The organism is Mesorhizobium sp. Cs1299R1N1, assembly GCF_037179655.1.
Taxonomy (GTDB): Bacteria; Pseudomonadota; Alphaproteobacteria; order Rhizobiales; family Rhizobiaceae; genus Mesorhizobium; species Mesorhizobium salmacidum.
The window spans coordinates 337,192-393,541 of the sequence record NZ_JAPYKR010000004.1 but is presented as its reverse complement, the minus strand read 5'-3'; the positions used below and the strand labels follow the sequence as shown (position 1 = coordinate 393,541).

50 protein-coding genes, 1 pseudogene and 1 riboswitch (2 of these 52 running past the window's edge) are annotated in these 56,350 nt (G+C 63.0%); of the genes and pseudogenes, 31 read left to right on the top strand and 20 right to left on the bottom strand.

Annotated elements, in window-relative coordinates:
* The 5 genes from gatB to blaOXA all read left to right on the top strand — a co-directional run.
* Positions 1-1,010, top strand: the 3' portion of a protein-coding gene (gatB, locus tag O7A70_RS11755) for an Asp-tRNA(Asn)/Glu-tRNA(Gln) amidotransferase subunit GatB (RefSeq protein WP_337140515.1). 490 nt of this gene lie to the left of the window's left edge; only the last 1,010 of its 1,500 coding nucleotides appear in the window; its start codon lies off the left edge, out of view; the stop codon is at positions 1,008-1,010.
* Between the two features lie 4 nt (positions 1,011-1,014).
* A complete protein-coding gene (locus tag O7A70_RS11750; RefSeq protein WP_337140514.1) occupies positions 1,015-1,509 on the top strand; it encodes a GNAT family N-acetyltransferase in 495 nt (164 codons plus the stop codon).
* 139 nt (positions 1,510-1,648) lie between these two features.
* Positions 1,649-2,347 carry an AIM24 family protein gene (locus tag O7A70_RS11745; RefSeq protein ID WP_140503516.1) on the top strand — a complete coding sequence of 233 codons (699 nt, stop codon included), beginning with the start codon at positions 1,649-1,651 and terminating at the stop codon, positions 2,345-2,347.
* A 309-nt stretch (positions 2,348-2,656) separates the two neighbouring features.
* A complete protein-coding gene (gene yidD / locus O7A70_RS11740) occupies positions 2,657-3,025 on the top strand; it encodes a membrane protein insertion efficiency factor YidD (protein ID WP_027145025.1) in 369 nt (122 codons plus the stop codon).
* A gap of 143 nt (positions 3,026-3,168) precedes the next feature.
* Positions 3,169-3,996, top strand: coding sequence for a class D beta-lactamase (gene blaOXA, locus O7A70_RS11735; RefSeq protein WP_337140513.1), 828 nt, complete (start codon positions 3,169-3,171; stop codon positions 3,994-3,996).
* A 5-nt stretch (positions 3,997-4,001) separates the two neighbouring features.
* Here the strand turns inward: blaOXA and O7A70_RS11730 are convergent, their stop codons facing one another.
* Positions 4,002-4,838, bottom strand: a complete 837-nt coding sequence (locus O7A70_RS11730) for an SAM-dependent methyltransferase (protein WP_337140512.1) — start codon at positions 4,836-4,838, stop codon at positions 4,002-4,004.
* 180 nt (positions 4,839-5,018) lie between these two features.
* On the opposite strand from O7A70_RS11730, the gene thrS reads away from it, so the two are divergent.
* The gene (gene thrS / locus O7A70_RS11725; protein ID WP_337140511.1) at positions 5,019-6,995 is read left to right on the top strand and encodes a threonine--tRNA ligase; all 1,977 of its coding nucleotides are present in this window, start codon (positions 5,019-5,021) and stop codon (positions 6,993-6,995) included.
* A gap of 85 nt (positions 6,996-7,080) precedes the next feature.
* Positions 7,081-8,019, top strand: coding sequence for a lysophospholipid acyltransferase family protein (locus tag O7A70_RS11720; RefSeq protein WP_337140510.1), 939 nt, complete (start codon positions 7,081-7,083; stop codon positions 8,017-8,019).
* A gap of 3 nt (positions 8,020-8,022) precedes the next feature.
* Here O7A70_RS11720 and O7A70_RS11715 read toward each other — a convergent pair whose 3' ends face one another.
* Complete coding sequence (locus O7A70_RS11715) at positions 8,023-8,985, bottom strand: hypothetical protein (RefSeq protein ID WP_337140509.1); 963 nt, start codon at positions 8,983-8,985, stop codon at positions 8,023-8,025.
* 153 nt (positions 8,986-9,138) lie between these two features.
* Between O7A70_RS11715 and O7A70_RS11710 the strand changes: the two genes are divergently transcribed.
* Together O7A70_RS11710 and O7A70_RS11705 are read left to right on the top strand one after the other, a co-directional pair.
* Positions 9,139-9,723: a nitroreductase family protein gene (locus O7A70_RS11710; protein WP_337140508.1), complete on the top strand. Its 585-nt coding sequence runs from the start codon at positions 9,139-9,141 to the stop codon at positions 9,721-9,723.
* Complete coding sequence (locus tag O7A70_RS11705) at positions 9,724-10,332, top strand: flavin reductase family protein (protein WP_337140507.1); 609 nt, start codon at positions 9,724-9,726, stop codon at positions 10,330-10,332.
* Positions 10,333-10,335: 3 nt separating this feature from the next.
* Here O7A70_RS11705 and O7A70_RS11700 read toward each other — a convergent pair whose 3' ends face one another.
* Positions 10,336-11,217, bottom strand: coding sequence for an HpcH/HpaI aldolase/citrate lyase family protein (locus O7A70_RS11700; RefSeq protein WP_337140506.1), 882 nt, complete (start codon positions 11,215-11,217; stop codon positions 10,336-10,338).
* Positions 11,217-11,669 carry a MaoC family dehydratase gene (locus O7A70_RS11695; protein WP_258593949.1) on the bottom strand — a complete coding sequence of 151 codons (453 nt, stop codon included), beginning with the start codon at positions 11,667-11,669 and terminating at the stop codon, positions 11,217-11,219. Before O7A70_RS11695 ends, O7A70_RS11700 begins: the two co-directional genes overlap by 1 nt.
* Positions 11,670-11,818: 149 nt before the next feature.
* Between O7A70_RS11695 and O7A70_RS11690 the strand changes: the two genes are divergently transcribed.
* The gene (locus O7A70_RS11690; protein WP_337140505.1) at positions 11,819-12,940 is read left to right on the top strand and encodes a DUF2336 domain-containing protein; all 1,122 of its coding nucleotides are present in this window, start codon (positions 11,819-11,821) and stop codon (positions 12,938-12,940) included.
* Here O7A70_RS11690 and O7A70_RS11685 read toward each other — a convergent pair.
* Both O7A70_RS11685 and parE read right to left on the bottom strand, forming a co-directional pair.
* Positions 12,937-15,006 (bottom strand): FUSC family protein, encoded by a 2,070-nt coding sequence (locus O7A70_RS11685; protein ID WP_337140504.1) that lies wholly within the window; start codon positions 15,004-15,006, stop codon positions 12,937-12,939. The two genes, O7A70_RS11690 and O7A70_RS11685, sit on opposite strands and share 4 nt — an antisense overlap.
* Before the next feature lie 44 nt (positions 15,007-15,050).
* Entirely contained in the window at positions 15,051-17,108 is a 2,058-nt protein-coding gene (gene parE / locus O7A70_RS11680; RefSeq protein ID WP_337140503.1) for a DNA topoisomerase IV subunit B, read from the bottom strand.
* Positions 17,109-17,345: 237 nt separating this feature from the next.
* Between parE and cpaB the strand changes: the two genes are divergently transcribed.
* The 10 genes from cpaB (at position 17,346) to O7A70_RS11630 (ending at position 27,491) form a co-directional block, all read left to right on the top strand.
* Positions 17,346-18,269, top strand: a complete 924-nt coding sequence (gene cpaB, locus O7A70_RS11675) for a Flp pilus assembly protein CpaB (RefSeq protein ID WP_337140502.1) — start codon at positions 17,346-17,348, stop codon at positions 18,267-18,269.
* A gap of 90 nt (positions 18,270-18,359) precedes the next feature.
* A complete protein-coding gene (locus tag O7A70_RS11670; RefSeq protein WP_337140566.1) occupies positions 18,360-19,745 on the top strand; it encodes a type II and III secretion system protein family protein in 1,386 nt (461 codons plus the stop codon).
* 4 nt (positions 19,746-19,749) lie between these two features.
* A complete protein-coding gene (locus O7A70_RS11665; RefSeq protein WP_337140501.1) occupies positions 19,750-20,019 on the top strand; it encodes a hypothetical protein in 270 nt (89 codons plus the stop codon).
* Positions 20,020-20,052: 33 nt separating this feature from the next.
* Entirely contained in the window at positions 20,053-21,261 is a 1,209-nt protein-coding gene (locus O7A70_RS11660) for an AAA family ATPase (protein WP_337140500.1), read from the top strand.
* Positions 21,258-22,679 carry a CpaF family protein gene (locus O7A70_RS11655; RefSeq protein ID WP_140718238.1) on the top strand — a complete coding sequence of 474 codons (1,422 nt, stop codon included), beginning with the start codon at positions 21,258-21,260 and terminating at the stop codon, positions 22,677-22,679. The genes O7A70_RS11660 and O7A70_RS11655 overlap by 4 nt, the downstream gene beginning before the upstream one ends.
* 5 nt (positions 22,680-22,684) lie before the next feature.
* Complete coding sequence (locus tag O7A70_RS11650) at positions 22,685-23,650, top strand: type II secretion system F family protein (protein ID WP_027145008.1); 966 nt, start codon at positions 22,685-22,687, stop codon at positions 23,648-23,650.
* A gap of 1 nt (position 23,651) precedes the next feature.
* Positions 23,652-24,614, top strand: coding sequence for a type II secretion system F family protein (locus O7A70_RS11645; protein ID WP_140752424.1), 963 nt, complete (start codon positions 23,652-23,654; stop codon positions 24,612-24,614).
* Between the two features lie 88 nt (positions 24,615-24,702).
* Positions 24,703-25,533, top strand: coding sequence for a hypothetical protein (locus O7A70_RS11640; RefSeq protein ID WP_337140499.1), 831 nt, complete (start codon positions 24,703-24,705; stop codon positions 25,531-25,533).
* Between the two features lie 137 nt (positions 25,534-25,670).
* Entirely contained in the window at positions 25,671-26,144 is a 474-nt protein-coding gene (locus O7A70_RS11635) for a hypothetical protein (RefSeq protein WP_337140498.1), read from the top strand.
* Between the two features lie 171 nt (positions 26,145-26,315).
* Positions 26,316-27,491, top strand: coding sequence for a GGDEF domain-containing protein (locus tag O7A70_RS11630; protein WP_337140497.1), 1,176 nt, complete (start codon positions 26,316-26,318; stop codon positions 27,489-27,491).
* Here the strand turns inward: O7A70_RS11630 and gcvP are convergent, their stop codons facing one another.
* The 3 genes from gcvP to gcvT are packed head-to-tail and all read right to left on the bottom strand — an operon-like array spanning position 27,492 to position 31,793.
* Positions 27,492-30,302: an aminomethyl-transferring glycine dehydrogenase gene (gene gcvP, locus O7A70_RS11625; protein ID WP_337140496.1), complete on the bottom strand. Its 2,811-nt coding sequence runs from the start codon at positions 30,300-30,302 to the stop codon at positions 27,492-27,494. It lies immediately after the preceding gene.
* Positions 30,303-30,320: 18 nt separating this feature from the next.
* Positions 30,321-30,689, bottom strand: coding sequence for a glycine cleavage system protein GcvH (gene gcvH, locus O7A70_RS11620; RefSeq protein WP_149905505.1), 369 nt, complete (start codon positions 30,687-30,689; stop codon positions 30,321-30,323).
* A gap of 6 nt (positions 30,690-30,695) precedes the next feature.
* Positions 30,696-31,793 (bottom strand): glycine cleavage system aminomethyltransferase GcvT, encoded by a 1,098-nt coding sequence (gcvT, locus tag O7A70_RS11615; protein ID WP_337140495.1) that lies wholly within the window; start codon positions 31,791-31,793, stop codon positions 30,696-30,698.
* 149 nt (positions 31,794-31,942) lie between these two features.
* A riboswitch (glycine riboswitch) is annotated at positions 31,943-32,029 on the bottom strand.
* 173 nt (positions 32,030-32,202) lie between these two features.
* On the opposite strand from gcvT, the gene O7A70_RS11610 reads away from it, so the two are divergent.
* Positions 32,203-33,204 carry a hypothetical protein gene (locus tag O7A70_RS11610; RefSeq protein ID WP_337140494.1) on the top strand — a complete coding sequence of 334 codons (1,002 nt, stop codon included), beginning with the start codon at positions 32,203-32,205 and terminating at the stop codon, positions 33,202-33,204.
* On the opposite strand, the gene O7A70_RS11605 is transcribed toward O7A70_RS11610, so the two are convergent.
* The 7 genes and pseudogenes from O7A70_RS11605 to O7A70_RS11575 all read right to left on the bottom strand — a co-directional run bounded on the left by O7A70_RS11605 (position 33,201) and on the right by O7A70_RS11575 (position 38,435).
* Positions 33,201-33,701 carry a GNAT family N-acetyltransferase gene (locus tag O7A70_RS11605; protein ID WP_337140493.1) on the bottom strand — a complete coding sequence of 167 codons (501 nt, stop codon included), beginning with the start codon at positions 33,699-33,701 and terminating at the stop codon, positions 33,201-33,203. The two genes, O7A70_RS11610 and O7A70_RS11605, sit on opposite strands and share 4 nt — an antisense overlap.
* Complete coding sequence (locus O7A70_RS11600) at positions 33,637-34,428, bottom strand: molybdopterin-binding protein (protein WP_337140492.1); 792 nt, start codon at positions 34,426-34,428, stop codon at positions 33,637-33,639. The genes O7A70_RS11605 and O7A70_RS11600 overlap by 65 nt, the downstream gene beginning before the upstream one ends.
* Position 34,429: 1 nt before the next feature.
* Positions 34,430-35,311 carry a cytochrome b/b6 domain-containing protein gene (locus tag O7A70_RS11595; RefSeq protein ID WP_337140491.1) on the bottom strand — a complete coding sequence of 294 codons (882 nt, stop codon included), beginning with the start codon at positions 35,309-35,311 and terminating at the stop codon, positions 34,430-34,432.
* 86 nt (positions 35,312-35,397) lie between these two features.
* Positions 35,398-36,091, bottom strand: a pseudogene (locus O7A70_RS11590) (DUF1345 domain-containing protein).
* A gap of 30 nt (positions 36,092-36,121) precedes the next feature.
* A complete protein-coding gene (locus O7A70_RS11585; protein ID WP_027144995.1) occupies positions 36,122-36,589 on the bottom strand; it encodes a YaiI/YqxD family protein in 468 nt (155 codons plus the stop codon).
* 65 nt (positions 36,590-36,654) lie between these two features.
* Positions 36,655-37,224, bottom strand: a complete 570-nt coding sequence (gene gfa / locus O7A70_RS11580; RefSeq protein WP_337140490.1) for an S-(hydroxymethyl)glutathione synthase — start codon at positions 37,222-37,224, stop codon at positions 36,655-36,657.
* An 83-nt stretch (positions 37,225-37,307) separates the two neighbouring features.
* A complete protein-coding gene (locus O7A70_RS11575) occupies positions 37,308-38,435 on the bottom strand; it encodes an S-(hydroxymethyl)glutathione dehydrogenase/class III alcohol dehydrogenase (RefSeq protein WP_172736957.1) in 1,128 nt (375 codons plus the stop codon).
* A 249-nt stretch (positions 38,436-38,684) separates the two neighbouring features.
* On the opposite strand from O7A70_RS11575, the gene O7A70_RS11570 reads away from it, so the two are divergent.
* The 3 genes from O7A70_RS11570 to O7A70_RS11560 all read left to right on the top strand — a co-directional run bounded on the left by O7A70_RS11570 (position 38,685) and on the right by O7A70_RS11560 (position 45,190).
* Positions 38,685-40,697 (top strand): acetyl/propionyl/methylcrotonyl-CoA carboxylase subunit alpha, encoded by a 2,013-nt coding sequence (locus O7A70_RS11570; protein ID WP_337140489.1) that lies wholly within the window; start codon positions 38,685-38,687, stop codon positions 40,695-40,697.
* A gap of 106 nt (positions 40,698-40,803) precedes the next feature.
* Positions 40,804-44,331 (top strand): DNA polymerase III subunit alpha, encoded by a 3,528-nt coding sequence (gene dnaE / locus O7A70_RS11565; protein ID WP_337140488.1) that lies wholly within the window; start codon positions 40,804-40,806, stop codon positions 44,329-44,331.
* 55 nt (positions 44,332-44,386) lie between these two features.
* Entirely contained in the window at positions 44,387-45,190 is an 804-nt protein-coding gene (locus O7A70_RS11560) for a potassium channel family protein (RefSeq protein WP_337140487.1), read from the top strand.
* A 9-nt stretch (positions 45,191-45,199) separates the two neighbouring features.
* Here the strand turns inward: O7A70_RS11560 and O7A70_RS11555 are convergent, their stop codons facing one another.
* Positions 45,200-46,081, bottom strand: coding sequence for a DMT family transporter (locus O7A70_RS11555; protein WP_337140486.1), 882 nt, complete (start codon positions 46,079-46,081; stop codon positions 45,200-45,202).
* A gap of 185 nt (positions 46,082-46,266) precedes the next feature.
* On the opposite strand from O7A70_RS11555, the gene O7A70_RS11550 reads away from it, so the two are divergent.
* On the top strand, positions 46,267-46,773 hold the full coding sequence (locus O7A70_RS11550; protein WP_337140485.1) for a hypothetical protein: 507 nt from the start codon (positions 46,267-46,269) through the stop codon (positions 46,771-46,773).
* 6 nt (positions 46,774-46,779) lie between these two features.
* On the opposite strand, the gene O7A70_RS11545 is transcribed toward O7A70_RS11550, so the two are convergent.
* The gene (locus O7A70_RS11545; protein WP_337140484.1) at positions 46,780-48,108 is read right to left on the bottom strand and encodes a DNA polymerase IV; all 1,329 of its coding nucleotides are present in this window, start codon (positions 48,106-48,108) and stop codon (positions 46,780-46,782) included.
* 65 nt (positions 48,109-48,173) lie between these two features.
* Here O7A70_RS11545 and O7A70_RS11540 point away from each other — a divergent pair, with 65 nt between their 5' ends.
* Complete coding sequence (locus tag O7A70_RS11540; RefSeq protein ID WP_337140483.1) at positions 48,174-48,749, top strand: GNAT family N-acetyltransferase; 576 nt, start codon at positions 48,174-48,176, stop codon at positions 48,747-48,749.
* A gap of 266 nt (positions 48,750-49,015) precedes the next feature.
* On the top strand, positions 49,016-50,593 hold the full coding sequence (locus O7A70_RS11535) for a hypothetical protein (protein WP_337140565.1): 1,578 nt from the start codon (positions 49,016-49,018) through the stop codon (positions 50,591-50,593).
* 60 nt (positions 50,594-50,653) lie between these two features.
* Here the strand turns inward: O7A70_RS11535 and O7A70_RS11530 are convergent, their stop codons facing one another.
* Both O7A70_RS11530 and O7A70_RS11525 read right to left on the bottom strand, forming a co-directional pair.
* Complete coding sequence (locus O7A70_RS11530; RefSeq protein ID WP_337140482.1) at positions 50,654-51,316, bottom strand: hypothetical protein; 663 nt, start codon at positions 51,314-51,316, stop codon at positions 50,654-50,656.
* Entirely contained in the window at positions 51,313-51,612 is a 300-nt protein-coding gene (locus O7A70_RS11525; protein WP_337140481.1) for a DUF3572 domain-containing protein, read from the bottom strand. The genes O7A70_RS11530 and O7A70_RS11525 overlap by 4 nt, the downstream gene beginning before the upstream one ends.
* A 245-nt stretch (positions 51,613-51,857) precedes the next feature.
* Between O7A70_RS11525 and O7A70_RS11520 the strand changes: the two genes are divergently transcribed.
* The 4 genes from O7A70_RS11520 to O7A70_RS11505 all read left to right on the top strand — a co-directional run.
* Positions 51,858-52,229: a response regulator gene (locus O7A70_RS11520; RefSeq protein WP_006334976.1), complete on the top strand. Its 372-nt coding sequence runs from the start codon at positions 51,858-51,860 to the stop codon at positions 52,227-52,229.
* 33 nt (positions 52,230-52,262) lie between these two features.
* Positions 52,263-53,636: a PleD family two-component system response regulator gene (locus tag O7A70_RS11515; protein WP_027144982.1), complete on the top strand. Its 1,374-nt coding sequence runs from the start codon at positions 52,263-52,265 to the stop codon at positions 53,634-53,636.
* Positions 53,637-54,189: 553 nt separating this feature from the next.
* Complete coding sequence (locus tag O7A70_RS11510) at positions 54,190-55,728, top strand: FAD-dependent monooxygenase (protein WP_337140480.1); 1,539 nt, start codon at positions 54,190-54,192, stop codon at positions 55,726-55,728.
* 93 nt (positions 55,729-55,821) lie between these two features.
* Positions 55,822-56,350: the 5' portion of a FadR/GntR family transcriptional regulator gene (locus O7A70_RS11505; RefSeq protein ID WP_337140479.1), read on the top strand. 200 nt of this gene lie beyond the right edge of the window; only the first 529 of its 729 coding nucleotides appear in the window; it begins with the start codon at positions 55,822-55,824; its stop codon lies beyond the right edge, outside the window.

Below are 56,350 nucleotides of genomic sequence, written 5' to 3'. Positions count from 1 at the left end.
CCTATGTCGACCTCAACCGCTCCGGCGTTGCGTTGATGGAGATCGTATCGAAACCCGACCTGCGCTCCGGCGACGAGGCAAAGGCCTATGTGACCAAGCTGCGGACCATCATGCGCTATCTCGGCACCTGCGACGGCAACATGGACGAAGGCTCGCTGCGCGCCGACGTCAACGTCTCGGTGCGCCGGCCAGGTGGCGAATTCGGCACCCGCTGCGAAATCAAGAACATGAATTCGATCCGCTTTATCGGCCAGGCCATCGACTATGAGGCGCGCCGGCAGATCGCTATCCTCGAGGACGGCGGCAAGATCGATCAGGAAACGCGGCTGTTCGACGCCGTCAAGGGTGAGACGCGCTCGATGCGCTCCAAGGAAGAGGCGCACGACTATCGCTATTTCCCCGATCCCGACCTTCTGCCGCTGGAATTCGACCAGGCTTATGTCGATGCCCTGGCCAAGGAATTGCCGGAATTGCCCGATGACAAGAAAATGCGGCTGATCTCCTCGCTCGGCCTCTCGACCTACGACGCAGCGATTCTGGTGTCGGAAAAGCCGATCGCCGATTATTTCGAGAAGGTGGCGGCCGGGCGCGACGGCAAGCTCGCCGCCAACTGGGTCATCAACGATCTGCTGGGCGCTCTCAACAAGGCCGGCAAGGACATTGAATCCGCTCCGGTTTCGCCTGACCAACTCGGTGCGGTGATCGACCTGATCAAGGAGGGCACCATCTCCGGCAAGATCGCCAAGGACCTGTTCGAGATTGTCTGGAACGAGGGCGGCGATCCGCGCCAACTGGTCGAGACCCGCGGCATGAAGCAGGTTACCGACACCGGAGCCATCGAGAAGGCGGTCGACGAGGTGATCGCGGCCAATCCCGACAAGGTCGAACAGGCACGCGCCAAGCCGACGATGGCCGGCTGGTTCGTCGGCCAGGTGATGAAGGCGACCGGCGGGAAGGCCAATCCGCAGGCTGTCAACGATCTCGTCAAGGCCAAGCTGGGTATCGAGTAAAGGTATGTTCGTCCGCACCGCCGGAGACCGCGACCTCGCTGCCATACGGGCGTTGCTGGTCGAGACCTGGCATGCCACCTATGACGCGATTTACGGTGCCGAGCGGGTCACCGAGATCACCAATGAATGGCACTCCATTGCCTCATTGAAGGCGAGGCTGGCTAAGCCGAGCAGCGAGTTCCTCGTTGCCGATGACGGCAAGCGCATTGGCGGCATGGCGTTTGCCGAAGCCGTCGGCGACGGTGGCGTGGTCATGCTCAGGCAGATCTATGTGCTTCCCTCGCTGCAGGGCCGAGGCATTGGCGGCATGCTCCTCGACGAAATCATCGAGAGCTTTCCGGAAGCCCACGCCATTCGGCTCGAAGTGGAAGAGAAGAACACCCGCGCCGTTGCCTTCTATCAGGCCAATGGCTTCGTCCAGGCCGGGCGCACCGAGAATTGCGGGGCCGCCGGCTCGGCCATCCCGGCGCTGATCTATGAACGGGTACTTGCCGCCTGAGCACGTGATCACCTTCGCGCGAGCGCACGACCCGGGGTCTGTTTTCGTTTGACGGCCCTGACGTCCGGCACCAAAGCTGCTTAGGCCGACCCGCGCGAAGCCGGAATAAACCGGCGCGCAGGACGGCTTTGGGGGAGCCATGCCAAGTCTGCCGGAACTGATGCCGACCGAGGTGTCGGACGAAACCTTTGGTGGCGTCACCTATCACATAGCGGGCGAACTGGTGCCTGTGCTTTCCGTCGACGTGACGCGGATGCCCGTCTATTTCGAGCACCACATCCTGCTGTGGAAAAATTCCACGATCACCATCGGCCTGAAATCGCTGAAGGGTGCGCTGAAGCGCATGATGGCCGGCATGCAGATCTTCGTTACCGAGGCCTCGGGAGCGGGCATCATCGCGTTCAGCCGTGACGGGCCGGGTCACATCGTGCCGATTCACTTGCGGCGAGGCGAGGAGATCCAGGTGCGCGAGCACCAGTTTCTGGCCGCCACCGGCAACGTCGACTACACATTCGAGCGCGTACGCGGCCTGGCGACGATGCTGTTTGGCCAAAGCGGCTTCTTTATCGACCGGTTTCGCGGCGATACCGGTGACGGCATCGTCTGGTTGCACGGCTATGGCAACGTGTTTGAAAAGACGCTTGCTCCAGGCGAAACCATAGACATCGAACCCGGCGGCTGGCTGTTCAAGGATGCCTCGGTCAGGATGGAAACCAAGATCGATCGGCTGTCGAGCGGCTTCTTCGGTGCCAATATGAATTTCATCGTCAACCGCTTCACCGGCCCGGGCAGGGTCGGCATCCAGTCGATGTACCTGCATATGCCGACGGAGGAGTAGGCTCGCGGAACCGCAAGCGGGATGGATGACGGCCAGGGTCAGCGCGAGCGCAGCGGTGGCGACAACTCGCGTATCGGCAGTTCAAGCTCCCGCTGGTCGCCCGTTCCCGTCTTGTCATAGATCGTCGCTAATTACGTCTTGATGGTGCCGTCGGAAAACGCCGCTGGCGGCCGCGATCTCCCCCCTGGCCGGTGGGCACCTCCGGCCGCCCGGCGGCCATTTCGCCGTTACCACCCGTGACGGCGGGCGAGCGGGATTGCGTTCTTCGGCGGAAGCTCACATCTATCACCTGGAAACGCGGAGATCGCAGTGGGCGACCAGCACGGGCATGCGCATACAGCCGGAGCGTCGAGGCGCGGCCGCAACTGGCCCGGCCCGTGGCGCAAGACGCCCGGCCGCTTGCTCGGCACGTCGCTCGTGCGGCTTTACCAGCTGACGCTGTCCGGCTTTGTCGGCAATTCCTGCCGGCATCTGCCGACCTGTTCGGAATACGCACATGAGGCGATCGCCCGCCATGGCCTGTGGGCCGGCGGCTGGATGGGGTTGTTCCGCGTGCTGCGCTGCGGCCCATTCGGCACGCACGGCATCGACCTCGTGCCGGAGGTGCTGGCGTCCCGCTACGTATGGTTCTTGCCGTGGCGGTATTGGCGGATCGGCCGTAAGCGCGGCGAAGCGTAAGGGTGAGGCGCTGGTCGCGCCGCTCCGGTTTACGATCCGGTAGGGTTAACGCAAGCCTGCACGACAACTGCGCATTTGAGACAAAATCGAGACAAGAGACCCCGCTAAGCCCGCTCGCGAACCCCTCCTGGAGTGAGCATCCCATGCGCAACGTCGACCGTCTTCCTTTCATCTTTGCCGGAGTCCTGTTCCTGCTCGCCTGGCTGCTGGGATTTCCGATGCGCGCGCAGTCAGCGCCGCTCAGGGATGTGCGGTGCACGCTGATCGCCGATGCCGCAACCGGCAAGACGCTTTACCAGGAAGGGGTGTGTGACCAGCGCTTCAGCCCGGCTTCGACGTTCAAGGTGCCGCTTTCGCTGATCGGCTACGACGCCGGCATCCTGGGCGACGAGCACACGCCAAGCTGGGACTATAAACCCGAATTCAACGCGGTGAAGCGGGATCGGAAGACCGTCGATCCGGTGATATGGGAACGCGATTCCATCATCTGGTATTCTCGGGAGATTACGCGTCGGCTTGGGGCTGAGAATTTCGCCGGCTATGTTTCTAGATTCGGTTACGGCAACGGTGACGTTTCCGGCGATCCCGGCAAGCATGACGGGCTGACCCATTCCTGGGTGAACTCCTCGCTCAAGATCACGCCGGTCGAGCAGGTCGATTTCCTGCGCAAGCTGCTGGGCCGCAAGCTGCCGGTTTCAGCCAAGGCCTACGGCATGACGTCGGCCATAATCCCGACATTCCAGGCCGGAGACTGGACCGTGCAAGGCAAGACCGGCAGTACAAGGCTGGCTAACGATGCCGACAAGATCAGGGATATGCGTTCGCTCGGCTGGTTCGTCGGCTGGGCGAAGAAGGATGGTCAGCAGATTGTCTTCGCGCGCCTGGTTGTCGATGCCGCTCGCACCGATATGCCCAAAGGGCTCAAGACGCGGGCCGCGTTCCTGAAGGATCTGCCGCTGCTGGTGAAATAATCCGGTCAAGCGCTTCGGTGCGCACGGATGATGTGGCCGCCGGAACTGCTCGCCGTTCCCTTCGGTGCCCCGGTGAGGCGAGCGGCAATATCGCTGCTATCGAGATCCTCGATGTCGTCGAACCCAAGCGCGTTCAGTGATTTCGCCAATTCGGTGGGAACGAAGAAGCTGATCCACGGTTCCCCGATAGAGGCGACGCGCGCCGCACGGACGGCCAGGGCGGCCTGTCCTGCCGCATCGTGATTCTCAGCCGGTTCGCTATAGTCGAACACGACCTCGGAACCTGGCATGCCGGCAATCCACGACAGTGTTCCGAAAATCGCTTCCTGCGTCAGGTAGGGCACGACCCCGAGCCAGATGAAGAAGCTGGGTTCGGTCGATCGCAAACCGGCCGCAGTCAGTTCCGTGGACAGGCTTTGCCGCTCGAAATCGACCGCCACGAATGTGGTGGCGGGCGGCTCGACAAGCCCGCTTTCGGCAATGCATTTGCGTTTCCAGGCTTGGGTGGCTGGGTGGTCGACTTCGAACACCCTGAGATCCGGATAGGGGTTGCGCAGTGAAAACGTATCGAGGCCGGCGCCAAGCACGACGAGCTGCCGGATGTCGCGACGGACCGCCGCGGCCAGCCAGTCCTCGGCGAACCGGGCGCGCGCGGTGACGAACAGGCGCATGCGGCGGCGGCGCTCGTCCTCCTGCTCAAGCTCGTGTGCCGTGGGAGCAGCTTCACCCAGAATCGCGATCGCGTAGGGATCGCGAAACAGCCCTGCCTGTGGTGAAAACTGATGGAGAGCCCTCATGCGTGCGACGCCAAGGGCGGTTCTGCTGGGTGTGGCGTTTTCCATGCTGATGATTCCAGTTGAAGTCCTGCATTTTCGAAGCGTCCGCGACATTTCCTGACGGCTGCGCCAATTGCCGCTCTTTACCTGACGCAATGCTGCCTCTAAAACCCGCCCGCTACCGGACGCATCCGGCTTTACCCACGACCACCCGCGCTCGTTTGCGGGACTGGATAGGAGATACATATGCTGAATTCCGTTTCCCTGACATTTCCCGACGGCTCGGTGCGCGACTACGACGCAGCGATGACCGGCGCCGGGCTTGCCGAATCGATCTCGAAGTCGCTGGCCAAGAAGGCCGTGGCCTATGCCATCGACGGCACCGTGCGCGACCTCAGTGATCCCCTGGGCAAATCCGGCAAGGTCGAGATCATCACCCGCGAAGACCCGCGTGCGCTGGAACTCATCCGTCATGACACCGCGCACGTGCTGGCGGAAGCCGTTCAGGAGATATGGCCGGGAACGCAGGTGACCATCGGGCCGGTGATCGAGAACGGATTCTACTACGACTTTGCCCGCAACGAGCCGTTCACCCCGGATGATTTCCCGGTGATCGAGAAGAAGATGCGCGAGATCATCGCACGCAATAAGCCGTTCACCAAAGAGGTCTGGTCGCGCGACAGGGCAAAAAAGGTCTTCGCCGACAAGGGCGAGCGCTACAAGCTCGAACTGATCGACGCCATTCCCGAGGATCAGGATCTCAAGATCTATGCGCAGGGCGACTGGTTCGATCTTTGCCGGGGTCCGCATATGGCCTCGACCGGGCAGATCGGCAACGCCTTCAAGCTGATGAAGGTGGCCGGCGCCTATTGGCGCGGCGACTCGAACAATCCGATGCTGACGCGCATCTATGGCACGGCCTGGGCCGACCAGGCGCAGCTCGAAGCCTACCAGATGATGCTGGAGGAGGCCGAGAAGCGCGACCACCGCAAGCTTGGCCGCGAAATGGACCTGTTCCATTTCCAGGAAGAGGGGCCGGGCGTCGTCTTCTGGCACGCCAAGGGCTGGAAGATGTTCCAGAACCTGGTCAACTACATGCGCCGCCGGCTCGACGAACAGGGCTATCAGGAGGTCAATGCACCCCAGGTGCTCGACAAGAGCCTGTGGGAGACATCGGGCCATTGGGGCTGGTACCGGGACGCCATGTTCAAGGTGACGGTCGCAGGCGATGAAACCGACGATGACCGCGTCTTCGCGCTGAAGCCGATGAACTGCCCCGGTCACGTGCAGATTTTCAAGCATGGGCTGAAATCCTATCGCGACCTGCCCGTAAAGCTTGCGGAATTCGGCAATGTGCATCGCTATGAACCGTCGGGCGCGCTGCACGGGCTGATGCGCGTGCGCGGCTTCACGCAGGACGATGCGCATATCTTCTGCACCGAGGAACAGCTGGCTTCCGAGTGTCTGCGCATCAATGACCTGATCCTGTCGACCTATGCCGATTTCGGTTTCGACGAAATCAGCGTCAAGCTTTCGACGCGGCCGGAAAAGCGTGTCGGCACCGACGAGGCCTGGGATCATGCCGAGGCGATCATGGGCAGCGTGCTGGAGACGATCAGGACGCGCTCCGGCAACCGTATCAAGACCTCGATCAACCCGGGGGAGGGCGCCTTCTACGGGCCGAAGTTCGAATATGTGCTGAAGGATGCGATCGGCCGCGAATGGCAATGCGGCACGACGCAGGTCGACTTCAACCTGCCGGAACGTTTTGGCGCATTCTACATCGGCTCGGATTCGGAGAAGAAGCAGCCTGTCATGGTGCACCGCGCGATCTGCGGTTCGATGGAGCGTTTCCTCGGCATCCTGATCGAGAACTATTCCGGCCATTTCCCGCTGTGGTTCGCGCCGCTGCAGGTGGTGGTTGCGACGATCACTTCGGACGCCGACAGTTACGCGACCGAGGTCGTCGCGAAGCTGAAGGCCGCAGGGCTGTTGGCGGAAGCCGACCTGCGCAACGAGAAGATCAACTACAAGGTCCGGGAGCACAGCCTGGCCAAGGTTCCGGTCATCCTCGTCTGCGGCAAACGCGAGGCGGAGGAGCAGACGGTCAATATCCGCCGGCTCGGTTCGCGAGACCAGGAATCGCTTGGCTTTGCCGAAGCAATCGAACGGCTGACCGAAGAAGCGATCACACCTGATCGCCGACGCAAGCGTGCTGCTTGATTCGAAGTGTTCTCGATCGAATGGCGGTGGAGCGATCCACCGCCGTTTTCATATCCCTGTCACGGCAACGTTGTAACGAGCCCTTATGCTCAAGCTGAAATCGCGCGAACGACCGTTCCCCGAGCTTTCTTACGCCAATCCGCACCAGCCGGCTCTGGCGCGCTGGTTCATTCATTCGGTGGAAGGCCTTTCGGGTCGCGACCGGTTCGCCGCGCTCTATGAATTCTGGCGCCATCAGGTTGTGCCGACCGGTGAGCGTGTGTTCAGCCGCATGCTGGACCTCATCGATGTGGGCGTGCGAACCCCGGACCAATGGCCGCCAGCGCAATTGCCCGACACGCCGCTGGTGATCGTTGCCAACCATCCCTTCGGCATCGGCGACGGCATCGCCGTGCTGTCATTGGCAGAGCAACTCGGGCGACCTTTTCGAGTGATGATCCACAAGGATCTGCTCAGGATCCGCGAGATGGAGCCTTATTCGCTGCCCATCGATTTTTCCGAGACCAAGGACGCGGTGAAGAACAACATGGCGGTGCGCCATGAAGCGGTGCGGCTGCTGAAGGAGGGCGTCACCATCGTTGTGTTTCCGGCTGGCGGCGTCGCCACCGCGCCCAAGGGTTTTGGCCGCGCGCGCGATCTGCCATGGAAGATGTTTCCGGCCCGTCTCGTCCAGGAAGCCAAGGCGTCGGTCATTCCCATGCATTTCTCCGGCCAGAACGGCAGGCTTTTCCATTTGGTCAGCGGTCCGATGAACATGGCCGAGCGCGACGGGCGTGTGGCCAAATTCGTCGGCAAGGCCTCGCTGACCTTGCGTACCTCGCTGCTCATCCGTGAATTCGCGAGGCTGTCCGGCAAGGCGATCGAGGTGCGCGTCGGCAATGTACTCAGCTGGAGCGAACTGGAGCCGTTGCGCGACCGCAAGGCGTTGCTCGACCGACTTTACCGCGGTGTGTTCGACTTGGCTCCGGCCCTGCCGCGCCGTCGCATCCAGTTCCTTCCGGCGCGGACCAAGCTGGCTGCCTGAAAGCTAGTCCGCGCCTTCTTCCGGATCCATGGCCGCTGCTTCGGTTGCGAGAACCTCGATCTCCTGGTTCTGCCCGCCAACGACCGTGAAATCCTTCTGGTAGATCCGGTCACGGTTTTTGGCGATGATGGTGTAGTCGCCTTCGGCAAGCACCATCGAGGCGAAGGCGCCGACGGTTTCCTTGATCGGATCGCCGGATTCGTTGAGCAGCGACCAGGAGGTGTCGGCGATCGCTTCGCCACCCGCCTCGCGCACCAGCTTCATGGTGATTTCGGCGGCGTGATGCTCGACGGTGGCTTCGGTCAGCTTGCCGGCCTCGACACGGATATCGGATCGGATGACGGCGTTGACCGCGCCATAGGTCGAGACGACGTGGTAGATGCCCGCATTGAGGCGCACGACGCTGTTGGGTTCGACATCGGGAATGACTAGGGCGCGATCGCCATTGGCGTCGGCGGTGCCCTCATAGATCGAAAAGCGCAGTCTTTTCGGCGGAATGCGCACGCCGCCGGACAGAACCGCGTCGAGCTTCAGGCCGCCGGCATCAAGCACCAGGCTTTCTCGCTTGGCTTCCTTGCCGACGGTGATGCGCTTGGTGGCGCCGGCGCGACCGTAGGAGGCGTGGACCAGATAACTGCCGGGTTCGAGCTGGAAGACGGCGCTGCCGCCATGCGCGGAGGCGACCATCGGCAATTTGCCGTTGACGGCTTCGGGCTTGAAGACACGCCAGACGAGGCCGCGGGTGATGTCGGTGCCTTTGTTGGTCAACTGGGCCGACAGGGTGATGGCGCCACCGCCGCCAAGCGCCAGTGGGGCCTCGCTCTTCGGCGTCGCATAGCTCGAAATTCCGGGAAGTTTCAGGTCGCTGACACCGTCCTTTTCCTGCGCGACAGCCATGGAGACCGGCAGCAGGAACAGCGCGGCGCAGAGCCGGATCAGGAAAAGACGCAGTCGCCCCTCAAACATACCTTGCGTTGAAGCCCATGGCGGTGGCAATTTCAAGGCTTAAGAGTCCGGTGCGTGACTCTTCAGCCCGGCGCTAGCGCGCCTTTGCCCGAGCCGCCCGAATTCCCGATGGTGCGCTTCAGCTCAAAACAGAGTGCCAGGAGACTTGCGCCCATGGCGTCGCCGATCATCGACTTCCTGCTGACCCGAAATTCAGCGCCTATCCCCGACCTCAAGGAGCCGGCGCCCAGCGACGCCGATATCGCGACAATGATTGCCGCCGCCTCACGCGTGCCCGACCATGGACGGCTCGAACCTTGGCGCTTCATCCTCTATCGCGGCGAAGCCCGCATCGAGATCGGTAAAAAGCTGGCGGCCTTGGCCGAGCAGCGCGAAGGTCCGCTGCCCGAGGGCCGTCGCAACCAGGAACTGGCGCGGTTCTCGCGCGCGCCGCTGGTGATCGGTGTCGTGTCAATTCCCAGGGAGAACCCAAAAATCCCGCAATGGGAGATGTTCCTGTCCGGAGGCATGGCGGCGATGAACCTGATGATCGCGGCCAATGCGCTGGGCTATGGCACGAACATGATCAGCAACTGGTATTCCGACGTGCCGGAGGGCAGGGCGATTCTTGGACTGGCGCCGCAGGAGCGCGTTGTCGGTTTTATCCACATGGGTTCCTATGCCGGTCCGGCGCCGGAGCGGCCACGGCCGGATTCGGCAAAGCTCTATGCCGACTATTCCGGGCCTTGGGCGGGCTGAATGTTCTACGAGCCATCCAAAGGGCACGGACTGCCGCACGACCCCTCAAAGGCCATCGTGGCGCCGCGTCCGATCGGCTGGATATCGACGCTGAACAAAGCCGGCGAGATCAACCTCGCACCCTACTCTTTCTTCAACGCGGTCTCGACGCGGCCCTTTATCGTCTGGTTCTCCTCCGAGGGCGAGAAGGACAGTGCCTCTTTCGCCGTGGAAAGCGGCGAGTTCGTTGCCAATCTGGTCGGCCGCGACCTTGCTGAGAAGATGAATTACACGTCCGTCGACGCGCCGCGTGGCGTTAACGAGTTCGTCTATGCCGATCTCGCCATGGCGCCCTCGCGTCTCGTCAGGCCGCCGCGTGTGGCGGCGGCACCCGCGGCGCTCGAATGCCGGGTGACGGAAGTGTTTCGCCCAAAGGCGCTGGACGGATCGCCGACGAGCGCCGTCGTCGTTGCCGGTGAGGTGATCGGCGTGCATATCGACGATGCTTTCCTGAAAGACGGCCTGTTCGACATCACCAAGGCCGGCAATGTAGCTCGTCTGGGCTACATGGACTATGCCAGCGTCAACGAGGTCTTTTCGATGCGCAGGCCGCGCTGGGAAAAAAAATAGCTGTCAGACGGATGTCCCGGCCGCCCTCGCGCGTGCCAGAAGGCGTTCGGCCAGCCGCAGGTGCGGTCGGTCGAACATCTTGCCGTCGATGCCGACGACGCCAGGATTTCCGGCTGCCTCGAACGCCGCGACGATGGCCGCCGACTGTCTCACCGCCTCGGCCGAGGGCGTGAATGCGGCGTTGATAACGGGCACCTGATCGGGATGGATCGCCATCTTGCCGGTGAAGCCGTCACGCTCGGCCTCGGCGCATTCCGCGGCGAAGGCCGTCATGTCGCGAAAATTCGGAAACACGGTGTCGATCGCGGCGACCTCCGCAGCCCCCGCCGCGAGGATGGTCGTCAGGCGGGCGTGACGGAAGAGATCGGTGTAGCGGCCGTGATCGTCGCGGGCCGCACGCACGCCGATCGCGGCCGACAGGTCTTCCGCGCCCCAGGTGAGACCAGCAAGCCGCGCGCTTGTCCCCGCATAGGTCGCCGCCGCCAGCACACCCGCCGGCGTTTCGGTGATAATCGGCAGGATTTTTATCGAACCGTCGGGCAGATCGTTCTCGGCCTCCCGGACCCTGAGCTTGGCCGCAAGTTGCTGCACATCCTGGCCGCTGTTCGACTTGGGCAGCATGATGCCGTCGGGCCTCGCTGCGACGAGCGCAGCCAGATCGTCATCCGTCAGTCCGGTCGATAGATCGTTGACCCTGACATAGATCGCCGAGTTGGTTTGCCCCTTGCGTTCAAGGATGAAGCGCGCCGCGATCTCGCGCGCCGGCGCCTTGTTCTGCGGCGCGACGGAATCCTCGAGATCGACAATGACCACGTCAGCGCCGGCGCCAAAACCCCTTTCGAGCTTCCGCTCGGAATCGCCGGGAACGAACAGCAGCGAACGCATCAGGCCGCCTTCTTCAGCATCATCGCCTGTCTCGTGCATTTGGCGACGAGGTCGCCATGCTGATTATAGGCGCGATGCTCGAATTCGACGATGCCGCGATCGGGTTTCGACCGGGATTCGCGCACCGAAATCACCGTTGTTTCGACGCGGATGGTGTCGCCATGAAATACCGGGTGCGGAAACACGGTTTCCTTCATGCCGAGATTGGCGACAGTGGTGCCGACGGTGATGTCGTTGACCGAGATGCCGATCATCAGGCCGAGCGTGAACAGCGAGTTGACCAGCGGCTTGCCCCACTCGCTCTTGGCGGCGAAGTCGAAGTCGATATGCAGCGGTTGCGGGTTCAGCGTCATCACCGAGAACAGCATGTTGTCGCTTTCGGTAACGGTCTTGCGCAGCGTGTGCTGGAAGACGTGGCCGACGACGAACTCCTGGAGATAAAGCCCGGCCATGTCCTGCTCCTCTGCTGCAAAGGGTTGATAGGCGCTGCTTTCCAGGCTCGCAAGCCAGTTAATGAACATGGTGAACCGTTCGTAAACCATTTCTGCCTACCGTCACCACGGGGCCAGGAACGTTCTGGCAAGGGGCGTAAGCAGGCGGCATGGTTGTTTCGCATTTTTTGAGATGGATTTGCACGGCCAGGGTGTCGGAGCGCGCCGCCGCCGCCAGTGCGCTGGCCCGGGCCTATGTCAATTCCGAATTGCCGTTCGAGGACCGCTGCGCCGCCGAGGCGGCGCTGACGCTGCTACTCGACGACGCCTCGTCAAAGGTGCGGCTGGCGATGGCCGAGGCGCTGTCGATGAGCCACCACGCGCCGCTGCAGATCATCAGCGTGCTAGCCTCCGACCAGCCGGAAGTCGCCGGTGTCGTGCTGGCGCGCTCGCCGCTGCTCACCGACGCCGATCTGATCAACCGTGTGGCGGGGAGCCAGAGGGCAACGCAGAAACTGATCGCCGACCGGCCGTTCGTCTCTATGGCGCTGGCGGCGGCCATCGCCGAGATCGGCGAGGCGGAGGCCTGCGCCGTGCTTTTGGCCAACACCGGCGCCGACATCGCCTCCCTCAGCTTCCGCCGCATGGCTGAACGCCATGGCCATCTGCCTCTGGTGCGCGAGGCGCTGATATCCGACGCGCGCCTGCCTGCCGATTGCCGGCATATGCTGCTCGTCAAGCTCGGCGAGACATTGAAGACATCGCCGCTGGTCATGGCATTGATGGGAGCCGCGCGAGCCGACCGCGTCATGCGGGACGCCTGCGTCAAGGCCTCGGTGACGCTGATCGAAGGCACGCGCCAGGAAGAGCACGCGGCGCTGATCGAGCATCTCAGGCTGCGCGGCGATCTCACCGCGAGCTTCCTGATCCGCACCATCGCGCATGGCAAGGTCGATTTCTTCGGCTCAGCGCTGGTCGCGCTCAGCCAGCAGTCCGAAGCACGGGTGAGGGCGCTGCTGGCCGGCGGGCACGATGTGGCCCTGCAGGCGCTGTTCCGCAGCGCAGGCCTGGCTGCCGCCACGCATGCGGTCATCCTGCGTGCGCTGAAGATCTGGCGCGAGGTTGCCAACGGTAAGCGCGTCGCCGGTGTTCAGGAAGCCAGCTGGCTGATGCTCAAGGAATTGGGCGGGCAATCCGCCGAAGGCGATCTCGCCGCCCTGGTCAAGTCGATCCACCTTGATGCTCTGCGCGAGAACGCACGCGGCCATGCGCTGGCGATCGCCGCGGCCTAGGTTTTATCCCTCGCGAAGAAATCCGGGAAATCCTCCATTGCCGCTGCGATAATGCGCAGGGACGCCGCGACTTGCAGCATGTCGCCGGTGGCGTCTCGCTGGGCGATGCCTGCCGCGTACTGCCGGGCGACGGCAATGGTCGCTGTTTGCGGATCGCCGGAGGCACGGAAAAGCAGCTCGCGCGCCAATCCCCTCAGGAAGTTAGCGATTGAAAGCGTCGTTTCCGATGGGATGGCATGGTTTTGGCTGGCAGTGCGCAGCCGCAGGATTTCCAGGCCGACCGTGACGGAGGCGACGCCGCCGCCCAGCACCGCCTCACCCTTCCTGCCGGAATTCTGCACCAGCGGCATCAACTGATTGACCCGGTCATAGGCGAGGCTCTCGAAGGCCGAACGCCTCGGCACGCGCTCATGCAGGCAAAGCCTCGCCAGATCCTCGCGCATGGCTCGCACGATGCGGTCGGCGGCCAGCCATGGGTCCGCCGGCAACACGACGATGAAGACGCCGATTGCCAGTAGGATGCCGACCAGGATCGATGCCGAGCCGGCGAAGAAGGGGCCGGGATCATAGGTCATTGCCTGGTGCGGGCTGAGGAAGGCGAGGAAGTTGATGGCGAAGGCCGTCGCCACCCCGACATAGCGCGGATTGGCCATGGCGAGTGCCGCCGGCACCATGATGGGCACGACGAACAGCATGAACCAGCCGAAGCCGGGCAGAGCGGGAAGCGCGATCTGACCGACGAGAAAGGCAAAGGGCAAAGCGAGCAGCGTTCCCTTGAAGAAACCCCAGGATACCTGCACGGGGTCGGGGCGAGCGGCAAACAGGCTCGACACGACGGCAACGAGGATGACGGTGCCGGCCGCTTCCGACCACTTCGTCGTCAGCCAGAAAGCCGCGACCAGCAGCGTGGCAAGGGCCGCGCGGATGGCGTTGCGCGCAGCGCCGGGATAGTCGCGATGCACCACCAAGGCCGGCTGCCGGCTGCCGGGACCTCGTCGGCGGGTGACGGGCGCGCGCAAGGCGTCGAGGCCGCGCAACACCTGTTTCAGCGCCTCGGCGAAATCGGCCGCTATGGTGAGGCGGGTGATGGTGCCGACCCTGTCCTCACCCTGTTCGGTCGAAGCATCGGGCATTTGCCGTGCTCTGATCGAGATCGCGTCAAGTCGTGCCAACCAGGGCGAGGTGTCGTCCAGCGCTCCCGGCTTGGCTGCCAGTTCGCTGACAAGGGCTTGCAACTCCGAGCGCACCGGGATGAGGGCTGCGTTTTTCGGAGCGGCATGCGAATAGAGCGCGCGCGCCGCCGAAAGGGCCGAGAGCAACTGTCCGATGGTGCGTCGCACCGGATGCGCGCGCGGCGCGAAGCTCGCCGCTTCGAGCCTGGCATAGGCGCGCATCTCGCCAAGCGTCTGGGTGTCGGCGACAAGCTTCCGGTGCAGGCCGACGAGGGTTGCCCGGTCTCCGCCGGAGAACGCACCGCCGGCGTAAGTGGCGAGGTCGAGAATGCAGCGTTTCAGCCGCGAGATAATGGCGTCGCTGGCCAGTTTTGGCAGGATCAGCCGGCTGGTGAGGCCGGCGCAGACAATGCCGAGCACGATCTCGGCGCAGCGTGCGACGGCAAGGTCGACAACGAGGTGCGGCTGTCCGAAAGCGGGCAGGCCGATGATCATGGCGGTGTAGCCGGCAAGGGCGGCGCCATAGGCTTCGGGATTGCGCAGCAGCGACGAGATGAAGGTGCAAATGCCGATCCAGACGGCAAGCACCGTCACCAGAATCCAGGGGCCGGTGCCGAACGCCGTGGTGATGCCGATTGCCGCGATACCCCCGGCAATCGTGCCGAGCAGCCGATAGAAGCCTTTCGCCAGCACCATGCCTGCAACCGGCTGGGCGACGATGAACACCGTCATCATCGCCCATTGCGGATGGTCGAGCTTCAGCGCATAGGCGACGAGAAGCGCGATCATGCCGGCTGAAACGGTGCGCAGGGCGAAAATCCAGTCGGAGCGCGTCGGTTGCGTCAGCCCGGCCAGGCTCGTCTCGAAATAGGTTTTCAGCCGCGCCCAGGTCACATGCTGGTCTCCATGTCAGGAACGCAAGCTAAATTCGCCAGCGGCTAGATATCCAGCACTTCCGTCTCGGCGAATTCGGCGCGTTCCTGGATGAAGCGGAAGCGAGCTTCGGGCTTGGTGCCCATCAGCTCATCGACCCTGTCCTTGGTGGCAGAATCGATTTCGTTCACATCGACCCTGAGCAACGTGCGCTTTCTCGGGTCCATGGTGGTTTCCTTGAGCTGCGCAGCCATCATCTCGCCCAGGCCCTTGAAGCGGCCGAGCTCGACCTTGCCGCGGCCGGTGAATTCGGTGCGCAGAAGCTCGTCCTTGTGCGCGTCGTCGCGGGCGTAGGCGACCTTGCCGCCTTGCCTGATCGAGTAAAGCGGCGGCACCGCCAGGTAGAGATGGCCGCCGCGCACCAGCGCCGGCATCTCCTGGTAGAAAAAGGTGATCAGCAGCGAAGCGATGTGGGCGCCGTCGACGTCGGCGTCGGTCATGATGATCACGCGGTCGTAGCGCAAATCCTCGTCACGGTACTTTGACCGCGTGCCGCAGCCGAGCGCCTGGATCAGGTCCGATATCTGCTGGTTGGCGGCCAGCTTGTCATTGCCGGCGCTGGCGACGTTGAGGATTTTTCCACGCAGCGGCAAGACGGCCTGGCTGGCGCGATCGCGCGCCTGCTTTGCCGAGCCGCCCGCGGAATCGCCTTCGACGATGAAGAGTTCGGCACCTGCCGCCGCGTTCTGCGTGCAATCGGCGAGTTTGCCCGGCAAGCGCAGCTTGCGCACAGCGCTCTTGCGCGACACCTCTTTTTCCTGGCGGCGGCGCACCCGCTCATCGGCGCGCGCGATCACCCAGTCGAGCAGCTTCGAGGCTTCCTGCGGATTGTCGGCCAGCCAATGGTCGAACGGGTCACGGATCGCGGTCTCGACGATGCGTATCGCTTCGATCGTCGCCAGCCTGTCCTTGGTCTGGCCAACGAATTCCGGCTCGCGGATGAACACCGACAGCATGCCGGCGGCCGAGATCATGACGTCTTCCGAGGTGACGATCGACGCGCGTTTGTTGCCGACCAGGTCGGCATAGGCGCGCAGGCCGCGCGTCAGCACGTTGCGGAAGCCGGCCTCGTGGGTGCCGCCTTCACCGGTCGGGATGGTGTTGCAGTAGGAATTGATGAAGCCGTCGCCGCCAAACCAGGTCACCGCCCATTCGAGCGAGCCATGGCCGCCTTGCTTGTCGCTCTTGCCGGCGAAGATTTCGCGCGTCACCTGGAATTCGTCGCCGAGCGACGCTTTCAGATAATCCTTGAGGCCGCCGGGGAAATGGAATTCCGCCTTGGTCGGTGTCTGATCCTTTTCCTTGATCAGGGAGGGATCGCAGGTCCAGCGGATTTCGACGCCGCCGAACAGATAGGCCTTCGAACGCGTCATACGGTAGAGACGCGCCGGCTCGAATGCCGCGCCCTTGCCGAAAATCTGCTCGTCGGGGTGGAAACGCGTCCTGGTGCCGCGGCGGTTGTGCACCTCGCCCAGGTGCTCCAGACCGCTTACCGGAATGCCACGTGAAAAGCGTTGGCGATAAAGCTGGCGGCCGCGCGCGACTTCGACTTCGAGATGATCCGACAGGGCGTTGACGACGGAAACGCCGACGCCGTGCAGGCCACCTGATGTCTCATAGACCTTGGAATCGAACTTGCCGCCCGAATGCAGCGTCGTCATGATCACTTCGAGCGCGGGCTTCTTGAATTTCGGATGTGGATCAACCGGGATGCCGCGGCCATTGTCGGTGACAGTGAGATAACCGTCGGCTGAAAGCTCGACATCGATGAAGGTGGCGTGGCCGGCAACCGCTTCGTCCATCGAATTGTCGATGACCTCGGCGAACAGATGGTGCATCGCCTTGTCATCTGTGCCGCCGATATACATGCCCGGCCGCCGGCGCACCGGCTCCAGGCCTTCGAGCACCTCGATGTCGGCCGCGCTGTAACCCTCGCTGCCATCCTTGGCCGCGGCCGGGCGCCTGGCGGCCGCTTGCACCAGCGGGTCGGCCGGGCGCGCCGGCGTGCGAACCGGTTGCTGCTGCTTGCCCAGATTGCCGAAGAGATCGTTGTTGTCGTCCATGCCAACCATAGGGTCCGGTGCTGCGAATCACTCGTCGATACTGCCACGCTTTTTGGCGCCAGGCGACGCAGGTTCCTGTTACGTTCGGGGATTTAACCCCTCTTACCTTAAAACCATTCGATAACCAAGCAGGCGGAAATCGGTCGAATGCCACCGCACAAGATTCCCGATTCTTTACCAATGCGGACTAGCGTGAGCCCAACATAACAAGAAACGACGGGCATCAGGGGTTTCGGCGTGAGGGGCAAGGCCATAACGATGATCGGCATCGCCGCCGTTTTCGGCGCGATCTCGATCTTTGCTGCGGATTTCTGGGTCAAGAGCCAGGCCAAGGCCGATGCCCAGGAGAAAACGGCGTCGATCTCCGCTCCAGCACCCAAAATAGAGTTCAAGACCATCGTGGTGGCCAATGCGCCGTTGCGATATGGCATGGAGCTCGACCGCTCCAAGCTCAGCGAAATCCCGTGGCCGCAGGAGTCCCTGCCGCAGGGCGCCTTTGCCACCATCGATGGATTGCTTGGCGAAGGCGGCCGGGTCGTGCTGTCGCCGATCGAGGTCAACGAGCCGTTGCTGCTCACCAAGCTGTCGGGACCGAACGGCCGCGCGACGCTGTCCAATATGCTGACACCCGGAATGCGGGCGGTCACCATCCGCACCGACGAGATCGCCGGCGTCGGTGGCTTCGTCACGCCGGGCGACCGGGTCGATGTCGTTCTGACCCGCGATGCCGGCGAAATCCAGGAAGTCGCCAAGAACGCTCAAGGCGCGGCCGGCTCGACCATCACCTCGGAGATCGTCGTTGCGGACGCCAAGGTGCTGAGCGTCGGGCAGGGCGCCGACGAGCGCCAGACGACCCCGCAGGTGGCCAATTCCGTGACCCTCGAGGTGACGACCGAAGGCGCACAGAAAGTGGCGCTTGCCCGCACGGTAGGCACGCTGTCGCTGTCGCTGCGCTCCGCCAGCGAAGGCGGCGACGGCAAGAACGGCGTCACCACCATCTCGTCCTTCGGCGGATCCGTGGCTTCCAATGCCCAGGCCGCCGCCGGCTCCTTGTTCGATGCCATCGCCAAGGAGCCGGAGAAGCCGAAATTCAAGACGGTCATCGTGACGCGCGGCACGCAGGCCGAGGAATACCAGGTCCCTTCGCGGGACCAGAAGTAAAGACCGGTGGGGACCGGACGGGACGGGATCATGGTGATGCACACCCTATATCGAATGACGAATCTGTCGCGTTTCGCGCGCGCCTTGGCCATGGCGGCTTCACTGGCCGCGAGCGGCATGCTCGCCTTGGCTGGCGCGGCCAGGGCGGACAACGACATCGTCTATGTCTCGTCGACCAGGAATGCCTCGATCAAGGTCGCGAAGGGCAAGCCCAAGACGATAATGACGAGCGCGGCCTTCTACCAGATCGTCATCGGCGATCCGGAGATCGCCAACGTCAACCCGCTGACCGACAAATCCTTCTATGTGCTGGGCAACAATCTCGGCACCACCGGCATTGCGCTGTTCGACGAGAAGAAGCAGCTCGTCGGCACCGTCGACATCGAAGTGACGCTCGACACCGACCAATTGGCGAGCACCATCCGTGCCAGCGTGCCGGACGCCAAGATCAAGGTGGGTTCGGCCAATGGCCGCGTGGTGCTTTCGGGCGAGGCCGATGACGCGGTCGCTGCCGAAAAGGCCAACAAGATCGCCACCCGCTTCTCCGGCAATGAGGAGGTGATCAATTCGGTCAATATCTCCTCGTCGCAGCAGGTCCAGCTCAATGTCCGCTTCGTCGAGATCAATCGCCAGGCCGGGCAGGACCTGGGTGCGAAATACAGCGCCAATTTCGCCTACGGCTTCGGCGGTCGCGATGTCTCTCTCGATCCGGGCTCGGTGCCGGCGGCGGGGACTGGCGAGATCATTGGCCGGCTGCTGTCCAATGGCGTCTCGATCGATATCGCCATCAAGGCGCTGGAGGAGCGCGGCCTTGCCCGAAGGCTGGCCGAACCGAACCTGATCGCCCGATCCGGCGAAACAGCGAGCTTTCTCGCCGGCGGCGAATTCCCGATCCCGGTTTCCGAGGACAATGGCAAGATCTCCGTCAGCTACAAGAAATACGGCGTCAGCCTGGACTTTACGCCGACCGTGCTGAAGGACGGGCTGGTCAGCCTGGACATCGCGCCGGAGGTCTCCTCGATCGACGCTTCGGCCTCCTACAATATCGGCAACATTTCGGTGCCGGGGTTCATCGTGCGCCGCGCCAAGACCTCGGTCGACCTGAAGAACGGCCAGAGCTTCATGATCGCCGGGCTGCTGCAATCCCAGAACGACATCACCACGTCGCGCATTCCCGGTCTCGGCAAGATGCCGGTGCTGGGGTCGCTGTTCTCGTCCAAATCCTATCAGCGGCGCGAGACCGACCTGGTCATCATCGTCACACCCTATCTGGTCAAGCCGGTCGACCCGTCGAAGAAAATGGCTGTGCCGACCGATGGCACGCAGCCCGCCAGCAACGTCGACTATTTCCTCAACAACACCGAGGAGGTGAAGGCGTCGGACACCAACCGTGCGCTGGCGCTGGCTGACGGCAGCGCCGTGCGAGGCGCTTCCGCGACCAAAGTCGGTCATTTCCTCGACCTGCCGAAGGACTGAAATCATGCGTCTGGTCCTGAGATCGAGCATCACCCTGCTTCTTGCCGGTTTGGCAAGCGGCTGCACCAGCGACGACTATGTGCGCAGCGAAGGCGTGACGTCAGTCGCCGGTGAGGCGCAGGCCGCCAACACCGTCATGCAGATGGTCGACCCGTGGAAGTATGGCGTCCAGAACACGAGGCTTCTCGTGCCCGCCAAGCGCGGAACCGCCGAACCGGTCACACCCGATCAGGCGGCCGGCGCCAAGGCGGCGCAAACGACCACCGGCAACTGATCCAGACGGCGATCGACCTCACAGGCGGCGAGAATGGCAAACAGCACCAAGAAAATCCTGCTCGTATCGACAGACCGGACCTTCGCGCAGGACACGAAGACGGCCTTTGCCGCCTCCGAGATCATCCAGCTCATGACGGTTGAGAAGAACGTCACCGAGCTGCGCGGCGAGGTCCAGGAGGCGGAGTTCGGCGTCGTTATCGTCGACATGGATGCGGCGAAGCTGGAAGAAATCGAGTCCCTGCAGCGCGTCATGCGCCGGCTCGAGGGCAAGGCACCGGTGGTCGTGGTCACCCAGGAGTTCAACGCCGCCGCCGTGCGCATCCTGGTGCAGCTCAAGGTCGCCGACTTCCTGGTCAAGCCGATCACCACGGCCGACCTCGTGCGTTCGGTCGTGCGAGCGTTGCAGGGGCCTGGGCGCGAGGAAAACACCGAGTCGCAGATCTATACATTCATGCCCGCCGCCGGCGGCGTCGGCACCACGACGCTGGCGCTGCAGACCGCGTTCCAGCTGCACCATTCGGTGACGCGCGGCGCCTCGACCTGTGTGGTCGACCTCAATTTCCAGCAAGGTGCCTGCGCCGAATATCTCGATCTGGAGCCGCGTTTCGACATCACCGAGATCGAGAACCAGCCCGAGCGCCTCGACCGGCAATTGCTCGATGTGATGCTGTCCAAGCACGCCAGCGGACTTTGCGTGCTGGCGGCGCCGACGCATCCAGCCGAAATGCGCTCGTTCAAGACCGATGTGGTGGTGCGCATGCTGGACCTTGTTTCGGCCTATTTCGACAATGTCGTCATCGACATGCCGCGCACCTGGTTTCCCTGGACGGAAACGGTGCTGCTCGGTTCCAACAAACTCTACATCGTTGCCGAAATGACGGTACCGTGCCTGCGCCATACGCAGCGGCTGATCCAGGCCGTCTACGAGACCGCCGGCAAGGAAGTGAAGCCGAACGTGATCGTCAACCGTTTCGAGCAGAAGATGTTCGACAACGGCATCAAGCAGGCGGATGTCCAGGAAATCCTTGGCGAGCATTTTGTCGGCGGCATCGCCAACAACTACCGGCTGGTGCGCGAGGCGGTCGACCGCGGCGTGCCGCTGCACGAGATCGATCCCAATGCCAATGTCGTCAACGACCTGAAGAAGATCATCCTCCCGGAAGAGGCAGTGGCAACCGCGAGCAGGTCGAAGTCGCTGTTCGGTTTCGGCAGGGGCCTCTTGAAAAGGAAAGCTGGATGACCAGCCGTTTCTCAACCCTGCAGAACCGCGACGCGCGCCCGCAGCGTCCGGCGGAATCAACACCGGTCGCGCATCATGCCGTCGTCATCCCGACCAGCCGAAAGGCTTTGCCGGCGAAACCGGAAGCAGCACCGGCAAAGAATGCCAACAAGGTGCTCGATGCCCGTGTGCGCATCCACCGGATGCTGCTCGAGGAGATCAATCTGGTCGCGCTGGAGCGCTTGCCCAAGGATGAAATGCGCCGGCAAGTGCACGATTTCGTCTCGGAAAAGACCCGCCAGGAGCGGATGGCGATCAACACCGCCGAACTCGACGCGCTGGTCGACGATATCGTCGACGAGATGGTCGGCCTCGGCCCGCTCGAGCCGCTGCTCAAGGATCCCGACATCAACGACATCCTGATCAACGGTCATCAGAACTGTTTCGTCGAAAAGAAGGGCAAGCTGCAGCAGGTCCATATCCCGTTCAAGGACGAGGCGCATCTGCTTAGAATCGTCAACAAGATCGTGGCCGCCGTCGGCCGCCGGGTCGACGAATCGCAGCCGATGGTCGACGCTCGCATGCTGGACGGCTCGCGCTTCAACGCAGCCATCCGCCCGGTGGCCGTAGACGGTCCGCTGGTGTCGATCCGCAAGTTCTCCAAGAACAAACTTGGCCTGCACAGGCTGGTCGAATTCGGCGCCATTACACAGAACATGGCCGAAGTGCTGGCGGCGGCCGTGCATGCCCGCAAGACGACAATCATTTCGGGCGGTACCGGCACCGGCAAGACGACGATGCTCAACGCACTGTCGGCCTTCATTCCGGAAGACGAGCGGCTGATCACCATCGAGGATGCGGCGGAGCTTCAATTGCAGCAGCCGCATGTCGCGCGCATGGAAACGCGCCCGGCCAACATCGAAGGCCATGGCGAGCTCAAACAGCGCGACCTGGTCAAGAACGCGCTGCGCATGCGTCCTGACCGGGTCATCCTCGGCGAGTGCCGCGGCGAGGAAGCCTTCGACATGCTGCAGGCGATGAACACCGGCCACGAAGGCTCGATGGCGACCATCCACGCCAACACGCCACGCGATTGTATTTCGCGCCTGGAGCAGATGCTGGGCATGACCGGCATGCCAATGACGGTGCAGTCGATCCGCAGCCAGATCGCAAGCGCCATCGACATCATCGTCCAACTGACCCGGCTTTCCGACGGCAAGCGCAAGGTGACGAGCGTCGCCGAGGTGACCGGCATGGAAGGCGATGTCATCCAGATGCAGGAGATCTTCCGCTTCGTGCGCACCGGCATGGAGGCCGATGGCAAGATCCTTGGCTACTACGAGGCGACCGGCATACGGCCGCGTTTCCTGGAAGATCTGCGCGCGATGGGCATCGAATTTCCCGGACGTTATTTCGAACCCGGCCGGCCGCAGGAGTAGCCGGGGTGTTCGACGGGTTCAGCGCGATCTATGTCGTCTATGCCGGGGCCGCATTGACCGGCATCATGGTCGCCGAAGCGGTGTACCTGCTCTATGCCGGCCGTAGCGACAAGCGAACCGCCATCAACCGGCGCATGAAACTTCAGGAAAACAAGATCAGCCAGGAGCAGGTGCTGATCCAGCTGCGCAAGGAGCGCGGTCTCGACGCGGGAACGTCGCTGTTCTCGCCCGACCGGTTCCGTGCCCTGCGCACGCAGTCGGGCATGGTCATGCCGCTCTCGAAATTCCTGATGATCACCTGCGGCGTGGCGATGGCCGTGGCCCTGTTCGCCATCTCGCGCGGCTTGCCGCTGTTGATGGGGCTCATCCTGGTTGTCGTGCTGATGCCGCTACTGCCGGTCATGGCGATGCGCTCCATGCGCAAGCGCCGGCTCAAGCGTTTCGGCATCCAACTGCCCGAGGCACTGGAACTGATCACGCGCGGCCTCAAGGCCGGTCACCCGGTGCCGGTGGCCATTGCCATGGTGTCGCGCGAGATGCCCGATCCGATCGGCACGGAATTCGGCGTCATTGCCGACGAAGTCACCTATGGTTCCGACCTTGTCTCGGCGCTGAACTCGCTTTTCGACCGGGTAGGCCACGAAGATTTGCCGCTGTTCGTCACCGCCGTATCGATCCAGACCAGCTCGGGCGGCAATCTGCGCGAAATCCTCGACGGGTTGTCGACGACGATCCGCGAACGGGGCAAGCTGCGCCGCAAGGTGCGGGCCATTTCGAGCGAAGGCCGCCTGTCGGCCTACATTTTGACGGCCGTGCCGGCGCTGCTGTTCACCGCGATCATGGCCATGATGCCGGGATATTACAGCGACGTCTGGGGCGTTCCGAAGACATGGTACATGATCGGCGGATCGGTTAGCTGGCTGATGCTGGGCAATCTGATCATGTTCAAGATGTCGAACTTCAGGTTCTGACATGCAAGGCGTCATCGAATTCCTCGCCTCCCTCGCGCCGACGTCGCTGATGCCGGTCGCCATGCTGTTGCTGGCCGTGGGGGCCGCGGCGGTCGCCTGGCCGATGGTGGCGGCGAGGGGCGACCGCAACGAGGTCATGCGCCGGCTCAAGGTCGACCACGGTCCGGTGGTGGCCAAGCCCGAACCCGCGCAGAAGAAGAACAGCGGCGTCGTGCGCGAAAAAGCGGTGAAGAGGGCGCAGGAATTCTACGCCAAGAGCGACCCGGAAAATGTCGCCCGCCTGCGTTTGAAGCTCATCCAGGCCGGCTACATGGAGCCGCGCGCCGTCGGCATGTTCTTCCTCATCCGGTTCACGGCAATGATCGGCACGACGTTCGCCGTCTTCGTGCTCAACCGATGGATGGCCAGCCCGGACGCGACCATGACCAGCCGGTGGACCTTCATCATCCTGTCGGGCGCTGCCGGCTATTTCCTGCCGGGCCTGGTGCTGACCCAGAAGGTGCGGGAAAAGATGCGCGAATACCGCAACGGCTTCCCCGATTTCATGGATCTGATGATCGTCTGCTCCGATGCCGGCATGAGCATGGAAGCGGGCGTCGAGCGCGTTTCCAAAGAACTCGCCAGGACCTATCCTTCGCTCAGCCAGAACCTGCAGCTCGTATCGCTCGAGCTTCGGGCGGGGCGCAGCCTCGACGACGCGCTGAAGGCGCTCGCCGATCGCCTCAGCCTCGACGAGGTACGCTCCTTCGCCACGCTCCTGCAGCAGTCGAAGGAACTAGGCACCAGCCTGTCGGGCGCGCTCAGGGTGTTTTCCGATGAAATGCGCCACAAGCGCATGTCGCTGGCCGAGGAGAAGGCGCATGCCTTGCCGGCAAAGATGTCCGTGCCGGTCGTGGTCTGCATCCTGCCGGTGGTGCTGATGATCGCTGTCATTCCCATCATCGTCAAAATGACGGGTCACTAAAGGGCGCCACGTCGACGGAATCAGGCATGCAAACATCCGTCGAAGTGATACATCGGGACCCGCAAAGCCCGTAATAAGCGAGAAGTCGATGCGAATACTGTTGCCCGCCCTCTTGCTGGGCCTCGCCGCGGCCAGCTTGCCGCCCGCCCAGGCCGCGGCCGGCGATTGCGGTGATGCTGCCGCCTTGGTGCAGCAGGCCTATCCCAAGGCCCGCAAGAGCGCCGATGGCGCCTCGTTCACACTTGAACCTCACACCAGCATCGCCCTGACGCCTCCGGACTACGACACGCCAAGGCTGGTCTGCAAGATCTGGCCCGCCCATGACCAACTGCTGTTGGTCGCGGTACCGCTGATCGACAGCGCCCAATCCGTCGACGGCATGCATATCGGCGATATCGAGCTTCTGGTCGTCGACAGGAAGAACCAGCAGGTGCGCCAGCGCCTGCTGCAGCCCGGGCTGATGAACGATGATGCCATCGCCATCCGCGGCATCGGATTCGATACAGGCCGCTATCAGCTGGCGCCCAAAATCACCGCCTTCGGCCTGCGCATCGACATGGCAACGCATTCGCAGGCCAATCCCTTCAGGGAAACCGACCTGCGACTCTATGCCCTCGACGGCGATACGCTACGGATGGTGCTCGATGGCCTCGACGTGGCCGGCTTTGGCGGCGAAGGCGATACCAATTGCGCCGGATCCTTTCATTCTAGCCAGGTCAGCCTGGCGATGAGCCGGGCAAGCCATCAGGGCTATCACGATATCACCGTGACCGAGCGAATGGATACCGACGAACCCGCTCCCGACAAGAATGGCGAGTGCCAATCCCACCCCGGCAAGTCCGTGAAGCGGACTTACCGGCTGCGCTATGACGGCAACCGCTATCAGCTTCCGGCGACGCTCAAGGCCCTGGAGCCGTGAGAGCGCCGCTGGCGATGGTTAATGGCTGGTGTGCCGGAAACCAAAACTTAGGCGCATTTCGGCACCGAAGCTTAATCGCTGTGCTGTAGTGTCTTTCCCTGAAGAACGACCCGGCAAATCGGGCGACGGGGCAGGGAATGCGTCAGATAAACTTTGCGGCGGTGGCCACGATGGCGGCCGTCCTGATGATCACCGGGTGCACGACGAACAATAACGTCGACACGACCAAGACCACCGCGATCCAGCCGGCAGCCAAGGATGTCGACACATCCGACCTGGCGCAAGGCAAGGCACAGTTTCGCGATGCCAACTATGGTCTTGCCGAAGCGCATTTCCGCAAGGCCGTCGAACTGAAGGCCGACAATGCCGAGGCCTGGATGGGGCTTGCCGCTTCCTATGACGAACTCGGCCGCTTCGACTTCGCCGACCGCGCCTATGGCCAGCTTGTGAAGGTCGCCGGCCGCAAACCGCAGATCGTCAACAACATGGGCTATTCGCAACTTTTGCGCGGCAACAAGAAGAGGGCCAGGGCGCTGCTGCTGGAGGCGAAGGCCGGCATGGCCGATCCAACCGTTGTCGACGCCAACCTCGCCTTGCTGAACAAGGGCTGATGCCGTTGATCCTCGCGCCGGCCAGGGGTGCGGTTTCGGGACAGGTGGCATCGACGCTTTGTAAACCGTATCCGCAGGTTGGGTCGAAAGATCGCCTGAAAACCATGTCCGAGGGCTGCCGCTGACCTAGAATGCGGCGCAACCGCCGATGCTCGAGAGGCCCCGCCCGATATGCTGGACTTCAGTTCGCTCCTGCTCGCAGCCGCGCTGTCGGGCGTCTGTCTCAGTGTCACCATGTTCGCGATCTGGGCCACCGCGCCGCGGGCCAGATTCGTGCTGACGGTGGCATGCGGCATTCTCGTGCTCGTCGCGCATGTGATCCTGTTCTGGCATTATACCAGGGAGCCCGATCCGCTGCTTTGCCAGGTCGCGCTGGCGCTGCTCAGCCTGGGTTTTCTGATTATCTGCATTTCGGCCATGCAATATCTCGGTGTGCCGGCCCACAGGCGTGCGATTGCTCCGACATTTGCCGCCATGGCTGTCTGTGCGGCCGTGACCTTCATGGGCCTTGACGGTATCGGTTTCGTGATCACCTACGCGACGGTTACCGCGCTGCTCTCGACGATCGGGGCCATGTTCTGGATCAACGGCAGTCATGATCGCCGCATCCTGCTGGTGGTGTCGTTCCTGAGCGGCACCTGTGCGCTGTCGTTTGCCCTTTGCGGCGTGGTTCTGATGACCAAAGGGCAGTGGACGCTCGGCGTCGCGCCCGACAATTGGGCCGAACGCCTCAACTCGGTCGTGGCGGTGGCCTGTATGACCGGCCTCGGCGCATTGACGCTTTCGCTCCATCATTTGCAGGCGCAGATCGAGCTCAAGGCCGAGACCATGACCGACCCGTTGACCGGTCTGATGAACCGTCGCGGTCTGACGTCGCTTTATGGCGAACGCACCTTCGGCCCGTTCATGGCGATCGTCATGTTCGATCTCGATCACTTCAAGCGGACGAACGACATCTATGGACACCCGGTCGGGGATCAGGTCCTGCGCCGCTTCGCTGCAGTCATCAGGAAATATGCCAGAACCGGGGTCGACGCCTTTCGCCTGGGCGGCGAGGAGTTCGCGATCGTCATGTCGAGGATGACGGAAGAGCGCGCCTATGATCTTGCCAGCAAGATCGGCGTCGCTTTCGGCACGGAAGTCGTGCCCACCCCGCTCGGCCCCTTGCGCAGCACGGTCAGCGGCGGGATTGGGTTCGGCGAGGCCGACGGCAGCACCCTCGACGAGGTGCTGGCCAGGGCCGATTCCACGCTCTATGCGGCCAAGCGTGCCGGGCGAAATTGCGTCATCAGCCGCAACGGGATGGACAAGGCCGACCCGGTCAAGCCGGCCTTGCGCTCCGCGTAGCTATTCGGCCGCACCCAGATAGTCCGACAGCGGCGGGCAGGAGCAGACCAGGTTGCGGTCTCCCGCGACATTGTCGATGCGCGATACCGGCGGCCAGTATTTTGCCGCTGTGTCGGCATCGCCGGCGGGATAAGCCGCCTCGAGGCGCGAGTAAGGGTGGGTCCATTGACCGGCCAGCGCCTCGGCCGATGTGTGCGGGGCGTTGACCAGCGGATTGTCGGCCAAAGGCCATTCGCCTTTGGCCACTTTCGCCGCCTCGCCGGCAATGGCGATCATGGCCTCGCAGAAGCGGTCCAACTCGCGCTTGGGCTCGGACTCGGTCGGTTCGACCATCAGCGTGCCGGCGACCGGAAACGACATGGTCGGCGCGTGGAAACCATAGTCGATCAGGCGCTTGGCGATGTCCTCGACGCTGATGCCGGCGCTCTCCTTGAGCACGCGGGTATCGAGAATGCATTCATGGGCGACACGATCGCTCCTGCCCTTGTAAAGCAGCGGGAAGTGCGGCGCGAGCCGCGTCGCCACGTAGTTGGCGGACACGATCGCCGTCTCGGTCGCCTGCTTCAGGCCGGAAGCGCCCATCATGCGGATGTACATCCAGGTGATCGGCAGGATGGAAGCGCTGCCGAAGGGAGCGGCGGCCACGGCATGCGCCGAGCCTTCGGTGACATGGCCGGGCAGATAGGGTTTCAGATGGGCCCTGACGCCGATCGGACCGACGCCCGGTCCGCCGCCGCCATGCGGGATGCAGAAGGTCTTGTGCAGGTTCATGTGGCAAACGTCGGCGCCGATGTCCCCGGGACGGGCAAGTCCGACCAGGGCATTGAGGTTGGCGCCGTCGAAATAGACCTGGCCGCCATGCTCATGGATGAGCGCGCAGAGGTGGCGCGCGCCTTCCTCGTAGACGCCATGCGTGGACGGATAGGTGAACATCAGCGCCGCGAGATTCCTGGAATGCTCGTTGGCCTTGGCGCGCATATCGTCCATGTCGATGTTGCCGTCTTCCAGGCAGCGCACGACGACGACGCTCATGCCGGCCATCGCGGCACTCGCCGGATTGGTGCCATGCGCGGAGGAGGGGATCAGGCAGACGGTGCGATGGCCCTCACCACGCGAGCGGTGATAGGCGCGGATGGCGAGCAGCCCGGCATATTCGCCCTGGCTGCCGGCATTGGGCTGCAAGGTCACGGCGTCGAAGCCGGTGATCTCCGACAGCCAGCCCTCCAGTTCGCCGATCATGGCGCGGTAGCCGGCCGAATGCGCTGATGGCGCGAAGGGATGCAAATTGGCGATTTCCGGCCAGCTCACCGGCATCATTTCCGCCGCGGCGTTGAGCTTCATGGTGCAGGAGCCCAGAGGGATCATGGCGCGGTCGAGCGCCAGGTCCTTGTCGGCCAGCCGGCGCAGGAAACGCATCATCTCGGTTTCCGACTTGTTCTCATGGAAGACCGGCTGGGTCAAAAACTCCTTGCCGCGCTGCTTGCCGGGCACCGTGCTGTCGGCGGAAGAAGCAGCCTTGGCGTCGAACAGAGCCGCGATCGCCTCGAGATCGGCATCGGTCGACGTCTCGTCGAAACTGATGCCGACATGGTCGGCGTCGAGCACACGCAGCAGCCGGCCGGTCTTTTCGGCGGCGGCGGCGATCCGGGCGGCCTTACCTTTGACCTCCACCGTCACCGTATCGAAACGGCTGGAGCCGAGCACCGATACACCCGCGGCCTTGAGGCCGCTCGCCAGGCGGTTGGCCAGTGTATGGATGCGCCCGGCGAGCGCCTGCAGGCCCGCCGGGCCATGCCAGATGGCGTATGCGGTCGCCATGTTGGCAAGCAGCGCCTGCGCGGTGCAAATGTTGGAGGTCGCCTTGTCGCGGCGGATATGCTGTTCGCGCGTCTGCAAGGCAAGGCGATAGCCGGGACGGCCCTTGCTGTCGGTCGACTGGCCGACCAGGCGGCCGGGCATCAGCCGTGTCAGCTTGTCGGAGACGGCGCAATAGGCGGCGTGTGGGCCGCCAAAGCCCATAGGCACGCCGAAGCGCTGCATCGGGCCGACGGCAATGTCGGCGCCGAGTTTCGCCGGCGCGTCGGCCAGCGTCAGGCCAAGCGGGTCGGCGATGAAGACGATAATGGCGCCGGTGGCGCGCGCTTTTTCGATCGCCGCCTTGTGGTCGCCATAGACGCCAAAAGTGTCCGGCCAGGAGACGAGCAGGGCGGCGGTGTTGTCGTCGATCGTCTCGCCGTCGATCTCGATGCCGAGCGGCTCGGCGCGGGTACGCACCACGTCCAGCGTCTGCGGGTGCGGCGTGCCGGCGAGCGCCACCTTGGTGCGCTTGTCGCGGTGGTGGCGCAGCGCGATGCCGACCGCTTCGGCGACCGCCGTCGCCTCGTCGAGCAATGAAGCCGATGCCACCGGCAGGCCGGTCAGTTCCGTGACCAGCGTCTGGAAGTTGAACAGCATTTCGAGCCGGCCCTGGCTGATCTCGGCCTGGTAGGGCGTGTAGGCGGTGTACCAGGCCGGATTCTCGAACAGATTGCGCTGGATGACCGGCGGCACGTGGACGCCGTGGTAACCGGCGCCGATAAAACTCTTCAGCACGGTATTCCTTGCCATGATCGTCGACAATTCGGCGAGCGCTTCGGCTTCGCTGGCCGGCGCCGGCAGGGCCAGCGGCTGATCGAGGCGGATCGATCTCGGCACGGCCTGGCTGATCAGCGTCTCGACCGAGGGAACACCGAGAACGGCAAGCATGGCTCTGACGTCGGCAAGGCCGGGGCCGATATGGCGGGCCGAGAAGGGGTAGGGTGCTGCGGTCATGTCAATAAATTCCTGATGTCAGGCGATATGGGCTTTGTAGGCAGCCTCATCCATGAGGCTGGCGAGCTGGCTTTCGTCGGCGAGCTTCATCTTCCACAGCCAACCGGCGCCGGTTGCCGCCGAATTGACCAGCGATGGGTCGGACGACAGCGTGCCGTTGGCCTCGGTGATCTCGCCATCGACCGGCGCATAGACGTCGGAGGCCGCCTTGACGGATTCGACCACGACGGCGGTATCGCCCTTGGCGAGCTTCTTTCCCGTTTCCGGCAGTTCCACGAAGACGAGGTCGCCGAGTTGCTCCTGCGCGTAGTCGGTGATGCCGACCGTGGCGATGCCGCCCTCGACGCTGAGCCATTCGTGATCGGCGGTGAAATAGATCTTTGCCATGGGGGTCTATCCTTTGCGGTAGCGATGAGGCGTGAAGGGCAGGGAACTGACATCGATCGGGATCTTCGTGCCGCGCACGTCGGCGAAGACCCGCGTTCCGGGCTTGGCCAGCGGGGTGGCGACATAGCCCATGGCGACCGGATGGCCGACCGAGGGGCCAAAACCGCCCGATGTGACATGGCCGACGGGGTTGCCGTCGGTGTCAAACAGAGAAGCACCGGCACGCACCGGCTGGCGACCCTCCGGTTTCAGCCCGACGCGCTTTTGCGCCGGGCCTCGTTCCACGACGGCGCGCAAGGCATCGGCGCCGATGAAGGTGCCTGAGGCTCGGATCTCTTTCGGGATTGTCCACATAAGCGCCGCCGCGGCCGGGTCGGTTTCCGGCGTGATGTCCTGACCGTGCAGGCAGAGGCCTGCCTCCAGCCGCAGGCTGTCGCGCGCGGCAAGGCCGATCCAGAGCACACGCTCGTCCTCGAGCAGCTTGGCGACGAGTTCTCTTGCATCGGCCTCCGGCAGGCCGATCTCGAAACCGTCCTCGCCGGTGTAACCGGACCGGCTCATGAACCAGTTCTTTCGCGGCTCGATGCCGTGCATGAACAGCAGCGAGCCGGTTTCGAGGCCGGCGCGGGAAAGTGCCGCCCAGGCTTCCGGACCCTGAATCGCCAGGAAGACGCGGTCGAGAGGCTCGACCTTTACATCGAAATCGGCTGCCAGCGCGCGCAAATGCTTTTCGTCGGCGATGGCGTTACCGGCATTGGCGACCACCATGAACCTCGTATCGCCGAGCCGGGTGACGATCAGATCATCCAGAATGCCGCCCGCCTCATTGAGGAAGAAGGTCAGCTTGGATTGCGAGATTTCGAGCGCGCCAGCGTCCAAAGGGCAGGCACGGTCGAGCAGCGCAACCGCTTGCGGCCCGCTGACCTCGAACAGCTTCATGTGCGAGATGTCGAACAGGCCGGCATGTTCGCGGGTGTGAAGATGTTCCTTCATGACGCCGGCCGGATAGGTCAGCGGCATCGACCAGCCGGCAAAGGCGCCGAAGCGCGCACCGGCCGCTGCATGGATATCTTCGAGGGGAAGGTGTCTATCGTCGCCCGTCATGTCGTCTCCAGAGTCGCACGCAATCGGTCGCGGATGGCGACCAGTCCGTGCCCCTCTGTCTGAAGCCTGAGAGACTCGCGCAGCCGGAACTCTGTCAGCGGCGCTTACACCTTCGGCGCGGGGGCAAGCCCCGACTTTCCAGAGTGTCTTTCCCGTCTACGGTTCTTTTGCCTGAGAGATTTCGGGCGATTTCCCCTTCGGCGGCAGCTCTCGCTGCTCTCTCCCGCAAACAGGTAGGACTCAAACCCTGAGTCCTCGACGCGCCATCCATAGCCCGTCGGCGACACCTTGTCACCTCCCAGCGACATTGTTCTGACAAGTCTTCGCTAACCACGCCGTTTGCCGGTTTTTCAAGACACTCCTGATATAGCAAGCCGATGTGACGCGTTGGTGCGGACGGGGGCGACAGATGGGCGAATTGATCATGAGCGCTGCGGTGGCGGGGCTGACTTCGAAGAACCGCATCGCTTCAGAGGATGTCGTGATGCTGCGCCGCGACGTGTTCGCCGACGGGGTGGTGACCCGGGGCGAAGCCGACGCGTTGTTCGCGCTCGACCAGACGGCGCGGGACAAATGCGCTGAATGGGCACCGTTCTTCGTCGAGGCGGTCACCGACTACATCGTCCACCAGGAAAAGCCCTCGGGCTACATTTCGCAGGAGAATGCCGACTGGCTGGTCCGCACGATTTCGCGCGACGGCTTGGTCGACAGCCGGACCGAACTCGAATTGCTGGTCCATGTGCTGGAAGAGGCGAAATCCTCGCCGAGCCGGCTTTGCGTCTACGCGCTGGAGCAGGTCGCCCACGCCGTCGTCGACGGCAAGGGACCGCTGATGCTCGGCGGTGCGCTGGTGCCCGGATTGATCGCCAAGGCCGAAGTCGAGCTTCTGCGCCGTATCCTCCATGCCCATGGCGGCGACGGCAACATCGCCATCACCCGGGCCGAGGCCGAGGTGCTGTTCAGGATCAACGAGCGGACAGCCCAGGCCAACAACGATCCGTCCTGGAACGACCTGTTCGTCAAGGCGATCGCCAATTTCGTCATGTGCTCGGCCGGTTACGAGGCCCCGACCCGCGAGGTGGCGCTGCGCCAGGAAACCTTCCTCGATCATGCCGATCCGGAAATCGGCGGGTTTTTCAGCCGCATGGTCTCCGGCGGCCTTGCCGGCATCATAGAGGCCTACCGGTCTCCTGACGACGTAGAGACCGAATGGGAAGCCAAGAACAGGGCAGCCGAGGCGTTGGCCCGTCGGGCCGAGACGATCGATGCTGGTGAAGCCGAATGGCTAATCGAGCATATCGGGGCGGACCGGCCTTTGTACGAGAATGAGCGCGCGTTGCTGACCCTGATCAAGCATGCCTCACCGGAAATCCATCCGGCGCTGAAGTCGTTGCTCGACAAGGTTGCCTAAGCCGCACCGTCCGCTGCTATCGTTCTGCAAAGAATGATATTGAAATGGCCTTCGGGCCATCCCGCCAATTCGGCCATCCGCTTGAAGCCAGCCTTTTCATAGAGGCCTGGTGCCTGGAAGTCGTGGCTGGAGACCCAGATATTCTTGACGCCGCGATCCGCGGCCTCGGCGACAAAAGCGTTGAGCAGTTGCCTTGCGTAGCCGCGACCGCGGTGAGCCTCGTCAATCCACATCAATGTGAGCTCGGACGCGCCCGCCCAGGAATAGCCGGCGGCAACTCCGATCGCGTGTCCCGCATCATCGCGGATCACAAAGGTCAGCCCTCGGTCATCATCGCGGTCCGTTACACGCCGATTGTCGCGATGGAGACGTTCCTCGAGCGAACTCAATTCGACGGGCGACAGGTCGTGCTCGGCCTGTATGCGGGGGCCATCAGATGCCGCCATACCAGTCGTAGCCATTGTCCTCCCAATAGCCGCCGCGGCCGCCGCCGACATTGGCGAAGCCGTCGACCAGTTCGATCTTGTAGAGATATTTCGGCATCTTGTAGCCGAGCTGGCGCTCGACGCGGACACGCAGCGGCGCGCCGTTCTCGACCGGCAGCGGCTTGCCGTTCACGCCATAGGCGAGGATCGTTTGCGGGTGGCGGGCGTCGATCAGGTCGATGGTGCCGTAGTATTTGACGTCGCCCGACAGGCTGCGGTCGATCGTGTCGAGGCAATGGAACATGACATAGCGCGCCTGCGGCTTGACCATCGCCTGGTCGAGCACCAGCGCCAGCGGCGTGCCGGTCCACTTGGCGATGCAACTCCAGCCTTCGACGCAGTCGTGACGGGTGATCTGGGTGCGGCTCGGCATGTTCGTCAGTTGCTCGCGGGTAAGCGACAGCGGCTTTTCCACGAGGCCTGAAACCTCCAGACGCCAGTCGGAGAAGTTGTTGGCGAGCAGGTTCTTGTAGGTGTCGTCATCGGGCGCGGTCACGCCGTTCGGCCGTTGCGGCTGGCGGATATCTGCCTCGGTGAATTCCGGCGCCAGCGAATTGCCGCCGCCGAGCAACCGCTGTGCCCTGTGGGTCAGGCCGTTGGCATTTTCGAGGAAACTGCGCAGGCCGCTGCCGATGCTGAGCTGACTGTCGAAGGCGTCGCAGCCCGACAGCATGACGCCGGAAGCGCCGAGGCTGGCTGCGGTCAGGAATTTCCGGCGGCTGATCTGAAATTTCGCCATTTCAGGCACTCCTCTCGGGCGTTTTGTCGTCATGCACGGGAGGATCGGTGCGGTACCAGCCGGTGATGATCGAACGCAGTTCGTTGATTGGCCCGGCGGCCACAATCATCAGGATGTGAATGATGAAGAAGGCGACCAGCAGAACCATGACGGTGAAATGGATGGTGCGGGCGGTCTGCCGTCCGCCGAGCAATTCATTGAGGAACGGCAGCACCGAATTCATGCTCGGCGACATGGCGAGGCCGGTGATGATCATCAGCGGCAAGAGCACGAACAGAACGCCGCCATAGGCCATCTTCTGCAGCGTGTTGTATTCGCGCGTGTGGTGGAATTTCAGCCTGGCGTGATTGGCGATGTCCTGCGGCAAGCGTTTGAGGTCATCCAGGCGCGGCGCCAGATCGCGGCGGATGTGGCCGTTGATCAGGCTGGCGACCAGCCAGACGATCAATGTCGTCGTCAGTATCCAGGCAAAGAAGAAATGGATGACGCGGGCGGTGCCGAGGTCATAGTAGGAGGGGATCGTCGCCCAGGATGGGAAACCGCGCGCCGTCTCGTTACCTGCCGGACCCGACCAGCCGAGGACGCCTGTCGTGTCGAAACGGTGCCCGAAGATTTCGGTGTAACCGCGCGGCCCGGCATTGGTGTTTTCGGCGCCTATGGCGAAAACGGTGTTGTTGTAGGCGAAGCCGGATTGCTTGCCGATGTAGAGCTGAGGCCGCGCATTGAAAATCTGCAGGCCGGAAAGCAGCATGAAAAACAAGGAGATGGCCCAGAGCCAGTGTGTCAGCCGCGTCCAGCTCGACTGCCGGTAGATCAATGGTTTCTCTTTTGAAGCGGGGAGACCCGGTCCAATTTCGGATTGGCTTCTGGCAACCGATTCCATCTTGTCTGGTCTCCCGGCCTTGCGGCTTGTCCTACGTGTTCATTGTCCTCCTGATACGTCGCGATCCAAACCGATGTTTCATCCGATCACGGATTTATTATGGACGGACCGCCCAGGCTGACGGCGAGATTGACGGCCGCGGCGACGATGACCGTGTTGAAGAAGAACGACAGGATCGAGTGGACAAGCACGACACAACGCATATGCGTCGTCGAGATGTTGGTGTCGGCGGTCTGCGCCGTCATGCCGATGACGGTCGAGAAGTAGAGGAAATCCCAGCCCTCCGGGCGTCTGTCGCCCGGGAACAGCAGGCCACCGACCGGGATCTTCTTATTGGTGCCGGTGTCGACCGCGTCGCCGTCCATCCAGTAGACATGGGCATAATGGAGCGCCGCCATGGCATGGATGGTGAACCAGCCGAGCGGGATCGACAGCAGTGCGAAGCCGAGTTCGATCGGGTGATCCCCATCCTTCCGATTGATCAGCAGGAACAGCGAGATAAGCGCAACGCCGACGACAATGAGCGTCACCGCGAAGATGACCAGAACCGGCTGGTCGGTGGCGCGTGCGTTCTTGCTGAGATATTTGCCGGTGAACTTGGGCATCTGACTGACGACAAGAACGACGTAAGCGGCAAAAAAATGCGTTGGCGCCGATCGAATAGGAGAGCGGCGCGTGCAGCAGCAACGCCACAAGCAGCGCAAACGCACCGATACAGGCCGACACCGCGAACAGCATATGGCGCTGCATCGGTTTCTCGATCGGGGTTTCGGCGGCCATGGCGGTCTCCACCTGGATGGCGCGTTGTTGCTACTCCGGTGTGACGGATTTCAGCGCCCGCCGCAAGATACGGTCGAGTTCGCCGAGAAACCGGGAGCGGTCCTGCGGCGCGAAGCTGGCATTGTAGCCCTTGCTCTCGCCGGTCTCGCGCAGGTGCTGCTTGAGGTCGCGCATCGCCACCGCCATGCCGATCGTCTCGGGCGTGAACGGCCGCCCGGTCGGTCCCAGCACATGGACGCCGAGCGCCACCGTACGTGCGGCAAGCGGAATATCCGCCGTCACCACGATGTCGTTGGGCTTGGCGTTCTCGACGATCCAGTCATCGGCGGCGTCGGCGCTCTTGGAGACCACGACATTGCGTATCATCGGGTCGCGCGATGGGCGCAGGCCGCCATTGGAGACGTAAGTGACGACGACGCCAAGGCGTTCGGCGACCTTTTCCACCTCGGCCTTGACCGGGCAAGCGTCGGCGTCGACGTAGATGGCGGGTGCGGGCATTGTCTCTCCAGAAACGAGCAGGGGCCGGAAATGTATCCGGCCCCTGCCTGAAAATCTTATAATGATCAGGCCGGCAAGGCGCCGGACTTCTTGGCCGTCCAGGTGGCAATGTAATCCATCAGGCCAGGGTTGAGGCAATCGTAGGGCTCCAGGCCGATTGTCTTCAGCCTGCCACGAATGCCGTCCATGCGGCTCGGGTCGACACCCGATTCGATGATCGACGAGACAAAGGCGGTGAAGCCTGGAGGCGACCAGCCGTCTTCCTCGAAGCGCTCGGGGTGAATGAAGGACAGACCCTTGAACGGATGATCGCGCTCGACCGGTCCATGCATGTGGACGCCGCATTGGGTGCAGGCATGACGCTGGATCAGCGCTGAGGGGTCGACCACCTTCAGCTTGTCGCCGTTCTCGGTGATCGTGACATCGCCGGTGCCGGCAACCGCCACCACCGAGAATATAGCGCCTTCGGGCTTCCAGCATTTGGTGCAGCCGCAGGCGTGGTTATGGGCGATCTGGCCCTTGACCTTCACCTTGACCGGCTTGCTGGTGCAGGCGCAGACCAGCGTGCCGCCGGCAAAGCTCGCGCTTTCCCTGGGCAGCCCATTGTCGATTTTCGGATGCAGTTTTTCCGCCATTTTTCTTTCCTCCCTATTTCAGTTATGGGCCATGTTTCACCACAGGGGTCGCTGGCCGGATGGCCGGCGGCGTGTGGCCGTCTTCAGTAAACCACGACACTCCGGATCGACTTGCCCTCATGCATGAGGTCGAATCCCCTGTTGATGTCCTCGAGCTTCAGCGTGTGGGTGATCATCGGGTCGATCTGGATCTTGCCGTCCATGTACCAGTCGACGATCTTCGGCACGTCGGTGCGACCGCGTGCGCCGCCGAAGGCGGTGCCCATCCAGCTGCGACCGGTCACCAGCTGGAACGGCCGTGTCGAAATCTCCTGACCGGCGCCGGCGACGCCGATGACGACCGATTTGCCCCAGCCGCGATGCGAGGCTTCCAGCGCCTGGCGCATCACCTTGGTGTTGCCGGTGCAGTCGAACGTGTAGTCGGCGCCGCCGATCTGGTCGGCACCGCGCTTGGTCATGTTGACGAGGTGAGGGACGATGTCGCCGTCGATCTCCTTCGGATTGACGAAATGCGTCATTCCGAATCGCTCGCCCCAGGCCTTCTTGTCGTTGTTCAAATCGACACCGATGATCATATCGGCGCCGGCAAGCTTCAGGCCCTGGATGACATTGAGGCCGATACCGCCGAGGCCGAACACCACTGATGTCGCACCTTGCTCGACCTTGGCGGTGTTGATGACCGCACCGATGCCGGTCGTGACGCCGCAACCGATGTAGCAGATCTTGTCGAAGGGGGCGTCCGGATTGACCTTGGCGACCGCGATCTCCGGCAGCACCGTGAAGTTGGAGAAGGTCGAGCAGCCCATGTAATGAAAGATCTTGTCCTTGCCGATCGAGAAGCGCGACGAGCCGTCCGGCATCAGGCCCTGGCCTTGCGTGGCACGGATAGCGGTGCACAAATTGGTCTTGCGCGACAGGCAGGACGGACACTGCCGGCATTCCGGCGTGTAGAGCGGGATGACGTGGTCACCCTTCTTGACCGAGGTGACGCCCTTGCCGACATCGACCACGACGCCGGCTCCTTCATGGCCGAGAATGGCCGGGAAGATGCCTTCGGGGTCGGCGCCTGACAGCGTGAACTCGTCGGTGTGGCAGATGCCGGTCGCCTTGATCTCGACCAGCACCTCGCCATCGCGCGGTCCCTCGAGGTCGACCTCCATGATCTCCAGTGGCTTTCCGGCGGCGACAGCAACAGCGGCGCGGGTTTTCATCGGGCATTTCCTCCAAAGGCGATTTTTGGTCCAAGGTTTCAGGTTTTGGTCCGCTCTTCAACAGTCAGATGAGACGAAATCGCGGCTTTGTTGGCGCAGATAGCACACCGCTCGACAACCAGCCCGGCTGGCCAGGGAGCGCGACGGCGCGTCGGGAGGGGCGCCCTTCATGTCGTCCACCGCGGCACTTGAGACCTGGCGACATAGTCCATAGAACTGAACCGTCTGCCGGAGGGGAATTCTGCCCGCATGTTCACCAAGATCCTGATCGCCAACCGTGGCGAGATCGCCTGCCGCGTCATCAGGACGGCGCGCAAGATGGGCATCGCCACGGTCGCCGTCTATTCCGATGCCGATCGCGATGCCGTGCATGTCGAAATGGCCGACGAGGCGGTGCATATCGGGCCGTCACCCGCCGCGCAGAGTTATCTCGTTCCTGAAAAGATCATCGCCGCCTGCAAGGCGACCGGCGCCCAGGCCGTGCATCCGGGCTATGGCTTCCTGTCCGAACGAGCCGCGTTCTGCGAAGCGCTGGAAGCGGAAGGCATCGTCTTCATCGGCCCGAAGCCCAAGGCGATCAAGGCGATGGGCGACAAGATCGAATCGAAGAAGTTCGCCAACGCCGCTGAGGTTTCGACGGTTCCGGGCTGGCTTGGCGTCATCGAAAATGCAGACCATGCCGAAAAGATCGCCGGCGAAATCGGCTATCCCGTGATGATCAAGGCCTCGGCCGGTGGTGGCGGCAAAGGCATGCGCATCGCCTGGGATAAGTCGGAAGTGCGCGACGGGTTTGACCGGGCGCGCTCGGAAGCCAAGAGTTCGTTCGGCGACGACCGCGTCTTCATCGAAAAGTTCATCGTCGACCCGCGTCATATCGAGATCCAGGTGCTGGCCGACGCGCATGGCAATGCGCTCTATCTCGGCGAACGCGAATGCTCGATCCAGCGCCGCAACCAGAAGGTGGCGGAAGAGGCGCCGTCGCCATTCCTCGATGCCAAGACGCGCAAGGCCATGGGCGAACAGTCGGTGGCGCTGGCCAGGGCTGTCGATTACCAGAGCGCCGGCACCGTCGAATTCATCGTCGACAAGGACAAAAACTTCTATTTCCTTGAAATGAATACACGATTGCAGGTCGAACATCCGGTGACCGAGCTCGTCACCGGCATCGATCTGGTCGAGCAGATGATCCGCGTCGCCGCCGGCGAGAAACTCGCCATCAAGCAGAGCGACGTGAAGCTGAATGGTTGGGCGGTGGAAAGCCGGCTCTACGCCGAGGATCCCTATCGCAATTTCCTGCCGTCGATCGGCCGGCTGACGCGCTACCGGCCACCGGAGGAAGGACAGTTCGGCGACATCGTCATCCGCAACGACACCGGTGTCACCGAAGGCTCGGAAATCTCGATGTTCTACGATCCGATGCTCGCCAAGCTGTGCACCTGGGCGCCGACGCGGCTCGAGGCAATAGATGCCATGTCGGAAGCGCTGGACAGCTTTGTCGTCGACGGCATCGAGCACAACATACCGTTCCTGGCGGCGCTGATGCAGCATCCGCGCTGGCGGAAAGGGGAGATATCGACCGGCTTCATCGCGGAGGAATATCCCGACGGTTTTGCCCCCGTCGTGCCGAACAGCGAGGAAAGGGCCGTGCTGGCATCAATCGTCACCGCGGTGGAGCTGCTGCGCCGCGACCGTCTCGACCGGCTGGGCGGGCGGCTGGCGCCGCATTCGGGAGCGCTCAAGCGCGACTGGGTGGTGAAGATCGGCGAAGATTATCTGCCGGTTTCTATCATTGAAGGCATGATTTCCATCCCGATGGAAATCGACCTGTCCATCGATGGCCGCAAGGCGCTGACCGTTTCGTCCGACTGGCGGCCGGGTGACCTCATCTGGCGCGGCACGGTCGGCAAGCGCAGGGTTGCCGCCCAGATCCGGCCTGTCGCCAATGGCCTTCGCATCGCCTGGAAAGGCATGTCGGTGACCGCGCGCGCCATGCTGCCGCGCACCGCCGAATTGGAACGGCTGATGCCGGACAAAGTGGCGCCGGATACGTCGAAACTTCTGCTCTGCCCGATGCCGGGGCTTGTCGTGTCGATAGCCGTTGCCGAAGGCCAGGAGGTCAAGGCCGGCGAGACCTTGGCCGTGGTCGAGGCGATGAAGATGGAAAACGTGCTGCGCGCCGAGCGCGATCTGGTCGTGGCGAAACTCAACGCCAAGCCCGGCGATAGCCTGGCTGTCGACGCTGTGATCATGGAATTCGCCTAAGCGGCTGGAAGCCTGTGGTCAGTAGTCGTTTGTGCTGGACTGGTATCGCCCGGTCCCGGACAATATATCTCCATCGACTCAAGTCTTACGGACAGCGCGACAAACCATGGCGGATGACAGACTTCCACGCGATCCCCTGAAGCGCGAAGCCGTGATCGCGGCCGCGCGGCCGGAGGTGCCGGCGCGGCCGTTCGTCCATTTGCGCGTGCACTCGGCCTATTCGCTGCTGGAGGGCGCGCTTCAGCTTGGCAAGATCGTTGGCCACGCGGTGAAAGACGAGGCGCCGGCCATCGCCGTCACCGACACCAACAATCTGTTCGGCGCCTTGGAGTTCGCGCAAAAGGCGGTGAAGGACGGCATCCAGCCGATCATCGGCTGCCAGATCGCGCTCGCCTTCTCGGGCGAGAACAGCGATGGCCAGCGTGATCGCCGTCGGCAAGGCCCCGATATGCGGCCGGTCGTGCTGCTCGCGGCCACTGAAGCCGGCTATTCCAATCTCGTCCGGCTGGTCAGCCGCGTTTATCTCGAAACGCCGCCCGGTGAAGCGGTGCACCTGACCACCGAAATGATGGACGGCCAATGTGACGGCCTGATTTGTCTCAGTGGCGGGCCGCGCGGCCCGATCGGCATAGCCCTGAAGGAAGATCGCCGCGATCTTGCCGAGGCGCGACTAGTCACCCTCAAGACGATGTTTGGCGACCGCCTCTATGTCGAGCTGGACCGGGTTTCGGGCTACGACCGGATGATCGAGAAATCCTCGATCGATCTCGCCTATTCCCATGAACTGCCGCTGGTTGCCACCAACGAGGCCTTCTTCTCTTCGCGCGATGAATATGAGGCGCATGATGCGTTGATCGCCATCGCCGAGGGTTCGGTCGTCGCCGTCGACACCCGCCGCCGGCTGTCGCCGGACAATTTCCTGCGCAGCCAAGCCGATATGGCGAAATTGTTCGCCGACCTGCCGGAAGCGATCGACAACACGATCGAGATCGCGCTGCGCTGCTCCTATTATCCGAAAACCCGCAGCCCGATCCTGCCGCGTTTCACCGGCGGTGATGCCTCCGACAAGGACGCGGCCGAAAAGGCCGAGGCCGAGGAACTGGCCCGCCAAGCGCGCGAGGGCCTTGATGCACGGCTCGCGTTGCACGGACCGACCCCGGGCTACACGGTCGAGCAATATCGTGAGCGGCTCGAATTCGAGCTTGGCATCATCGAGAAGATGAAATTCCCCGGCTACTTCCTGATCGTTGCCGACTTCATCAAATGGGCCAAGGCGCAAGGCATTCCGGTCGGGCCGGGGCGTGGTTCGGGCGCCGGTTCGCTGGTCGCCTATTCCACCACCATCACCGACATCGATCCGCTGCGCTTCTCGCTGCTGTTCGAGCGCTTCCTCAATCCGGACCGCGTGTCGATGCCCGACTTCGACATCGACTTCTGCCAGGACCGCCGCGAAGAGGTGATCCGCTATGTCCAGCAGAAATATGGCCGCGACCAGGTCGGCCAGATCATCACCTTCGGTACGCTGCAGGCGCGCGCCGTGCTGCGCGACGTCGGCCGCGTGCTGCAGATGCCCTATGGCCAGGTCGACAAGCTGTCGAAAATGGTGCCGCAGAATCCGGCCAATCCGGTCAAGCTCGCCGACGCCATCGCCAACGAGCCGCGCTTTGCCGAGGAGGCCGAGAAGGAACCGATCGTTCAGACGCTGCTCGACATGGCGCAGAAGCTGGAGGGCCTCTACCGCCATGCCTCGACACACGCCGCCGGCATCGTTATCGGCGACCGACCTTTGTCGGAACTGGTGCCGATGTACTGTGATCCGCGCTCGGATATGCCGGTCACCCAGTTCAACATGAAATATGTCGAGCAGGCCGGGCTGGTGAAGTTCGACTTCCTCGGCCTGAAGACGCTGACGGTGCTGGAGACGGCGGTGAAGTTGATCCGCCGCCGCGGCATCGACATCGACCTTGCGACGATTCCGCTCGACGATCCCGAGACCTACGCCATGCTGTCGCGCGGCGAGGTTGTTGGCGTGTTCCAGGTGGAAAGTGCTGGCATGCGCAAGGCGCTGATCGGCATGCGGCCGGACTGCATCGAGGACATCATCGCGCTGGTCGCGCTCTACCGGCCGGGCCCGATGGAAAACATCCCGACCTACAACGCCAGAAAGCATGGCGAGGAGGAGATGGCCTCGATCCATCCCAAGATCGACCATCTGGTAAAGGAGACGCAAGGCGTCATCGTCTACCAGGAACAGGTGATGCAGATCGCGCAGGAGCTGTCCGGCTATTCGCTAGGCGAAGCCGACCTTCTGCGCCGCGCCATGGGTAAGAAGATCCGCGCCGAGATGGACAAGCAGCGCGAACGCTTTGTCTCCGGCGCGGTCGAGCGCGGCGTGGCAAAGCCGCAAGCCGACTTCATTTTCGATCTGCTGGCCAAGTTCGCCGACTATGGTTTCAACAAGTCGCACGCCGCCGCCTACGCCGTCGTCTCCTACCAGACCGCCTATCTCAAGGCGCATTATCCGGTCGAGTTCCTGGCGGCGTCGATGACACTCGACATGGGCAACACCGACAAGCTCGCCGACTTCCGCCAGGATGCGCTGCGCCTGGGCATCGAAGTCCTGGCGCCGTCCGTTATGACCAGCTTCCGTGCCTTCGAGGTCGGCGAGAACCGCATCTATTATTCGATGGCCGCGCTCAAGGGCGTGGGCGATGCCGCCGTGGAGCACATCGTCGTCGTTCGCGGCGAAAAGCCGTTCAAGAGCCTGGCCGATTTCTGCGAGAGGGTCGACCCGAAGATCGTTGGCAAGCGGGTTTTCGAAAGCCTGATCATGGCCGGCGCGCTCGACTGCTTCGGCCACGATCGCGCCCAGATGTTGGCTGGCGTCGAGCGGATGATGGGACTGGCGTCGCTCGCCCAGCAGAACGCCGTTTCGGGTCAGGCCGATATCTTCGGCGCCTCGCTCGGCGCCCAGTCGCAGGCGCTCAATTTGCCGGCGACCGATCCGTGGCTCGCCGCCGACCGCCTGCACCGCGAATTCCAGGTCGTCGGCTTCTATCTCTCGGCGCATCCGCTCGACGAGTACAAGGCGGCGCTGCAGAAGATGCGGGTGCAGAACTGGGCGGAGTTTTCCGCTGCCGTCAAGCGCGGCGCTTCCGCCGGCCGGCTTGCCGGCACCGTTACCAGTAAGCAGGAGCGCAAGACGCGCACCGGCAACAAGATGGGCGTGGTGGCCTTTTCCGACACCTCCGGCCAGTACGAGGCCGTGTTGTTTTCAGAAGGATTGGCCCAGTATCGCGATCTCCTCGAAGCCGGCCGCTCCGTTGTCATCACTGTCGCGGCGGAGGACAGGCCCGAGGGTGTCAACCTGCGCATCAACTCCGTCCAATCGCTGGAGGACGAAGCAAGCCGCGTCCAGAAGGCTCTGCGCATTTTCGTCAGGAACGAGGGGCCTGCCTCGATCATCCAATCCCAGCTCACCCAGCGCGGGGAAAGCCAGGTGAGCATTATCGTGATCAAGGAGGAGGCGCAGGGCGAGGTCGAGATTGCCCTGAATGGTGGCTACCGCGTCTCGCCGCAGATCGCCTCGGCGATGCGCGCCGTGCCTGGTGTGGTCGAAGTGGAACTGGTGTGATCTGCGCGCTTGCCAGGCGGCTATCCGCAGGCCGGCACCTGCCGCTTATGCCGGCATGAAGGCCAAAGGGACGCGCGCATCGCAGGATCTTTCCGCGACGGCGCGTCTACGCAACATGCTGCGCAGGCTCTATCATGGGCGCTCGCCGGCCGCGTTCCGGTTCCAGCTGGTGGCCGTCATCATCGACCTCGCCATCATCGCCTTTTTCATCGCCACGCCGGTCATCCAGCAGTCGGCCTCGTTTCTGTGGCTGGACTATGCCGTGGCGGCTCTGGTCGCCGCCGATCTGATTGCCAGGCTGCTGGCCTCCAATGACATGCTGCGCCTGTTGAAGCAGCCGACCTTCTGGGTGGATGCCTTCATCCTTCTGACGCTGCTGATGCCGGCGGCGCTCGCAAGTCTCGGCTTTCTGCGAATTCTGCGGCTGTGGTCGCTGTCGCGCAGCGGTTCGATCTGGCGGCATTTCGAGATGCGTGGCCTGCGACCCTGGCGCGAGGCAAGCCACGCGGTCATCAACCTGTTGACCTTTCTATTTGTCATCACGGGCTTCGTTTACACGTTCTTTTTCCGGAACGGTGCCGGACTGGAAAACTACATCGACGCGCTTTACTTCACCGTCGCGACCGTGACGACAACCGGCTTCGGCGACATCGTGCTGCCGGGCATCGCCGGCAAGTTGACAGCGATCGTGACCATGATCATCGGCATATCGCTGTTCGTCAGGCTGGCGCAGGCGATCTTTCGGCCGGCCAAGGTGTTCTTTCCCTGTCCGCAATGCGGGCTGCGGCGGCATGAGCCGGACGCCGTGCACTGCAAGGCATGCGGTCATGTCCTCAACATTCCAGACGAAGGGAACTGACCGGCAGTGCTATGACGCCGCGACCTCGGCCGGCTTTACGGCTTTGCGCTGCAAATTGAGCAGATTGCCCATCAAGATCAGCAATGCGCCGCCGGCGGTGAAGGCGTCGATCTGCTCCTGATAGAGCAGCCAGCCGATCAATGCCGACAGCGGTACGCGCAGAAAATCCATCGGCGAGATCACGGTCGCGTCGGCATAGGCCAGGGCGCGGGCGAGGCAGAAATGGGACGACATGCCGGTGAACCCGATCAGAATGATCCAAGGCCACAGTGCAAGCGAAGGGTTGCGCCATTCGTAGAGAGCCGGAATAAGGCCGACCACGGACTGGATGACCAGCATCCAGAAGATGATCCGCACGACGCTGTCCGTGCGCGTCAGCGACTTGACCAGCACCAGCGAAACGCCGAAACAGACCGCCGCGCCCAGCACGACCAGATGGCCCACATCGGCCGAGCCGACGCCTGGACGCACGATGACGACCACGCCGATCAGCCCAAGCACGATCGCCGCGAGCCGTGGCCGGCTCAGCCTTTCGCCGAGAAACGTGACCGCCAGGATCGCCGTCCAGATTGGCGTGGTGAATTCGATCGAGATCAGCACCGCCAGCGGAATGAGCGTCAACGCGTAGAGCCAGGCAGCCTGGCCGCTATAGTGGACGACATTGCGCGCGATATGGGCCAGCGGCCGCTGCGTGCGCATCGCGGCAAGCCCACCTGTCGCCATCACCAGCGGCAGCAGAATGAAGAAGCCGATGACCGAACGCAGTTCCAGCACCTGGAAGACATTGAGTTCGGCTGTGGTGGCGCGGCCGGCGACGGACATCGCCAGGAACGATGTGATCGACAGCGCCATCCAGAACGCGGCCTTGAGGATCGACGGGTTGGGTGCCATGTCCGCTATGTCGCAGGCCGTGGCTGGCGGAGCAATCGCTAGTCCATGTATTCTTCTGGGCCAGTCGCGGCGAAGGCTTTGAGAGCAGTCATGCTGCGGGCGGAACCCGATACGGCCAGGGGCGTTGAGCCCCCTAGTATCCGTGCTGTGCAAACGCGCACTCCCGTGTCGACAAGGAGGGTTTCATGAGACGATTCGCGCAAGTCGCGCTTGCTGGCTGCCTGGTGATTGCTGCCGGCGCGGCTCGTGCCGACGAGACCAAATTTCTCAAGTCGTTCAAGGGCAATTTCGCTGGCAAGGGCACTGTTCAGGTAACCACGGATGTGCCGAACGTCGGTGTCTCTTGCAGCTTCAAGTCGAACGCGACCTCAACCTCGCTGTCGCTCGACGGCAACTGCCGCGGCCTGATCCTGGTGACACGCGCCATCAGCGCTCGTCTGAAGGTCAGCGGCGGCAAATACAGCGGCGTCTATGTGGGATCGCGCACCGGACCGGCGCAGCTGAACGGAAGCCGTTCCGGCAATGCGATAAACCTCGCCATTCGCTGGGCCAAGGAGGTCAATGGCGATCGCACCGCGCAGCTTACCGTACAAAAAAACGGGGCGGACGGCATTGTTTTGACCGTGGTCGACCGTGATCCCCAAACCGGCAAGAGCGTTGTGACCAGCCGCATCGATCTTCGGCGCAGCTGATCGGGTTCAATCTTCAAGCGGCTCCGGTGGATGGGCGTCGCGGCCTTTGCCGAAGGTGTAGCCGGTTTGCACAGCCTTGCGCCCGAACTTGTCGCGCAACGCATCGATGGCACCTTCGGCCATGGCGCGCTTGCGCGACTGGACATCGACCAGATCCGGCGGGTCGGCCTTATCGTCGTCGGAGAGGTCGCTGACACCGATGCCGAGCAATCGAAATTTCGTTCCGTCCGTCTCCTTGCGAAGAAGGTCCACGCCGGTCGAAAAGATGCGGTCGGCGAGCCGGGTCGGGTCGCCGAGTTGGCGGTTGCGCGTGCGCAGCTTGAAATCCTGGGTCTTCAGCTTCAGCACGACGGTGCGCCCGGCAATGCCTGACTTCTTCAGCCGCGCCGAGACTTTTTCCGAAAGGCCCCTCAGCACGGAGACCAGCTCTTCCAGCGAGGCGATGTCGGTGTCGAAAGTGGTTTCGGCCGATACGCTCTTGGCGTCCTGGTCGGGGTCGACGCGGCGGACATCCTCACCGCGCGAAAGCCGGTAGAGCCGTTCGCCCATTACCCCATAGCGGCGCATCAGGTCGCCGCGTTCCATCTTCTGAAGCTGGCCGATGGTGCGGATGCCATCCTGTTCGAGCGTCGCGTTGAACGCCTTGCCGACACCCCAGATCATGGTCACCGGCTGCGTTGCCAGAAAGCCGACCGCTTCGGCCTCGCCAATGACGGAGAAGCCGCGCGGCTTGCGGAAGTCGGACGCTATCTTGGCGAGAAACTTGCAGTAGGACAGGCCAGATGAAACGGTGATGCCGATCTCCTTCTCCACGGCCAGCGCGAAGCGCGCCAGCACCACCGCCGGCGGCAGGCCGTGCAGCCGCTCGGTGCCGGCGAGATCCAGGAATGCCTCATCGATCGACAGCGGCTCGACCAGCGGCGTCAAGGCCTGCATCATGGCGCGCACCTCGCGGCCGACGGCCACGTACTTTTCCATGTTCGGCGCGATCACGACCGCCTCGGGGCAGGCTTCGAGCGCCTTGAACATCGGCATGGCGGAGCGCACGCCGCGGATGCGCGCGATATAGCAGGCGGTGGAGACGACGCCGCGCTTGCCGCCGCCAATGATCAGCGGCTTGTCCTTGAGCGCCGGGTCGTCACGCTTTTCGATGGCCGCGTAGAACGCATCGCAATCGATATGGGCCAGATGCAGCCGGTAAAGCTCGGGATGGCGGGCAAGGCGAGGGCTGCCGCAGCGTTCGCAGCGGCGCGTTTCACCGCGCTGAAACGTCAGGCAGTCACGACAAAAACCGTGATCGGGATTGTTGACAGGAGCCGCCATCGCTGCGAACATAAAGAGAACAGAAGCAATGGTACGACAGCGCAAGGCCAGCGACAAGCCTGGCCTGGGGAGAACGCATGAGCACGACGGTAGTGCCGCTGGCGCCTGAGCTCTGGCCTGAATTCGAGGACCTTTTTGGCAAGCAGGGCGCCTGTTATGGCTGCTGGTGCACGCATTTCCGGCTGGCGCCGGCGGCGCGGCGCGAGAGCAGCCGTGAACGCAACAAGGACCACATCAAGGCGCGTATCGAGGCCGGCCCACCACCTGGCCTGCTGGCTTTCGAGGGTGGCAAGGCGGTTGGCTGGATGCAGATCGGGCCACGCGCGGACGTGCCCGAATGGAACAACAAGGGCAGGGGCTCGGCGCCGATCGATCCCGCCGACGCGTCCGATCCGGCCGTCTGGGCGATCTCGTGCTTTTTCATCCGCGCCAAGGCGCGCGGCAGGGGCATCACGCACCGCCTCGTCGAAGGCGGCATCGATTTCGCCCGCAGGAACGGGGCGCGGCTTGTCGAGGCCTGCCCGATCGACCTGTCCCGCGATTCGCGTTCAATCGGCCTGTTTGTCGGCTCATCTGGGGTCTTCGAGAAGGCCGGCTTCGAGAGGCTTGTGGAGCGCAAGGCCGGCCGGCCGCTGATGCGGCTGATATTGTAGGAAAACTTCAGCTTGTAGTTGCATGGTATTTCTACAGCAAAGTGATGTTGCTCATCGGGAAATAAGGGGAGCGAGGCGAAACTGAATCCTTTATTCTGCAGCGGTGCCAGATTGCGCGGCTGGTCGACGAACCATTCGCCGCTGATGCGGCTGATGTTGAAGCCGAATGCCTGGCCGTCATCGTCTTGCAGTCGTGATGGTATTTCCCTACCAGAGACACGAAACGAATTTTGCTTTCGACCGAACGGAGAATTCCCGTGAACCGTATGTTGCCAATTGCCTTTACCGCGCTTCTGCTCAGTGCGCCTGCTTTCGGCCAGACCGTCGACAGCCAGGGCGCCAAGCAATTGTCCGATGACCTGTCCCGCTATGTCGGCAAACAGGCGCTCGATAAGGGTATCCTGAAGGTTTCGGCCGAAGGCGACGCCTACAAGATCGTGTTCGATTTCAAGGCGCTTGCCAGCAGCTTTCCTGACCAGAAGCTGATGAAATTCGACTTTGCGCCCTATGCCCTGCTGGTCAAGCCGCGCAGTGACGGGTCCTGGGATGTCTCGATGGATTTTTCGCAGAGCGCGTCCTTCGAATTCAACGGCCCCCAGGGAAAGCAAAGCACGCGGTTTTCGATCAAGGACGGCAAGGGCAGCGGCGTTTATGACCCCAAGCTGGCGGCCTTCACCAGCGCCACGAGCTCGATTGCCGGGATGACGATGTCGTCGCAGGATAGCAAGCAGCAGATGGAGGCGAGCGCCGGTGCCGGCACCGTGACGCTTTCCGCGACCAAGGCGGCCAATGGCGGCGTCGATTTCACGACATCGCAAAAGATTTCGAACTTCGTCGAAGCGATAAAATTCAATGATCCCGAGAACGGGCTGAATTTTCCCGTTACCGTGAAGTCGCCGGAATTTTCTGTGGAGGCCGGCGGCAAGGGTGTGCAGACCAAGCCTCTGCTCGACCTCCTGGCGTTTGCCGTGGCCAATGAGGACGAGAAGACGCTGAAGGCAAACCAGGCGCAGCTCAAGTCGCTTCTGCTTGCAGCACTTCCCGTGTGGGAGCGTATCGACGGAACCTATGGCTTCAAGGATTTCGCGGTCGACAGCCCGATTGGTACGTTCGGGGCAACCCAGTTCGGCATAGCGTTCGGTTCTGACGGGGTCGCCCAGAACGGCAAGGTCAGCTATGGCATCAAGGCTTCGGGGCTGACCGTGCCGCAGCAGCTCCTGCCGAGCTGGAGCGTGGCGCTACTGCCCACCGATATCGACCTGAACTTCGGCGGCGCCAACATCGATCTCGACAGCATGGCGAAGAAGGCGATCGAAGCCTTTGATCTCAATCAGGATCCGCCGCTGCCGGCCGAGTTCGGCGACCAGCTCAAAGCCGACTTCCTTGCCAAGACGCCGAAGGTCGTCATCGGCCACAGCACCGTGAAGAACAAGGACATGGAAATCGCGCTGGAAGGCGAGATGACAAGCTTCGGCCAGAAACCTGACGCAAATCTCACTGTCGACGTCGCCGGCTTCGACAAGATCATGGAACATCTGCAGGAAGCAGCGAAGGCGGAGCCGGAGGTCGGGCAGTACGTGCCTGTCGCTCTCATGGCGAAGGGTTTTGCCAAGACGCTGCCGGACGGCAAGCTGGAATGGGTCATCAACACCAAGGCCGACGGCTCGGTCGCCGTCAACGGCGTCATGCTGAAGCCCGCTGACCCAGCGGTGGACGACAGCGTCGACGATGGTGACGGCTCGGACGACGAGAGCGGCGGTAGCGACAATGGCGGCGGTGACAATGGCGGCAGCGCTAACGGCGGCAGCGCTAACGGCGGGGCAGGGGCTAAGCTCAATCCTTGAGGTTTCTGCCCTCGACCAATTCCAGGAAAAGTGTAAAGCAGTTTTCCGCGCGGAAGTGCGTCAAAGCGCCTGAAGTCCCAGCGCGGCCGCGATCTTCGGCGCGGCTTGGTGCCAATCCTGGACGACCACGACATCGTCCGGGACCGACGGCAGGAACGCGCGCAGCGAATTGTCGGCCATCAGATGGAAAAGATTTGCGTCGGCGACAGATTCCCTCACCGACGCCAGATTGGCCGGTTGGTCGTCGACGAAGACCACCGGCCGCCCGGTCTTGCCGCGCAGCCTGGCCACCGCCGGTCCCTTGGCCATTTCGGTGGTCAGCAGCGGATAGCTTAGCCCGAGGGCGTCGAGATGGGCGCGCCGCACGGCACGATGCCTGTGCGGCATGGCCGTCAGCAATATGATTTCCGCGCGGTCTCCAAGCCCCGTCAGAGCTTCCGCGGCTCCATCGGTGATGGTCTGCCAATCGGCTTGCGCGTCGAAGAAATCACCCAAAAGTGCCGCGACTTCGAGTTGTTCGATCAGCCGGCCGCTGGCCGTTTCGGCAATGTTACCGGTCAGCCGGAAGGATGCCAGCGTCAGGCCATAGCCACGCGCCTTGAGGAAATGCGGGAAGGGGCGGATGAATTCGAGCACCACGTCGTCGACGTCGAGCACGAGCAGCGGCCTGTCGTCAGCCGCCAGTTCCTCGATCTGGCGCGCCGTTTCGGGATCATCGCTCATGTGGAACGATCGTGATTGTCATCGCCAAGCGGCAAGGCGCGCAACGCCTTGCCGACAGCCGCCGGTGGCGTGCCGGTTTCCTCGGCGAAGCGCATCAAAGTCGGCTCGTGGGCGAGAATGAATTGCAGGACGCCGGCCAGGAAACCCGGCTCGCCGGCCGCCCGGCGGATCGAATGCGCCTCTATTCCGGTGATCGCCAGAAAGCGCGGTAAAAGCTCCGGATCGGCGGCAACGAAGCCCAATGCCTTCACGGCAATGGTTTCGGCCTCTTCGCGCATTGACGCTGCGTTTGCCATCACTACCTTCGGTGTGTGGAATGAGTCTCTCCCGCAGTAATGGCAAGAGTTGGCCGCGGCAAGCCATTAGAGCGCGGCGCGCCTTTTGGATGCGCGGGAGGCGCGGCGGAATTCGTGCTGCTTGCAGGCCACGGGTTTCCGTTTCGTCAATCATATTGCCGTATCGTGAAGCAGGGTTTGGTGCGTCCAAGGAAAGAGCGCATGACGGCCACCTCCGGGCGGAGGACGGCCGGGACGGGATTTCGATGCCTAAGAAGGTCATGATCGTCGAGGACAATGAGCTCAATATGAAGCTCTTTCGGGACCTCATCGAAGCAAGCGGCTACGAGACGGTGCGCACCCGCAACGGTCTGGAAGCGCTCGATCTGGCGCGCCAGCACCGGCCGGACCTCATCCTGATGGACATCCAACTGCCAGAAGTGTCGGGGCTGGAAGTGACCAAATGGCTGAAGGAGGACGACGATCTGCACGTCATCCCGGTCATTGCCGTGACTGCCTTCGCGATGAAGGGCGACGAGGAACGCATCCGCCAGGGCGGCTGCGAGGCCTATATTTCGAAGCCGATCTCGGTGCCGCGCTTCATCGAAACCATCAAATCCTATCTGGGCGATGCCTGATGTTCCCTTCCAGCCGAGCCGGAGCCTTGTGAAATGACCGCGCGGATCCTCGTCGTCGACGACATCCCTGCCAACGTCAGGCTGCTGGAGGTCCGGCTGCTGGCCGAATATTTCGAGGTGCTGACCGCCACCAACGGGCCCGACGCGATCGAGACCTGCGAGAACGGCAAGGTCGACGTCGTGCTGCTCGACGTGATGATGCCCGATATGGACGGGTTCGAAGTCTGCCGGCGGCTGAAGAGCGATCCGGCGACGTCGCACATTCCGGTGGTGATGATCACGGCGCTCGACCAGGTTTCCGATCGCGTGCGCGGGCTGGAGGCCGGCGCCGACGATTTCCTGACCAAGCCGGTCAACGATCTGCAGCTGATGACGCGCGTCAAGAGCCTGGTCCGCCTGAAGTCGTTGACCGACGAGCTTCGGCTGCGCGCCTCGACCACACGCAACATCGGCATCGAAGAACTTTTGAGCCGCAATTTCGCGTCCGAGGACACGACGCCGAAAGTGCTTTTGATCGATGAGCGCAAATCGTCGGTCGAGCGCATCCAGAAGATGTTGCGCGACCGGGCCGACCTCGACGTCACCGGCGATCCGCATGCCGGGTTCTTCCAGGCCGCCGAAACGCCCTATGAATGCGTGATGATCTCGACGGCGTTCGCCGATTTCGATCCGCTCAGGCTCTGCTCGCAATTGCGCTCGCTCGACCGCACCCGTTTCGTGCCGATCATCCTTTTGGCGGAGGAGGGCGAGGAGGAGCGCATCATCCGAGGGCTGGAACTCGGCATCAACGACTATCTGATGCGGCCGATCGACCAGCAGGAACTGACGGCGCGGCTGCGCACCCAGGTGCGCCGCAAGCGCTACAACGACCAATTGCGCGCCAGCGTTACCCAGACCATCGAAATGGCAGTGACCGACGGCCTGACCGGTCTGCACAACCGCCGCTATCTCGACAGCCATCTGCAGACGCTGTTCGACCGCGCCGTGGCGCGGCGCCGGCCGCTGTCGGTGATGATCACGGATCTCGACCGCTTCAAGTCCATCAATGACACGCACGGCCATGACGGCGGCGACGATGTGCTGCGCGAATTCGCACGGCGGCTGCGCAAGAACGTCAGGGGTATCGACCTTGCCTGCCGGTTCGGCGGCGAGGAGTTCGTGGTGGTGATGCCGGACACCGACGGCACCGTGGCCGAGAAAGTGGCCGAGCGCATCCGCGCCGAAATCGCCCAGATGCCGTTCGCCATCGGTGCCGACGGCAAGACGATCGAGGTCACCGTCAGCGTTGGCGTGTCATCGGTGCTGAAGGGCGTTGATACGGTGGCGGCGCTGATGAAGCGCGCCGATCTCGCGCTCTACGAAGCCAAGAGCGGCGGCCGCAACCGCGTCGTTGCCAAGGCGGCCTGACGGTCCGGGCCGGATTATCCGGTCAACCCAACAGGGTTACCCATTTACCTTAATCCAAGCGATTCGCGAGCCTTGGTTAAGAAACTGTTGATTTTCATAAGCTCTTGCGTAAATGTGCAGGCCAAGACGAAGCCGGCACGAGGGTAGATCGCCGGCTCGGTCCCTCAGGAATACCCCATGATGCTCAGGTCCGCCGCATCTCCTGGGTCCGTGGGGTCGGCCGGCCGGCGCTGGCACATAGTGGCCTCCTCGTACCGCTGCCAAACGCCGACCGGCCCCCTTTTCCGATGTGACATTAGGAATCTGCGTCAAGCCCCGGAAGTGCCGGGGCTTTTTTGTGCGCGGCAGGGTCTGAACCTGGATTGTAACGGCTTCAGTTGCACCTCGCGTGCTATCATTTCGCAAGGTCGTGACTTTTCGCTGCCGTTCACAAAAGGGGACGGAGAGAAGCTACCCCCTCCATTTCATAGATATGGCGCACAAGGGGCTTGCGGCAAGACCCGGCTGTTCCCGTAAAACCGCGACCCAGGTTAACGGAAACGGGAGTGGCGAAATGCCGGAATTGTTGCCAACAGGCCAAGTGCGTCGGGACCATGCGGTGGTGATCGCCGGAGGCGGTCCGACCGGGTTGATGTTGGCCGGCGAACTCGCATTGGCTGACGTCGATGTGGCCATTGTCGAGCGGCGGCCGAATCAGGAACTCATCGGTTCGCGGGCGGGTGGCCTGCACGCACGCACCATCGAGGTGCTCGACCAGCGCGGAATTGCGGACCGGTTCCTCTCGCAGGGACAGCCATCGCCGTCCGTGGGATTTCACATGATCCGGCTGGACATCAGCGATTTTCCCACGCGGCACAACTATCTGCTGGCGCTGCGGCAAAACCATATAGAGCGGATATTGGCCGACTGGATCAGCGAGTTGGGGGTGCCGATCTATCGCGGACAGGATGTCACGGGTTTCGCACAGGATGATGGTGGCGTCGACGTCGATCTTTCCGGTGGCCGGTGCCTGAGGGCCCAGTATCTCGTCGGCTGCGACGGCGGACGCAGCATGATCCGCAAGGCGGCGGGCATCGCGTTCGACGGATGGGATCCGACGATGAGCTGGATGATCGCCGAGGTCGAGATGGCGGAGGAACCTGCATTGGGCTTTCGCAGCGACGCCTACGGTATTCATGCGATCGGCAAGATCGAGGAAAGTGGCCGGGTGGGTGTCGTGCTGACCGAGAGGCAACTGACCATTGGTGGCGAACCGACGCTGCGCGATCTCAGTGAGGCGCTCGTCGCGGTGTACGGCACCGATTACGGGGTCCACAGTCCGACCTGGATTTCGCGGTTCACCGACATGACGCGCCAGGCTGCCGCCTACCGCGACAGACGTGTGCTGCTGGCCGGTGACGCCGCGCACATCCATCCCCCAATGGGCGGACAGGGCCTCAACATCGGCATGCAGGACGCGGTCAACCTCGGATGGAAACTGGCACAGGTGATCAAGCTGGTATCACCGGACAGCCTGCTCGACAGCTACCATGCCGAACGCCATCCGGTCGCCGCCCGCGTGCTGCGCAACGCGCTCGCGCAGGTCGCGCTTCGTCGTATGGATGCACGCACCAAGGCATTGAGCGATACCTTTGCCGAGCTGCTCGCCATGGACGGGCCACGCAAACGGATCGCCGCGGAGATGTCCGGCCTGGGTGTCCACTACGACCTCGGGGAAGGGCACGCGCTGCTTGGGCGGCGCATGCCCGATCTCGACCTCACCACCGCCAACGGGCCGCTACGGCTGTTTACCTTCCTGCACGACGCGCGGCCGCTGCTCCTCAATTTCGGTGAACCAGGCAGGCTGGACATCGCGCCTTGGGTCGATCGGATCCGGCACATCGATGCCGGGTATGCCGGTGCCTGGGAGCTTCCTGTACTGGGAACGGTCGCTGCACCCGACGCGGTTTTGATCCGGCCCGATGGATACGTAGCCTGGGTCGGACTTGGGACGCAACAGGGATTGGCCGATGCGCTGACCAGATGGTTCGGACCGGCTGCCGCGGCCGGGTATCCTTTTGAACGCAGCGCGTCACAACCTTCCACAGGCTGAAGACTGGTTGCCTCCTGACAAGCGATTGACAGGAGAGCCCATCTATGTAGAAATTGGTTGGACCATTGGACCATTGGACCACTTGGAGGAAGTGTGGACCAGAACAGCCTGCCACCCATTCAGACGACGGCGCGTGACGACGCCGTGCTGAAGGCATTGGTGGGTTTCGTCCGCGCCGAGGCCTTGCAGCCTGGTGAGCGACTGCCGACCGAGCGCATCCTGGCCGAACGGCTCAAGGTCAGCCGCAACACGGTGCGCGAGGCGCTGACGCGGTGGGAAGGATTGGGCCTGGTCGAACGACGGCAAGGCAGCGGCACCTATCTCAAGGCGGTCGTCTCGCCCGACATGCTGCATCTGCCGCTGACGCTGGCGGGCGGCAATGACTTCACCAGCCTGATGCAGACGCTGGAAATCCGCCGCGCGCTGGAAGCGGAAGCGGCGGCGCTGTGCGCTGAGCGGGCAAGCCCGGCCGACATTGCCGAGATCGAACGCAAGCTTGATATCATGGAGCAGGCGTTTCGCACCCTTGACGGCATGTCGTCGGAAGAGGACTGGGAATTCCACCAGGCGATCTACCGGGTCTCCGGCAATCCGCTGTTCGAACAGATCATCGCCGCCATGC

What these genes read in the sequence shown, in the direction of transcription:
- O7A70_RS11595 (WP_337140491.1), bottom strand. Translation starts at nt 35,311, where the DNA reads ATGGAATCGGTTGCCAGAAGCCAATCCGAAATTGGACCGGGTCTCCCC.
- O7A70_RS11540 (WP_337140483.1), top strand. Translation starts at nt 48,174, where the DNA reads ATGAGCACGACGGTAGTGCCGCTGGCGCCTGAGCTCTGGCCTGAATTC.
- gcvT (WP_337140495.1), bottom strand. Translation starts at nt 31,793, where the DNA reads ATGACGGGCGACGATAGACACCTTCCCCTCGAAGATATCCATGCAGCG.
- O7A70_RS11535 (WP_337140565.1), top strand. Translation starts at nt 49,016, where the DNA reads ATGTTGCCAATTGCCTTTACCGCGCTTCTGCTCAGTGCGCCTGCTTTC.
- parE (WP_337140503.1), bottom strand. Translation starts at nt 17,108, where the DNA reads ATGGACGACAACAACGATCTCTTCGGCAATCTGGGCAAGCAGCAGCAA.
- gcvP (WP_337140496.1), bottom strand. Translation starts at nt 30,302, where the DNA reads ATGACCGCAGCACCCTACCCCTTCTCGGCCCGCCATATCGGCCCCGGC.
- O7A70_RS11610 (WP_337140494.1), top strand. Translation starts at nt 32,203, where the DNA reads ATGGGCGAATTGATCATGAGCGCTGCGGTGGCGGGGCTGACTTCGAAG.
- O7A70_RS11720 (WP_337140510.1), top strand. Translation starts at nt 7,081, where the DNA reads ATGCTCAAGCTGAAATCGCGCGAACGACCGTTCCCCGAGCTTTCTTAC.
- thrS (WP_337140511.1), top strand. Translation starts at nt 5,019, where the DNA reads ATGCTGAATTCCGTTTCCCTGACATTTCCCGACGGCTCGGTGCGCGAC.
- O7A70_RS11700 (WP_337140506.1), bottom strand. Translation starts at nt 11,217, where the DNA reads ATGCGTTCGCTGCTGTTCGTTCCCGGCGATTCCGAGCGGAAGCTCGAA.
- O7A70_RS11710 (WP_337140508.1), top strand. Translation starts at nt 9,139, where the DNA reads ATGGCGTCGCCGATCATCGACTTCCTGCTGACCCGAAATTCAGCGCCT.
- O7A70_RS11655 (WP_140718238.1), top strand. Translation starts at nt 21,258, where the DNA reads ATGACCAGCCGTTTCTCAACCCTGCAGAACCGCGACGCGCGCCCGCAG.
- O7A70_RS11525 (WP_337140481.1), bottom strand. Translation starts at nt 51,612, where the DNA reads ATGGCAAACGCAGCGTCAATGCGCGAAGAGGCCGAAACCATTGCCGTG.
- O7A70_RS11585 (WP_027144995.1), bottom strand. Translation starts at nt 36,589, where the DNA reads ATGCCCGCACCCGCCATCTACGTCGACGCCGACGCTTGCCCGGTCAAG.
- O7A70_RS11545 (WP_337140484.1), bottom strand. Translation starts at nt 48,108, where the DNA reads ATGTTCGCAGCGATGGCGGCTCCTGTCAACAATCCCGATCACGGTTTT.
- O7A70_RS11635 (WP_337140498.1), top strand. Translation starts at nt 25,671, where the DNA reads ATGCGTCAGATAAACTTTGCGGCGGTGGCCACGATGGCGGCCGTCCTG.
- O7A70_RS11600 (WP_337140492.1), bottom strand. Translation starts at nt 34,428, where the DNA reads ATGGCGAAATTTCAGATCAGCCGCCGGAAATTCCTGACCGCAGCCAGC.
- O7A70_RS11555 (WP_337140486.1), bottom strand. Translation starts at nt 46,081, where the DNA reads ATGGCACCCAACCCGTCGATCCTCAAGGCCGCGTTCTGGATGGCGCTG.
- O7A70_RS11520 (WP_006334976.1), top strand. Translation starts at nt 51,858, where the DNA reads ATGCCTAAGAAGGTCATGATCGTCGAGGACAATGAGCTCAATATGAAG.
- O7A70_RS11750 (WP_337140514.1), top strand. Translation starts at nt 1,015, where the DNA reads ATGTTCGTCCGCACCGCCGGAGACCGCGACCTCGCTGCCATACGGGCG.
- gfa (WP_337140490.1), bottom strand. Translation starts at nt 37,224, where the DNA reads ATGGCGGAAAAACTGCATCCGAAAATCGACAATGGGCTGCCCAGGGAA.
- O7A70_RS11640 (WP_337140499.1), top strand. Translation starts at nt 24,703, where the DNA reads ATGCGAATACTGTTGCCCGCCCTCTTGCTGGGCCTCGCCGCGGCCAGC.
- O7A70_RS11730 (WP_337140512.1), bottom strand. Translation starts at nt 4,838, where the DNA reads ATGGAAAACGCCACACCCAGCAGAACCGCCCTTGGCGTCGCACGCATG.
- O7A70_RS11695 (WP_258593949.1), bottom strand. Translation starts at nt 11,669, where the DNA reads ATGGCCGGGCTTTATCTCCAGGAGTTCGTCGTCGGCCACGTCTTCCAG.
- O7A70_RS11530 (WP_337140482.1), bottom strand. Translation starts at nt 51,316, where the DNA reads ATGAGCGATGATCCCGAAACGGCGCGCCAGATCGAGGAACTGGCGGCT.
- dnaE (WP_337140488.1), top strand. Translation starts at nt 40,804, where the DNA reads ATGGCGGATGACAGACTTCCACGCGATCCCCTGAAGCGCGAAGCCGTG.
- O7A70_RS11665 (WP_337140501.1), top strand. Translation starts at nt 19,750, where the DNA reads ATGCGTCTGGTCCTGAGATCGAGCATCACCCTGCTTCTTGCCGGTTTG.
- O7A70_RS11745 (WP_140503516.1), top strand. Translation starts at nt 1,649, where the DNA reads ATGCCAAGTCTGCCGGAACTGATGCCGACCGAGGTGTCGGACGAAACC.
- O7A70_RS11550 (WP_337140485.1), top strand. Translation starts at nt 46,267, where the DNA reads ATGAGACGATTCGCGCAAGTCGCGCTTGCTGGCTGCCTGGTGATTGCT.
- blaOXA (WP_337140513.1), top strand. Translation starts at nt 3,169, where the DNA reads ATGCGCAACGTCGACCGTCTTCCTTTCATCTTTGCCGGAGTCCTGTTC.
- O7A70_RS11570 (WP_337140489.1), top strand. Translation starts at nt 38,685, where the DNA reads ATGTTCACCAAGATCCTGATCGCCAACCGTGGCGAGATCGCCTGCCGC.
- O7A70_RS11660 (WP_337140500.1), top strand. Translation starts at nt 20,053, where the DNA reads ATGGCAAACAGCACCAAGAAAATCCTGCTCGTATCGACAGACCGGACC.
- O7A70_RS11575 (WP_172736957.1), bottom strand. Translation starts at nt 38,435, where the DNA reads ATGAAAACCCGCGCCGCTGTTGCTGTCGCCGCCGGAAAGCCACTGGAG.
- O7A70_RS11510 (WP_337140480.1), top strand. Translation starts at nt 54,190, where the DNA reads ATGCCGGAATTGTTGCCAACAGGCCAAGTGCGTCGGGACCATGCGGTG.
- O7A70_RS11705 (WP_337140507.1), top strand. Translation starts at nt 9,724, where the DNA reads ATGTTCTACGAGCCATCCAAAGGGCACGGACTGCCGCACGACCCCTCA.
- O7A70_RS11560 (WP_337140487.1), top strand. Translation starts at nt 44,387, where the DNA reads ATGAAGGCCAAAGGGACGCGCGCATCGCAGGATCTTTCCGCGACGGCG.
- O7A70_RS11605 (WP_337140493.1), bottom strand. Translation starts at nt 33,701, where the DNA reads ATGTCGGCGGCGGCCGCGGCGGCTATTGGGAGGACAATGGCTACGACT.
- O7A70_RS11670 (WP_337140566.1), top strand. Translation starts at nt 18,360, where the DNA reads ATGGCGGCTTCACTGGCCGCGAGCGGCATGCTCGCCTTGGCTGGCGCG.
- gcvH (WP_149905505.1), bottom strand. Translation starts at nt 30,689, where the DNA reads ATGGCAAAGATCTATTTCACCGCCGATCACGAATGGCTCAGCGTCGAG.
- O7A70_RS11715 (WP_337140509.1), bottom strand. Translation starts at nt 8,985, where the DNA reads ATGTTTGAGGGGCGACTGCGTCTTTTCCTGATCCGGCTCTGCGCCGCG.
- O7A70_RS11630 (WP_337140497.1), top strand. Translation starts at nt 26,316, where the DNA reads ATGCTGGACTTCAGTTCGCTCCTGCTCGCAGCCGCGCTGTCGGGCGTC.
- O7A70_RS11515 (WP_027144982.1), top strand. Translation starts at nt 52,263, where the DNA reads ATGACCGCGCGGATCCTCGTCGTCGACGACATCCCTGCCAACGTCAGG.
- O7A70_RS11645 (WP_140752424.1), top strand. Translation starts at nt 23,652, where the DNA reads ATGCAAGGCGTCATCGAATTCCTCGCCTCCCTCGCGCCGACGTCGCTG.
- O7A70_RS11690 (WP_337140505.1), top strand. Translation starts at nt 11,819, where the DNA reads ATGGTTGTTTCGCATTTTTTGAGATGGATTTGCACGGCCAGGGTGTCG.